Annotated in this window: 63 protein-coding genes, 1 tRNA gene and 1 other RNA gene (1 of these 65 cut by a window edge); 16 read left to right on the top strand and 49 right to left on the bottom strand. The window is 48.6% G+C overall.

Annotated features, from left to right (window positions below; all coding sequences use genetic code 11):
* The 35 genes from ACLU24_RS10255 to ACLU24_RS10085 form a co-directional block, all read right to left on the bottom strand.
* Positions 1–109: the beginning of a phage major capsid protein gene (locus ACLU24_RS10255; RefSeq protein WP_412612427.1), read on the bottom strand. The gene continues 1,115 nt to the left of window position 1, outside the view; the window shows 109 of its 1,224 coding nt (coding positions 1–109); it begins with the start codon at positions 107–109; its stop codon lies off the left edge, out of view.
* Between the two features lie 14 nt (positions 110–123).
* Positions 124–858 carry a head maturation protease, ClpP-related gene (locus ACLU24_RS10250; RefSeq protein ID WP_412612425.1) on the bottom strand — a complete coding sequence of 245 codons (735 nt, stop codon included), beginning with the start codon at positions 856–858 and terminating at the stop codon, positions 124–126.
* On the bottom strand, positions 758–2,119 hold the full coding sequence (locus ACLU24_RS10245) for a phage portal protein (protein ID WP_412612424.1): 1,362 nt from the start codon (positions 2,117–2,119) through the stop codon (positions 758–760). The genes ACLU24_RS10250 and ACLU24_RS10245 overlap by 101 nt, the downstream gene beginning before the upstream one ends.
* 73 nt (positions 2,120–2,192) lie before the next feature.
* Positions 2,193–2,522 (bottom strand): type II toxin-antitoxin system RelE/ParE family toxin, encoded by a 330-nt coding sequence (locus ACLU24_RS10240; RefSeq protein ID WP_412612422.1) that lies wholly within the window; start codon positions 2,520–2,522, stop codon positions 2,193–2,195.
* Positions 2,519–2,824 carry a type II toxin-antitoxin system RelB/DinJ family antitoxin gene (locus tag ACLU24_RS10235; RefSeq protein ID WP_412612421.1) on the bottom strand — a complete coding sequence of 102 codons (306 nt, stop codon included), beginning with the start codon at positions 2,822–2,824 and terminating at the stop codon, positions 2,519–2,521. The genes ACLU24_RS10240 and ACLU24_RS10235 overlap by 4 nt, the downstream gene beginning before the upstream one ends.
* Positions 2,825–2,901: 77 nt before the next feature.
* Positions 2,902–4,467, bottom strand: a complete 1,566-nt coding sequence (locus ACLU24_RS10230; RefSeq protein ID WP_412612420.1) for a terminase large subunit — start codon at positions 4,465–4,467, stop codon at positions 2,902–2,904.
* 136 nt (positions 4,468–4,603) lie between these two features.
* Positions 4,604–4,831: a DUF7678 domain-containing protein gene (locus ACLU24_RS10225; RefSeq protein ID WP_412612419.1), complete on the bottom strand. Its 228-nt coding sequence runs from the start codon at positions 4,829–4,831 to the stop codon at positions 4,604–4,606.
* 123 nt (positions 4,832–4,954) lie between these two features.
* A complete protein-coding gene (locus ACLU24_RS10220; protein ID WP_186488841.1) occupies positions 4,955–5,161 on the bottom strand; it encodes a hypothetical protein in 207 nt (68 codons plus the stop codon).
* Positions 5,148–5,621 carry a gamma-glutamylcyclotransferase family protein gene (locus tag ACLU24_RS10215; protein ID WP_412612418.1) on the bottom strand — a complete coding sequence of 158 codons (474 nt, stop codon included), beginning with the start codon at positions 5,619–5,621 and terminating at the stop codon, positions 5,148–5,150. Before ACLU24_RS10215 ends, ACLU24_RS10220 begins: the two co-directional genes overlap by 14 nt.
* Before the next feature lie 81 nt (positions 5,622–5,702).
* Positions 5,703–6,653, bottom strand: a complete 951-nt coding sequence (locus ACLU24_RS10210; RefSeq protein WP_303792045.1) for an amidoligase family protein — start codon at positions 6,651–6,653, stop codon at positions 5,703–5,705.
* A 124-nt stretch (positions 6,654–6,777) separates the two neighbouring features.
* Positions 6,778–6,999 (bottom strand): DUF4314 domain-containing protein, encoded by a 222-nt coding sequence (locus tag ACLU24_RS10205; RefSeq protein ID WP_186488835.1) that lies wholly within the window; start codon positions 6,997–6,999, stop codon positions 6,778–6,780.
* Complete coding sequence (locus tag ACLU24_RS10200) at positions 6,983–7,660, bottom strand: virulence protein (protein ID WP_303792050.1); 678 nt, start codon at positions 7,658–7,660, stop codon at positions 6,983–6,985. Before ACLU24_RS10200 ends, ACLU24_RS10205 begins: the two co-directional genes overlap by 17 nt.
* Before the next feature lie 87 nt (positions 7,661–7,747).
* Positions 7,748–9,934, bottom strand: coding sequence for a DNA cytosine methyltransferase (locus tag ACLU24_RS10195; protein ID WP_303792051.1), 2,187 nt, complete (start codon positions 9,932–9,934; stop codon positions 7,748–7,750).
* A complete protein-coding gene (locus tag ACLU24_RS10190) occupies positions 9,931–10,752 on the bottom strand; it encodes a phosphoadenosine phosphosulfate reductase family protein (RefSeq protein ID WP_303792053.1) in 822 nt (273 codons plus the stop codon). Before ACLU24_RS10190 ends, ACLU24_RS10195 begins: the two co-directional genes overlap by 4 nt.
* Positions 10,739–11,977: a site-specific DNA-methyltransferase gene (locus ACLU24_RS10185; RefSeq protein WP_303792055.1), complete on the bottom strand. Its 1,239-nt coding sequence runs from the start codon at positions 11,975–11,977 to the stop codon at positions 10,739–10,741. The genes ACLU24_RS10190 and ACLU24_RS10185 overlap by 14 nt, the downstream gene beginning before the upstream one ends.
* Complete coding sequence (locus ACLU24_RS10180; RefSeq protein WP_303792056.1) at positions 11,977–12,759, bottom strand: S-adenosylmethionine synthetase N-terminal domain-containing protein; 783 nt, start codon at positions 12,757–12,759, stop codon at positions 11,977–11,979. The genes ACLU24_RS10185 and ACLU24_RS10180 overlap by 1 nt, the downstream gene beginning before the upstream one ends.
* Before the next feature lie 4 nt (positions 12,760–12,763).
* A complete protein-coding gene (locus ACLU24_RS10175) occupies positions 12,764–13,312 on the bottom strand; it encodes a terminase (RefSeq protein WP_303792057.1) in 549 nt (182 codons plus the stop codon).
* Positions 13,313–13,413: 101 nt separating this feature from the next.
* Positions 13,414–13,761 carry an HNH endonuclease gene (locus ACLU24_RS10170; RefSeq protein ID WP_099322178.1) on the bottom strand — a complete coding sequence of 116 codons (348 nt, stop codon included), beginning with the start codon at positions 13,759–13,761 and terminating at the stop codon, positions 13,414–13,416.
* A gap of 139 nt (positions 13,762–13,900) precedes the next feature.
* A complete protein-coding gene (locus ACLU24_RS10165) occupies positions 13,901–14,326 on the bottom strand; it encodes a DUF1492 domain-containing protein (RefSeq protein ID WP_303792060.1) in 426 nt (141 codons plus the stop codon).
* Positions 14,323–14,547 (bottom strand): hypothetical protein, encoded by a 225-nt coding sequence (locus ACLU24_RS10160; RefSeq protein ID WP_022127130.1) that lies wholly within the window; start codon positions 14,545–14,547, stop codon positions 14,323–14,325. The genes ACLU24_RS10165 and ACLU24_RS10160 overlap by 4 nt, the downstream gene beginning before the upstream one ends.
* A gap of 2 nt (positions 14,548–14,549) precedes the next feature.
* The gene (locus tag ACLU24_RS10155; protein WP_303792064.1) at positions 14,550–15,914 is read right to left on the bottom strand and encodes a DEAD/DEAH box helicase; all 1,365 of its coding nucleotides are present in this window, start codon (positions 15,912–15,914) and stop codon (positions 14,550–14,552) included.
* Complete coding sequence (locus tag ACLU24_RS10150; RefSeq protein ID WP_303792108.1) at positions 15,895–16,176, bottom strand: VRR-NUC domain-containing protein; 282 nt, start codon at positions 16,174–16,176, stop codon at positions 15,895–15,897. Before ACLU24_RS10150 ends, ACLU24_RS10155 begins: the two co-directional genes overlap by 20 nt.
* Complete coding sequence (locus tag ACLU24_RS10145) at positions 16,169–16,426, bottom strand: hypothetical protein (RefSeq protein WP_303792065.1); 258 nt, start codon at positions 16,424–16,426, stop codon at positions 16,169–16,171. The genes ACLU24_RS10150 and ACLU24_RS10145 overlap by 8 nt, the downstream gene beginning before the upstream one ends.
* The gene (locus tag ACLU24_RS10140) at positions 16,426–18,774 is read right to left on the bottom strand and encodes a virulence-associated E family protein (RefSeq protein WP_303792067.1); all 2,349 of its coding nucleotides are present in this window, start codon (positions 18,772–18,774) and stop codon (positions 16,426–16,428) included. The genes ACLU24_RS10145 and ACLU24_RS10140 overlap by 1 nt, the downstream gene beginning before the upstream one ends.
* Positions 18,771–19,196 carry a DUF7768 domain-containing protein gene (locus tag ACLU24_RS10135; protein WP_303792069.1) on the bottom strand — a complete coding sequence of 142 codons (426 nt, stop codon included), beginning with the start codon at positions 19,194–19,196 and terminating at the stop codon, positions 18,771–18,773. The genes ACLU24_RS10140 and ACLU24_RS10135 overlap by 4 nt, the downstream gene beginning before the upstream one ends.
* 10 nt (positions 19,197–19,206) lie before the next feature.
* Positions 19,207–21,147 carry a DNA polymerase gene (locus ACLU24_RS10130; protein WP_303792070.1) on the bottom strand — a complete coding sequence of 647 codons (1,941 nt, stop codon included), beginning with the start codon at positions 21,145–21,147 and terminating at the stop codon, positions 19,207–19,209.
* Between the two features lie 67 nt (positions 21,148–21,214).
* Positions 21,215–21,397, bottom strand: a complete 183-nt coding sequence (locus ACLU24_RS10125; protein ID WP_303792072.1) for a hypothetical protein — start codon at positions 21,395–21,397, stop codon at positions 21,215–21,217.
* Positions 21,398–21,414: 17 nt separating this feature from the next.
* A complete protein-coding gene (locus ACLU24_RS10120) occupies positions 21,415–21,963 on the bottom strand; it encodes a DUF2815 family protein (RefSeq protein ID WP_303792074.1) in 549 nt (182 codons plus the stop codon).
* A 2-nt stretch (positions 21,964–21,965) separates the two neighbouring features.
* Positions 21,966–23,111, bottom strand: a complete 1,146-nt coding sequence (locus tag ACLU24_RS10115) for a DUF2800 domain-containing protein (RefSeq protein WP_303792076.1) — start codon at positions 23,109–23,111, stop codon at positions 21,966–21,968.
* Positions 23,101–23,418, bottom strand: a complete 318-nt coding sequence (locus ACLU24_RS10110; protein ID WP_303792078.1) for an rRNA biogenesis protein rrp5 — start codon at positions 23,416–23,418, stop codon at positions 23,101–23,103. Before ACLU24_RS10110 ends, ACLU24_RS10115 begins: the two co-directional genes overlap by 11 nt.
* Positions 23,411–23,611 (bottom strand): hypothetical protein, encoded by a 201-nt coding sequence (locus ACLU24_RS10105; RefSeq protein ID WP_303792079.1) that lies wholly within the window; start codon positions 23,609–23,611, stop codon positions 23,411–23,413. The genes ACLU24_RS10110 and ACLU24_RS10105 overlap by 8 nt, the downstream gene beginning before the upstream one ends.
* Positions 23,612–23,684: 73 nt before the next feature.
* A complete protein-coding gene (locus ACLU24_RS10100; protein ID WP_303792080.1) occupies positions 23,685–24,083 on the bottom strand; it encodes a hypothetical protein in 399 nt (132 codons plus the stop codon).
* A gap of 696 nt (positions 24,084–24,779) precedes the next feature.
* Positions 24,780–25,520, bottom strand: coding sequence for an ImmA/IrrE family metallo-endopeptidase (locus tag ACLU24_RS10095; RefSeq protein WP_303792083.1), 741 nt, complete (start codon positions 25,518–25,520; stop codon positions 24,780–24,782).
* Positions 25,521–25,574: 54 nt separating this feature from the next.
* The gene (locus tag ACLU24_RS10090) at positions 25,575–25,949 is read right to left on the bottom strand and encodes a helix-turn-helix domain-containing protein (RefSeq protein WP_177472926.1); all 375 of its coding nucleotides are present in this window, start codon (positions 25,947–25,949) and stop codon (positions 25,575–25,577) included.
* 217 nt (positions 25,950–26,166) lie between these two features.
* Positions 26,167–27,408, bottom strand: a complete 1,242-nt coding sequence (locus ACLU24_RS10085) for a DNA polymerase Y family protein (RefSeq protein WP_412612412.1) — start codon at positions 27,406–27,408, stop codon at positions 26,167–26,169.
* 155 nt (positions 27,409–27,563) lie between these two features.
* Here ACLU24_RS10085 and ACLU24_RS10080 point away from each other — a divergent pair, with 155 nt between their 5' ends.
* The 4 genes from ACLU24_RS10080 to ACLU24_RS10065 all read left to right on the top strand — a co-directional run bounded on the left by ACLU24_RS10080 (position 27,564) and on the right by ACLU24_RS10065 (position 29,564).
* A complete protein-coding gene (locus ACLU24_RS10080; RefSeq protein ID WP_349135747.1) occupies positions 27,564–28,019 on the top strand; it encodes a helix-turn-helix transcriptional regulator in 456 nt (151 codons plus the stop codon).
* Between the two features lie 83 nt (positions 28,020–28,102).
* Positions 28,103–28,660: an ImmA/IrrE family metallo-endopeptidase gene (locus ACLU24_RS10075; RefSeq protein ID WP_303792087.1), complete on the top strand. Its 558-nt coding sequence runs from the start codon at positions 28,103–28,105 to the stop codon at positions 28,658–28,660.
* Positions 28,638–28,925, top strand: coding sequence for a hypothetical protein (locus tag ACLU24_RS10070; protein WP_303792089.1), 288 nt, complete (start codon positions 28,638–28,640; stop codon positions 28,923–28,925). Before ACLU24_RS10075 ends, ACLU24_RS10070 begins: the two co-directional genes overlap by 23 nt.
* A gap of 3 nt (positions 28,926–28,928) precedes the next feature.
* Positions 28,929–29,564 carry a hypothetical protein gene (locus ACLU24_RS10065; RefSeq protein ID WP_303792091.1) on the top strand — a complete coding sequence of 212 codons (636 nt, stop codon included), beginning with the start codon at positions 28,929–28,931 and terminating at the stop codon, positions 29,562–29,564.
* 54 nt (positions 29,565–29,618) lie between these two features.
* Here the strand turns inward: ACLU24_RS10065 and ACLU24_RS10060 are convergent, their stop codons facing one another.
* The 3 genes from ACLU24_RS10060 to ACLU24_RS10050 all read right to left on the bottom strand — a co-directional run bounded on the left by ACLU24_RS10060 (position 29,619) and on the right by ACLU24_RS10050 (position 31,806).
* Positions 29,619–30,086, bottom strand: coding sequence for a hypothetical protein (locus tag ACLU24_RS10060; RefSeq protein WP_349135743.1), 468 nt, complete (start codon positions 30,084–30,086; stop codon positions 29,619–29,621).
* Positions 30,087–30,091: 5 nt separating this feature from the next.
* Positions 30,092–31,306: a recombinase family protein gene (locus ACLU24_RS10055; RefSeq protein WP_412612410.1), complete on the bottom strand. Its 1,215-nt coding sequence runs from the start codon at positions 31,304–31,306 to the stop codon at positions 30,092–30,094.
* A 188-nt stretch (positions 31,307–31,494) separates the two neighbouring features.
* Entirely contained in the window at positions 31,495–31,806 is a 312-nt protein-coding gene (locus ACLU24_RS10050; protein ID WP_412612409.1) for a helix-turn-helix domain-containing protein, read from the bottom strand.
* A 125-nt stretch (positions 31,807–31,931) separates the two neighbouring features.
* Between ACLU24_RS10050 and ACLU24_RS10045 the strand changes: the two genes are divergently transcribed.
* The 6 genes from ACLU24_RS10045 (at position 31,932) to ACLU24_RS10020 (ending at position 39,107) form a co-directional block, all read left to right on the top strand.
* Positions 31,932–32,429: an SLOG family protein gene (locus tag ACLU24_RS10045; RefSeq protein ID WP_412612407.1), complete on the top strand. Its 498-nt coding sequence runs from the start codon at positions 31,932–31,934 to the stop codon at positions 32,427–32,429.
* A 97-nt stretch (positions 32,430–32,526) separates the two neighbouring features.
* Positions 32,527–32,733, top strand: coding sequence for a helix-turn-helix domain-containing protein (locus tag ACLU24_RS10040; protein WP_412612405.1), 207 nt, complete (start codon positions 32,527–32,529; stop codon positions 32,731–32,733).
* Between the two features lie 131 nt (positions 32,734–32,864).
* On the top strand, positions 32,865–35,186 hold the full coding sequence (gene hsdR / locus ACLU24_RS10035) for an EcoAI/FtnUII family type I restriction enzme subunit R (RefSeq protein WP_412612455.1): 2,322 nt from the start codon (positions 32,865–32,867) through the stop codon (positions 35,184–35,186).
* Positions 35,187–35,201: 15 nt separating this feature from the next.
* The gene (locus ACLU24_RS10030) at positions 35,202–36,689 is read left to right on the top strand and encodes a class I SAM-dependent DNA methyltransferase (protein WP_412612403.1); all 1,488 of its coding nucleotides are present in this window, start codon (positions 35,202–35,204) and stop codon (positions 36,687–36,689) included.
* Complete coding sequence (locus ACLU24_RS10025; protein WP_412612402.1) at positions 36,686–38,260, top strand: restriction endonuclease subunit S; 1,575 nt, start codon at positions 36,686–36,688, stop codon at positions 38,258–38,260. Before ACLU24_RS10030 ends, ACLU24_RS10025 begins: the two co-directional genes overlap by 4 nt.
* A gap of 43 nt (positions 38,261–38,303) precedes the next feature.
* Positions 38,304–39,107, top strand: coding sequence for a tyrosine-type recombinase/integrase (locus tag ACLU24_RS10020; RefSeq protein ID WP_412612401.1), 804 nt, complete (start codon positions 38,304–38,306; stop codon positions 39,105–39,107).
* A gap of 45 nt (positions 39,108–39,152) precedes the next feature.
* Here the strand turns inward: ACLU24_RS10020 and ACLU24_RS10015 are convergent, their stop codons facing one another.
* The 9 genes from ACLU24_RS10015 to ACLU24_RS09975 all read right to left on the bottom strand — a co-directional run bounded on the left by ACLU24_RS10015 (position 39,153) and on the right by ACLU24_RS09975 (position 47,798).
* On the bottom strand, positions 39,153–40,511 hold the full coding sequence (locus tag ACLU24_RS10015; protein ID WP_412612400.1) for a restriction endonuclease subunit S: 1,359 nt from the start codon (positions 40,509–40,511) through the stop codon (positions 39,153–39,155).
* 293 nt (positions 40,512–40,804) lie between these two features.
* Positions 40,805–40,896, bottom strand: a tRNA-Ser gene (locus ACLU24_RS10010).
* A gap of 84 nt (positions 40,897–40,980) precedes the next feature.
* A non-coding RNA gene (gene ssrS / locus ACLU24_RS10005) (6S RNA) lies at positions 40,981–41,172 on the bottom strand.
* A 61-nt stretch (positions 41,173–41,233) separates the two neighbouring features.
* Entirely contained in the window at positions 41,234–41,557 is a 324-nt protein-coding gene (locus ACLU24_RS10000; RefSeq protein WP_412612398.1) for a DUF1292 domain-containing protein, read from the bottom strand.
* Between the two features lie 1,345 nt (positions 41,558–42,902).
* Positions 42,903–43,340 carry a Fe-S cluster assembly scaffold protein NifU gene (nifU, locus tag ACLU24_RS09995; RefSeq protein WP_412612396.1) on the bottom strand — a complete coding sequence of 146 codons (438 nt, stop codon included), beginning with the start codon at positions 43,338–43,340 and terminating at the stop codon, positions 42,903–42,905.
* 41 nt (positions 43,341–43,381) lie between these two features.
* On the bottom strand, positions 43,382–44,557 hold the full coding sequence (gene nifS / locus ACLU24_RS09990; RefSeq protein WP_412612395.1) for a cysteine desulfurase NifS: 1,176 nt from the start codon (positions 44,555–44,557) through the stop codon (positions 43,382–43,384).
* Positions 44,558–45,091: 534 nt separating this feature from the next.
* Positions 45,092–45,838, bottom strand: a complete 747-nt coding sequence (locus tag ACLU24_RS09985) for an ABC transporter permease (protein WP_412612394.1) — start codon at positions 45,836–45,838, stop codon at positions 45,092–45,094.
* The gene (locus ACLU24_RS09980) at positions 45,835–46,569 is read right to left on the bottom strand and encodes an ABC transporter ATP-binding protein (protein ID WP_412612392.1); all 735 of its coding nucleotides are present in this window, start codon (positions 46,567–46,569) and stop codon (positions 45,835–45,837) included. The genes ACLU24_RS09985 and ACLU24_RS09980 overlap by 4 nt, the downstream gene beginning before the upstream one ends.
* Positions 46,570–46,913: 344 nt before the next feature.
* Positions 46,914–47,798 (bottom strand): DMT family transporter, encoded by an 885-nt coding sequence (locus tag ACLU24_RS09975; RefSeq protein WP_412612390.1) that lies wholly within the window; start codon positions 47,796–47,798, stop codon positions 46,914–46,916.
* Positions 47,799–48,007: 209 nt separating this feature from the next.
* Between ACLU24_RS09975 and ACLU24_RS09970 the strand changes: the two genes are divergently transcribed.
* On the top strand, positions 48,008–48,622 hold the full coding sequence (locus ACLU24_RS09970; protein WP_412612388.1) for a metal-dependent hydrolase: 615 nt from the start codon (positions 48,008–48,010) through the stop codon (positions 48,620–48,622).
* 58 nt (positions 48,623–48,680) lie between these two features.
* On the opposite strand, the gene ACLU24_RS09965 is transcribed toward ACLU24_RS09970, so the two are convergent.
* Complete coding sequence (locus tag ACLU24_RS09965) at positions 48,681–49,532, bottom strand: IS3 family transposase (protein ID WP_412610340.1); 852 nt, start codon at positions 49,530–49,532, stop codon at positions 48,681–48,683.
* Positions 49,532–50,068: a helix-turn-helix domain-containing protein gene (locus tag ACLU24_RS09960; protein ID WP_412609989.1), complete on the bottom strand. Its 537-nt coding sequence runs from the start codon at positions 50,066–50,068 to the stop codon at positions 49,532–49,534. Before ACLU24_RS09960 ends, ACLU24_RS09965 begins: the two co-directional genes overlap by 1 nt.
* A gap of 684 nt (positions 50,069–50,752) precedes the next feature.
* On the opposite strand from ACLU24_RS09960, the gene ACLU24_RS09955 reads away from it, so the two are divergent.
* From ACLU24_RS09955 to ACLU24_RS09935, 5 genes are all read left to right on the top strand, one after another.
* A complete protein-coding gene (locus ACLU24_RS09955) occupies positions 50,753–51,274 on the top strand; it encodes an RNA polymerase sigma factor (protein WP_412612387.1) in 522 nt (173 codons plus the stop codon).
* Between the two features lie 103 nt (positions 51,275–51,377).
* On the top strand, positions 51,378–51,596 hold the full coding sequence (locus ACLU24_RS09950; protein WP_412612385.1) for a hypothetical protein: 219 nt from the start codon (positions 51,378–51,380) through the stop codon (positions 51,594–51,596).
* Between the two features lie 524 nt (positions 51,597–52,120).
* Complete coding sequence (locus ACLU24_RS09945; protein WP_118366717.1) at positions 52,121–53,344, top strand: argininosuccinate synthase; 1,224 nt, start codon at positions 52,121–52,123, stop codon at positions 53,342–53,344.
* A gap of 175 nt (positions 53,345–53,519) precedes the next feature.
* Positions 53,520–54,890 (top strand): argininosuccinate lyase, encoded by a 1,371-nt coding sequence (argH, locus tag ACLU24_RS09940; protein ID WP_412612384.1) that lies wholly within the window; start codon positions 53,520–53,522, stop codon positions 54,888–54,890.
* 22 nt (positions 54,891–54,912) lie between these two features.
* A complete protein-coding gene (locus ACLU24_RS09935; protein WP_412612383.1) occupies positions 54,913–55,272 on the top strand; it encodes a DUF7716 domain-containing protein in 360 nt (119 codons plus the stop codon).

Here is a 55,272-nt window from a genome sequence, read left to right as displayed (position 1 = left end):
TGTCCTCGGCGGTGAGGACGCCCTTATCGCTTCGGTGGGAGTCGAGAAATGCCTTCGTCTGCTCCCAGGTCTTTGCACGCTGTGCGCGCAGTTCGTTGATCTTACTCATTGTTTGTATCCTCCTTAAGGTTTGATAAGTGCGAGTCTCTTTTCGAGCTCGGAGATGGGTGTGCCTGCACTTTTCGCAGGTTCGGACAGTGTGTGATGGCTCTTGACCTTGGACATGAGCGAGTTGGTGACGGCTCTGCGGCTGAACACGAAGCTGTCCTCCGCAGCGGCGCTTTCACCGTCTGCCTTGAACAGCAAATCATCGGCAAAGCCCAGCTCCACAGCCTTGTTGGCATTCATCCAGGTCTCGGCATCCATGAGGTGGCTGAGCTTGGCACGGGACAGGCCGGTCTTGATCTCGTAGGCATTGATGATGCTTTCCTTGACTTCGGAGAGCATATCGATTGCCTTCTGCATCTCCTCGCTGTCACCGATAGCGACCGTCAAGGGGTTGTGGATCATCATGAGCGCCGTGGGTGACATGAGCACCTTCGTACCTGCCATCGCAATGACGGATGCGGCAGAGGCGGCAATACCGTCGATCTTGACTGTGACGTCACCGTGGTAGTCCATCAGCATATTGTAGATTTGGGCGGCTGCCACGCAGTCACCACCGGGCGAGTTGATCCAGACAGTGATATTCCCGGAGCCGGACATCAGCTCATCCTTGAAAAGCTGCGGCGTGATTTCATCGTCAAACCAGCTCTCCTCAGCGATCGTGCCGTTTAAGAACAGGGTTCTCTCTTGGATCTGTTCCTGCGTCTCCTCGTTGGTCACTGTCCTGTTTTTCCAATTCCAGAACTTCTTCATCGGATTTTTCCTCCTTTCCGTTATCGGTGTTGATATTTGCAAAAGCTCCGGCGTTTTGCAGCGGGAGCATATTGCCGTTGATGAGGTATAAGTCGCCGCCGTCCTCTGCCGGGATGCGGTCGAGGTTTTCCAGCTCACGGATGTCGTTGGCAGACATCCAGCCGTTCTGGCGGCCGATGGCGTACCCGTTCATGCGGCTCTGGTAATCGCCGCGGAGCAGACCTTCCAGATTGAACTTCACGAAATACACGGCTTTTTCGTCCTTGGACATAAGTGACCGTTGGATGGATTGCTCCCAGCGAATGACCCACGGGTCAAGGGTGTATTTCACGAACTCAAGGGACTGCTGCTCAATATTAGAAAAGCTCGACTTTTCCAGGTCGCCGACCATGTGGGGCGGGACTCGGAAAATTCGAGCAATTTCATTGATTTGGAATTTTCGTGTTTCGAGGAACTGTGCCTGCTCCGGCGAGATGCCGATAGGCGTGTATTTCATGCCTTCCTCCAGCACGGCGATCTTATTGGCGTTACCGCTGCCACCGAAGGTGGACTGCCAGCTCTCACGCACACGCTGAGGGTCTTTGATCGTACCGGGGTGTTCCAGCACACCGCCCGGAGCGGCACCGTTGGCGAAGAATTTTGCACCGTATTCCTCACAGGCAATCGCCATGCCAATGGCGTTCTTTGCCATAGCGATGGGACTGTAGCCCACCAAGCCGTCAAAACCCAAACCGGGAATGTGAAGCACTTCGGATGGGTCAAGATAGACCGTTGAGCCTTTCATGGTGGGTGCATCATCGGACTGGGTGGAATAGAGGTAGTAGAGCTTGCCGTTCTTGTCCCGGTTGACCTCCATGCGGTTGGGCATAAGTGGGTACAACGCCACCACTTCACCTTTGCCGTTTCGGATGATCTGAGCGTAAGCGTTGCCCCAGAGGAGCAGGTGCGTCATGAGCGTTTCTCGGAATACAAAGGAGCTCATCTCCGGGTTCGGCTCATCGTGGAGCAAGCGGTAGAGCGGATGGTCAAGTGCTATAGCTTTGCCGCCGCTGTCCGTGTATTTGTAAAGATGCAGCGGCAGTCCCGCCACAGCCTCCGACAGGATGCGGACGCAGGAGTACACGGCGGTCATCTGCATGGCGGAGCGTTCTGTCACCGCTTTACCGGAGGTCGTGCCGCCGAAGAAAAAGGCGTAGTTGCTGCCCGATGTGCGGTTCTGAGGCTTGTCCCTGGATTTGAACAGCCCTGAAAAAATACCCACCTAAATCACTCTCCTTCAAAATGGGCAAAAGAAAAGCACCTGTCCGTAGACAGATGCTCTCGTTGTGTTGAATTCAGATCGTTTCGGTTTCGCTCAGTTGACGGCTGATGTCCCGTCCACCATAAATTATACGGACGGCATAAACCGTGTTTTGGGTTTCGTCCGGGTAGTAGAAAATGAGATAGTTCTTGACCGGGAAACAGCGCAAGCCTTGATTTTTCCAAGGTTCCTCATCATAAAGCCGATACCGCATGGGCATCTGCTCCAAAGAGAGGATCTCTTTTGTGATCTGCCGCACCAGTTTTACTGCGACCTGCGGTTCCTGCAATTCATAGGAGATGTAGTCCAGAATATCCCGTAGGTCGCGCCTTGCCTGATCGGTGAATTCTACTTCCCAATTCATACGCCGTAATCCCTTTTCAGTTCATCCATGACGCTCTGTGCGGAATGGGTGCGACCAGCACGGATATCTGCCATGCCTTTCTCAAGCTCTGCATCCTGCTGCTCCTTTGTTAAAGATCCGAAAGCCACCGGTTTGCGCTCCGGCAGTTTCATTTCAAACGGAATGCCACGCTGCAGAACGATCTGCCGAAGAAACATACTGACCGCATTGGACATGGGGATTCCCAATTGATCAAGCACCTGTTCTGCCTGCTCTTTGATTTCAGGCTCTACACGCGCGAATACATTAGAAGTTCTTGCCATAGCTTATCGCCTCCTTGCGAATATAGTATACCACTTTTGCTTGCGATATGCAAGCAGTTCGCAAGAAGTTTACAATTTCAGATAAACAGCAGGCCCCTTGTGTCGTATACGCTCTCTACATTCTCATTGCCGCAGCGGATAGCGCGGTCGAGTGCCATTATCGTTGCCACGGCACCGTCGATTTTCTCTGTGGATTTTTCCTTGTCCGGCTTGATGTTGCCGGCCGGGTCGGTGCGGATGAAAATGTTGTCCATCATCCAGCGGAGAACGGGATGCCCGCCGTGGGCTATTTTCTGTTCCAGCACCAGCTTCATCAGCTCCTTGGTGGGCGGGGACATATCCTTGAATCCCTGTCCGAAAGGAACGACTGTGAAGCCCATGCCCTCAAGGTTCTGCACCATCTGCACGGCACCCCAGCGGTCAAAGGCGATTTCACGGATATTAAACCGTTCGCCCAGACTCTCAATGAACTTCTCAATGTAGCCGTAATGAACCACATTGCCCTCGGTGGTCTGTAAAAAGCCTTGTCGCTCCCATACATCGTATGGCACATGGTCACGCCGGACTCGGAGGTCAAGGTTGTCCTCCGGTATCCAGAAGTACGGCAGGATGGTGTACTTGCCATTCTCGTCTTCCGGCGGGAACACCAGAACGAATGCTGTAATATCCGTTGTGGAGGACAAGTCCAGCCCGCCGTAACAGACACGGCCTTCCAGATCGTCCTCGCTGACGGCGAACTCGCATTTGTCCCACTTGTCCATGGGCATCCAGCGCACTGCTTGTTTGACCCATTGGTTGAGTCTTAACTGTCGGAAGGAGTTCTCCTCGCCGGGGTTCTGCTTGGCAGACTCGCAGGCGTCCTTGACCTTGTCGATGCCGACCGTGATGCCGAGGGAGGGATTGGCTTTCTTCCAAACCTTCGGGTCCGTCCAATCGTCCGATTCCTCCGCACCGTAGATGACGGGATAGAAGGTATGGTCGATTTTGCGGCCCTCAATGATATCTTTTGCTTTCTGATGTATCTCATAGCAGATGGACTTCGTATCATTGCCGGCTGTGGTAATGAGGAAATACAGCGGCTGCATACGAGCGTCGCCGGAGCCTTTCGTCATAACATCAAAGAGCTTGCGGTTCGGCTGGGTGTGCAGCTCGTCAAACACCACGCCGTGGGTGTTGAAACCGTGCTTATTACCGACATCGGCGGAGAGCACCTGGTAGATACTGCCCGTTGGCTGATAAATGAGCCGCTTCTGGGAATCCAGTATCTTGACCCGTTTGGAGAGTGCCGGACACATCCGCACCATATCAGCCGCCACATTGAAAACGATGGACGCCTGCTGACGGTCGGCGGCGCAGCCGTAGACCTCGGCACGTTCCTCGCCGTCACCGCAGGTGAGCAGAAGTGCCACCGCAGCGGCAAGCTCCGACTTGCCCTGCTTCTTGGGGATTTCGATGTATGCCGTGTTGAATTGCCGGTAGCCGTTGGGCTTGAGGACACCGAAAATGTCCCGGATAATTTGCTCCTGCCAGTCGATGAGCTCGAAAGGCTTTCTCGCCCAGGTGCCTTTGGTGTGACACAGACTTTCGATGAACATGACGGCATAATCCGCTGCGTCCACATCGTAGTGGGAGGTTTTCTCCATGAACCTTGTGGGCTTATATGTTTTCAGTTTTCTCGTAGAGACCACCTCCTGGGCATAAAAAATACAGCCCTGTGGCTGCTTCGGAATATACGAGAGAAAGAGCCTTTCGGCTCAGTCCCTTTATGAAATTATTGGCTTACCAGTTCTCGCTGTGGAGCAGAAGCTCCAGCGCAAGCTGCGTGTTCTCATCGGCGGGTTCGATGTCCCAGCCTCTGTCGTAGTTGCAGACGATTTTGCCGTCCCGCTTGAGCATCAGCTTGGAAATGCGTCCGCCGTCGATGCCCCACTCGGAACCTTTGTCGTACTGCTTCATCCAGTAGTGAAAAACCTCGCCGTTTACCTTGATGCTGCCTTCTTTCCACATAACCGTGTACCTCCGTTTGTTTTGTTGTGAGTGTATATTACCTCTGAAGTGCGGATATAGCCAGTCATTTCGGAGGCATATAGTACACGATCATTCGGAGTAAAAACTGTGTATTTTACAGCGTTATTCCGGCTGGCGGCAGCGGTGAATGGAGGCGATGATCTGCTCCTGCTCATCCGGTTTTACGCCGATGGAATCGAGCGCCTCCCGTGTGCCACAATCCGGGCAGATGAGTGTTTCGTTGTCGAGCCTTGAAAGAGCCGGATGCTCCCGGTAAGCTTGCCCGCACCTGGGACAGACCGATATTCGGATGATTTTATTTTCCCTCATGATGTTCCTCCCCACATTTGAGATAAGCGTCTATCAGCACAAGCCGGTCAAAGCCAAAATCGTCGTAGCCCTGGATGCAGGTCTGCATATAAGGAATGGACGGAATGCCGATGGGCCTGTCCTCATGCATGATGTACACGAATACCCGGCGCTTACGGATTTTGCCCGTGCGGATACCCTTGATTGGTAGGGTCAACTCCTTCTTGTAATAGAAGTTCGGGAAGCCCTCGTAATGGTCCAGGGCTTTTTCATCCTCTGCGGTGACTTCCCATACAGCAACAGGAACTGAGACGCCGGACTTCTTTTCCACCGTAAGGTAAGAGCCTGTTTTGCTGCCCTTGAAAAGCAGTTCGTAATCCTTGAGAACCGATGTGCCGATGATCCGTGCCGACGGGCAGCGCATCCGCATCTGACGGACATTGAGGTTGCTGCCGTAAGCGATGTAATAGCGTTTTTCCATAAAAAATACTCCTTTCCGAAGTTGCCTTCTACCACCGAAAGCCCGCCATCAGCGGGTTCGGGGGCCGCTGGGCTGCGTCCTTCAAGCGGCTGCTCTGCCGCTGCGGAAAGCTGCATCCCCATCCAGGCGCTTCGTGAGGAGCTCTCTTGCGGTCTTGAACTCGTCGCCAATAAAGCCGAGGCGAAGGAGCCAAGTGCGCATTGCGTATTTGGGGTTCTCGTTCTGCTGGGGCTTGGGGCTTGCGGTTCTGACTGTCTTTGCCATCTGGCTCAGGGCGAGGCAGAGCTGAATGTAACTCTTGAGCTGGCCAGCGTGGAGTCCGTTCTGCTTGCCGTCTGCCGGAGCATCGAACTGGAAGAGCCGGAACTCGACCGTTCCCTTGGTGAAGGTGGCGTGGAGGTTCAGCATATGGTAGCGGCTGTCGTTGTAGTGCTGGCTTCTGCCGTAGTCGGCGTTCTGGCTGCCGTACCAAATATCAGCCAAGGCTGCCATGGTGGTGGGTTTTCTGTTGTTCAGCCGTTCCAGGAATCTGGGGTCAACCGTGCGGCAGTAGCGGCTGATGCGGCCTCTGTCGAGGTTCAGTGCGATTGCCAGGAGGTCTTCGTGGCTTGCCATGATGTTTGCGAGGTTTCGGAGCGTTTGGGGCGTGTGTCCCTTGGCACCGATGTGGATGTGAACACCGCAGCCTCTGGTGGCATCGCTTTTTGCTCCGGCTTTGCGGAGGCGGCGAACCAGCTCCTGCAAGGTCTCCATGTCAGCGTAGGTGAGGATCGGCGTGACCATCTCGCATTTCTCGCTGTCCAGGCCCGCGATGCTGACGTCCTTCTGGAATTTCCACTCGCGTCCGCTCTCATCCCAAGCCGACCAAGTGCAGTAGCCGTTGCGGCAAGCGGTGTTCTCGTACCGCCCGGTACCAAAGAAGGTGGCTGCCAGCCTTGCGGCCTTCTCTCTGGTGATGCTGTTCATTTCGACCTCGACCCCGATGGTCTGCTTCTTCATTTCGGCTACCTGGTTTTCTGTTCTCTGGCTCATGTTTGTGACCTCCGTTTTGGTTTGTTTCCCTTTCGGTAGTCACATATTACCTCTGAAAGCACACTATATCCAGTTATATCTGAGCTATAAACTACACGATCTTGTGGTTCGGAAACTGTGTATATTACAGCAGTTTACGGCAAATATCCTCCCCGTAAGCCACGCTCAGACCGCAGCCGTTATCCCAGGCAACCATGATGCTGCCGATGTCATCCACACCTCGCACGGTGCCTTTCGTGCCGACAGGCGGTGCCTGTGGGTCATCCATCTGAACAAGCTCCACACGGGTGCCGACCGGGTATTCCTTACGGATACGCTCGACCGTCTCTTTACTCGGAAATCTCATGCTGCGCACCTCCGTTCCTGAATGCCGAGGAGCCGGACAGGTTCTTCAGCAGTATTTTCCGCGCGGTTTTGTATTCCGCGCCGATAAAACCCAGCCGCAGGAGAAAGCAGCGGAATGCATATTTCTCATTGTCGGTCGGCTTTTCCGTTGCGTTGATCCGTTTCTGATTCCGTGCCATCTCGCACAGCTTGCAGATGAAGGTGTCGTAGGCGTTCATCTCGTCCGGGGTGGGAGTCGCCGGGAACCAAGGGAAGGATACCTTCGTGTCCGTGATTTCCAGTGGCAGGTCAGCGACTCCGAGGGCTTTCTTGATAAGACTTCCCTTGGCTGTGATGAGTGCCTTGAGGTTTTCCAGGTTGCTGTCGATGAACAGGCTCCTCGGCATGGAAACGCAGACGGCGCAAGGCTCGTCCTCATCCTCGGTGTGGCTCTGGTCGATATCAAAGCCTTCATCGTAGATGTGCTGAAGCAGCCGCTCGATGACCTCGCTGTCGACACGGTCGTCAAAGGAAAGGCTGCCGTTTCGGTCAATGGTGAAGTAATCCACCTCATAGTTGAATGTGGGTGCGCCACAGTACTTTGCGGGAACGCCGAGCCAGTCGGAGATGGTCTGCACCAGCCGCTTGCGCTCTGCGCCCTGTGCATGGATTGTAATCGTCATTTTCGTGACCTCCTTGATTTTTGGTAGTCACATATTACCGTCATGCTCGGCATATATCCAGTTATATCTTCACATTTCCGGTGTAGATTATATCGGCGCATTATCGCCGCCGGACTGTGCATACCACACGATCCCGCAGAGCACGAACCATACGCACGGGAGTGCCACGCCGTTGCCCCACATCTTATATCCCGCACTGTCGGAATACGGATCTTTCAGCCACTTGGCGACCTGCTTGTCGGATTTCATTTTGCAGCCGGTCACTTCGGAATAGGTCTTGAACACCTTGTGCCAGAAGTACATCTCTTCATCGGACGGTTTTTCCGTGCCGAGGTCAGCGCACCAGTTGTCCGGGAAGCCTTGGAGTCTGGCGCACTCGGTGGGCGTCAAACGGCGGACGGTGTATCCGCTTTGGATAGCGCCCGGCCCTTTTGCCACCAGTGTCGGCTGAAGCTCCTTTTCAAAGGTCGGAGCGAACTTGGCGTTCTGCCCCTGGTTGAAGGTGTCTCTGCCGATGCCGTAGCAAACGGCGGTGGGGTCTTTGTAGTCACGGGCAAGGACGGTAGGAGCCTTATCTTCGGAAACCTGGGCAAAGCTGCCGGTTGTCATGCTGTACACGGCGTGGCGGTCAACGGTGTTAAGCGTAAAGCTGACATCCTCGTTGATGCCGTCGCCCTGGGGACCGTTTTTGTCCTCACGGCCGATCATGGAGCCTTGCAGTACAAAGGTCTGCTGCTTTGTTCCGGCATTGGCGCACACCACAGCGGAGCGGTCACCGAGGTCACGAACTTCATCACGCTGATTTTGCGTGAAAGCAACAACGGCAATGCCGCCCTGATTGCAGGAGGGGTTGCCGCCGTTGCCGTCAAGCGTCCGTGCGGTTTCCGCTTCGTAGATCCCGCTGTGGGGATTATCCGACTTCATGGCATTGGAATCCTTGGAGCAGATGCCGAAGGACTGAAGGACGCAGGTGAAGTTGTCCTTGTCCGGCATCCGCTGGTTTCCACCTGCGTTCTGTTTGGTGAGCGTCGGAGAAATCTGCCCGCCGTCCCAGCCGCAAGGCTCGAACAGCGTCTGGTCATTGTTGCAGGACAGAGTCGCGGATTTGTTCTCCTGAATGAGCGCGCCCTTGCCACCGCCTTCGCAGCCGGAGCGGATCTTCATCACAAGCGGCACATTGTTGCCGCCCGTCCCCATGCGGGAGGTCAGCGTCTGCACATTGCCGTCCTCGGATAGCTTGACCCGGCTGTCGGTCGGATGGTTTTCCAGTGCCACCGCCGCAGGAACAACACCTGCACGGAGCGTGGGAGAACACTCTTCCTCATAGCCGATGGTGCGGCTCTTTGCGGAATGCTCGGTACAGAAGCCTGCCGATTCCATTACGCAGGGCGGATGATGCGCTTCTGCTCGGAGCGTGGAGGTGACTTCCTCTGTGATGTCCATGCGGTTGCCGCCCTGGTCGTTCAGCACGATGCCGTTACGACCGGTACTCATTCCGCAGTTCACGCCGAGGGTGGCGGAAGTGTCATCCGTCAGACTGCCGTTGTATCCATCGAAGCCTGTCGCTCCAACGCAAGGCGTAAAACTTCCGGCAGCTCTTTGCCACGAGCGGAAGCCCTCCGCAGAATACCCAGACAAGCCTTCTGACTCAAATAGTATTTTTCCGGCACTTCCGCCTGCAAGATCTGCGACAAGGTAGATGCGGCGTCTTCGCTGGGGAACTCCCCAGTATTGTGCGTCAAGAGATCGGTACGCAACGCTCCATCCGTCTCCCAGATAAAGGTCGGCGTAGGGCCATCGTGCTTTTTCAGGCATAGGCACCTGGGCGTTCGGCTCTGCGATGCCGATGACCGCTTCGAGGACGGCTTTGAAGTCCTCACCCTTGTTCGAGGAGAAGGCGCCGGGAACATTCTCCCAACAGATCCATCTTGGATATTTGCCATCTGTGGCACACCTCATTTCTTTGATGATTCGGACGGCTTCATAGAAAAGGCTGGAACGCGCTCCGTCCAAGCCATCTCTTCGGCCTGCCACGCTCATGTCCTGGCACGGTGAGCCGAAGGTGATAATGTCCACGGGTTCGATTCTGCCACCGTCCATAGCGGAAATGTTCCCGTAATGCTTCATAAAAGGCAGACGCTTGGTGGTCACCCGAATGGGAAATGGCTCGATTTCCGAAGCCCACACGGGAGTGATACCGGCAAGCAGTCCGCCCAACGGAAAACCCCCGGAACCGTCAAACAGGCTTCCGAGGGTCAAAGTCTTATTCTTCATGTGTTTTCACCTCGCAATCGGTCTTTAAGGGCAGAATAAAACGCTTTGCTTTTCAGAGGCTTTCCGGCGTTCTGCCATTCCTCTTCAAAGTCAAAGCGTTTCTCCAGTTCTTCCACCGAGTAGTCTGCGCGGAACTTTCGCCATGTCATACCGTCCCATGTTTTCAGCTGTTCCCACAGTTCAGGAAAGTGCCGGTACAGCTTTCGCAGCTCCGAAAGCGACTGCAATGGGCAGCACCAGCAGGACACCCTGCGGAATATTTCATACAGCCCATCCCAATCAAAGCCGTGGTCATAACAATACCGAAGGCATTCCGCTTCGGTGATGTTCCAGTCCACAAGCGGATGCCGGTGGTTTGGATTTTGATTATTCTTCCGTTCCAGGCGGTATCCCTCATCTGCGGCAAGCCCCACATACTCGATTACGGTGTAGGTCTCCCTCAGCTTTCGCAGATACCGTTCCCTCGGCTCGTTTTTCAGCCGTTCCGTACACCAGCGCATTTTTGGTCCCGCCCAGCCGTAGCCGAGGTGGTCTGCACCGTACTTTTCAGCGAAAGTGGTGCTGCGCTTGCGGCGAATGGGATGCTGACAGAAATAATATTCAAAGGAGTGCGGCGCTTGGATGCGTGTAATGGGTCTTCCGATATACTGCTCGACTTTATCCAGATGCGCATACAGTCCCGGAAATTCCAAGCCGGTATCGCAGAAGAGAATATCATCGACCGGCATTCCTTTTTCCAGCATCATAAGCAGCATGGCGGTGGAGTCCTTGCCGCCTGAAAGAGAAACAACATGGTATTCCGGCTTATTCTGCTCCATCACACACCTCGTTGAACTTGTATTCTTTCCCATCCCGCAGAACGCTGACCTTCTCATCCGTACCGACCTGCTCGATGTATCTGCGGACAATGACATCGCAGAATTTCTCGTCCAGTTCGATGGTATAGCAGATGCGGTCGGTCTGCTCACAGGCAATGAGCGTAGAACCGGAGCCGCCGAAGGGGTCGAGCACCACGGAGTTTGCCATAGAGCTGTTCTGAATGGGATAGGCAAGCAGCGGAATCGGCTTCATGGTAGGATGGTCGCCGTTTTTCTTGGGCTTGTCGAACTCCCAGATGGTGGACTCTTTTCGCCCGGTGTACCACTGGTGCTTGCCTTTCTTCTTCCAGCCGTAAAGGCACGGCTCGTGCTGCCACTGGTACGGGGAGCGTCCCAGCACCAGGGACTGCTTCTTCCAGATACAGCATCCGGAGAGATAGAACCCAGCAGCGTCAAAAGCCTTTCGGAAGTTCAGCCCCTCAGTGTCGGCGTGGAACACATAGATGGAGGCATCGTCCGCCATGACCTTCTCCATATTGGAAAAGGCATCGAAGAGGAAGTCGAAAAACTTCTCCGATGCCATGTTGTCGTTCTTGATTTTCCCGGCGCTGCCCTCGTAGTTCACATTGTAGGGCGGGTCGGTAATAACGAGGTTCGCCTTGCGGCCGTCCATGAGAGCGGTGTAGGTTTCCCCCTTGGTACTGTCGCCGCAGATGAGCCGGTGCCGTCCCAGTGTCCAGATATCGCCGAATTTCGTGAAGGTCGGTTTTTGCAGCTCGGCATCCACATCGAAATCATCCTCTTCAGCATCAATGCCATCGTCAAACAGCTTCGACAATTCCTTTTCGTCAAAGCCGGTGAGGAGCGGGTCAAAGTCCGCCGCCTGCAGAGACTCGATCTCCACACGCAGAAGCTCTTCGTCCCAGCCTGCGTCCATCGCCATGCGGTTGTCGGCAATGATGTAGGCCTTCTTCTGGGCTTCGGTGAGGTGGTCGGCAAAGACGCACGGCACCTCAGAGATGCCTTCCTCCTTGGCAGCAAGAATACGACCGTGACCGGCAATAACGCCATAGTCACGGTCGATGATGACGGGATTGATAAAGCCGAACTCTCTAAGCGAGGAGCGGAGCTTATTGATCTGCTCCGGGCTGTGTGTCCGGGCGTTATTAACATAGGGAACCAGCTTCGTGATGGGGACGAGCTGCATTTCGGTCGTTGTTTTCATCAGACCAGCCCCCATTCCGCAAACTTCTCAAAGCCGCCGACCGAGCGGATGTAGCGCTGGGCGATCTCTACGATTTCAGCGTAGGGTCTGCCATCCACGGTATCATCCCCAATGGCGCAGCAGAGCGTCACGGCCTTGCCGGTTTCCTGTGCTTTGAGGAAAGCGTAGATATTCACGGACACATCCGCCTTGGACAGATCCTTGCCGTGCAGACCGCCGCCTGTCACCGAGTCGGCCATATCCGAACCGAGCTTGCGGTTAGTTGCGCCGGTGTCCACATCTGTTCCGCCTGTCCAGTCACCGAGCGGATTGATCTCAGCATCGGGATACAGCTTTCGGAGTGCATCCGAAGGCGCATTGCTCTGGCAGAGGATGAGCCGGTCGCTGTCCAGAATGTACTTCCCGTCATAGGGACACACAGAGAAAATGTCCCGTGCGATCTGCGACAGCTCTTTCTGCTCCTCGGTCACGGGCATTCCTTTGAAGATGCCGTTATCGCCGCAGCGGACGCCGTCTGCCTGGTTGTCGGCGAGGTGACCGTCCTGCGGCACTTCTACATAGTCCACGGCGAGATTTCCGGCAATGCGGTGGACGGCGGCGGTGACATCTGCCTTGTCCAGAATGACGGAGGTTTCCACTATGATGTGGCACACGCCGTGGCCGATGAGGACTTCAATAGCGATGCGGGGATTTTCTGCTTTCTTGTATGCCAGGTCAACGAGCGCACCGGCAATTCTGTCCGCCACCTTGTCCGGGTGGCACGGATTTACTTTTTCAAACATGGTGTTACCCCTTTCTCGCACGGAGCAGGCGTTCCATCAGGTCATCCTGCGGCGTAGACTCGCCGTATTCCGTGCTGCAGTTTTCTTTCACGATCTGGAAGATCTCATTCCAGAGCCGAACCGCCTGGTTCATGTAGTTGATGCCGATGTTGATAAACGGAGACGGGATCGGCTTTCCCGTGGTGGGGTGCTTGGAGAGGAAACCCATGCGGTTGGTCATTTCCTCGCACTGCACCCAACGAGCGGAACACATGGCGTAGCGCTCCAAAAGCTGCGGCGACACCTTTGCGGCGCAACCGATGCCTTTGAGCCACCGCCAGGTTTCCGTGTAAATTTCCTGTGCCTGCAGGACGCTGCCGTCCCGCTGCTCGGCGGAGAGAAAATCATGGGGCTTTGGCATTTCAACACCCTCGACTTCGGGAATGTCCAGCACTTCAAGTTTTCTGCCGCCGGGATTTCCGTTTACGGCTTTGTCCTTGACTGCGGATTTCTTCCTTCCCGCACCGGGTCTTGCGCCGCCGCGTCCGCCTGTGTTATTCGATTTTGTGGGCATCCGAGTTCACCTCCCTTAATTACCCTTTTGATTTCGCCTTTTTCGCACACGTGACCCCGGGCCGTTGCCCGACCGAAAAGGTCCCGAAGATTTTCATCCCCCTACCGGTCGCCGAGGTCGTGGTGGATCTTGGTGTGGCAGGACTGGCAAAGGCTCATCAGATTGTCCCTTGCGTGAGTACCGCCTTTGGAAACGGGCAGGATGTGGTGAACCTCCTGTACCGGAGTTAACCGACCTTCCTTGAGGCACATCTCACAGAGTGGATGCTCTGCCGCATAGCGGTCACGAATGCGTTTCCACGCTCTGCCGTACTTGCGGTTGACATCGGAGCTGCGCTCGTATTTGTCGTACCTGCGGCGTTCCTCCACACGGTGCTGTTCACAAAACTGTCCTTCACAGAGGTTGGGGCAGCCGGGATGAGAGCAGGGTCGCAACGGTTTCTTCGGCATCGTTTCACCTCCTTGGGCATAAGAAAAGCCCCACGGGATTGCTCCCATGAGGCTGTCCTCGATTCTTTTTCGCTGATTATATCATATCATAATGTCGAGGTGGGCATCTACCGACAAAGGCGGGTATTTCCGGCATCTTTCAGATCCGAATCGGGTCGGTGGGTAAAACCACTGCCGAAAGAGCTGCCTTATGCCATCTGCGAATGGTACTTTCGTCTGCGTTCAACTCTCCGCCGATCTGCTCCCAGGTCATGTTGTGGATGTAGCGGTAGCGGAGGACCATTCGCTCATTGACATTGATGACGGTGTCAACAGTCGTGCGGATCTGCCGCTTCAAGTCAACGAGGGTGTCGATCTCATTGTTGACCACTTTTTCAAGGTCCATGATCTTTTCCAGGCACCGCACGAAGGGCGCATCCGTGTTGCGAGAGGTCTGCACTTTTTCCTCCCAGGACGGCGAGGAGATACCGCAGGCCATTTCCCGCAGGCGGGTGATTTCCGCAATGTTGGAATCGATACGCTGGTCGAGGCGGTATGCCTGACTGAGATATTCCTTTGCCGTCATACGCCGTACACCTCCCGGTGGAGTTTTTCGATCAGCACCTCACCGTCCAGAGAAGTTAGCGTCTGAAACCAGCCGGAGCGGAAGAACCGCTCACAATCCTTCCTGACGGATTCGGCATCCTTGTCCCAGGGGTATTTCTTCAAACGGCGCAGCGCACGGCGATGGTCTTTCGCTGCCGCCAGAATAATAGCGTTTGCGAGGTTTGTATAACAGGTTTCCATTCTCATCCCTCCAAGTTGACCTTGACCGCATCAATGAGTGCAGTCTGGGTCTTTTCTTTTTTTCGGAGCGCAGTCATGATGCGCTCGTCGATGGTGTCTTTTGCAATGATGTGATGAATGACCACGGTATCGGCGGTCTGTCCCTGTCGCCACAGTCGGGCGTTGGTCTGCTGGTAAAGCTCCAGCGACCAGGTCAGCCCAAACCAGATGAGGGTCGAGCCGCCTGCCTGCAGGTTCAGCCCATGACCGGCAGAAGCCGGGTGGATGAGTGCCACGGGCAGCTCACCGCTGTTCCATCTGCGGATGCTGTCGGAATCGTCAAGCAGACTGAACGGGATGTGTCGTTTGTGGAGCCGCTCGGAGATGCGCTCCAGGTCGTGCTTGAACCAGTACGCCACAAGGACGGGTTTCCCGTTTGCGGCTTCGATGAGATCCTCCAGCATATCCAGCTTGCGGTCGTGTATCTGAAACACACGCTTGTCCTCTCCGTAGACTGCTCCGTTTGCCATCTGGGAGAGCTTATTCGCAAGCGCTGCGGCGTTCCCGGCATCGATTTCTTCGCCTTTCAGCGAGATAACCAGGTCTTGTTTCATGGCATCGTAGGCTTTGCGCTCTGTTTCGGATAGCGTCACAATGGCGTCATTATGAACGCACTCCGGCATATCCAAATGGTCGACGGCTTTCATGGAGATGGTGATGTCGGAGATGGCATCGTAGATCTGTTCCTCCGCACCGGGCAGCGGCTTGTAGCTGAACACCACCTGTCCGTTGCGCTTGTCCGGACGGAAGAAGGTGTTGCGGTAATGGGTGATGAACCGACCGAGCCGCTTGCCCATATCGAGGATACGAAACTCCGCCCACAGATCCATAAGACCGTTGCTGCTTGGCGTGCCGGTCAGGCCCACGATGCGCTTGATGCCGGGACGGACTTTCAGAAGAGTTCTGAACCGCTTTGCCTGATAGCTCTTGAAGGAGGACAGCTCATCGATGACCACCATGTCGTAGTCGAAAGGGATGCCGCTCTCCTCAATGAGCCACTGGACATTCTCCCGGTTGATGATGTACACGCTGACCCGCTGACGGAGTGCCGCCTTGCGCTCTGCTTCTGTACCGACAGCCACCGAGTAGGTCAGCCCATGCAGATGATCCCACTTGTGGATCTCCGCAGGCCATGTATCTCTGGCGACACGCAACGGAGCGATGACCAGCACCTTGCGAACCAGAAAACTGTCGAGGCAAAGGTCGAAGATGGCGGAAAGCGTGATGATGCTCTTACCAAGACCCATGTCGAGGAATACAGCGGAGATTGGATGCTCCAGGATGAAGTTCGTGGCATACGCCTGGTAGTCATGAGGACTGTATTTCACTGAGTATCCCTCCAATCTGTTCTACTCCGTCAATGCAGTACACCGAAAAGCCGAGTGCTTCTAACTGCCTTTTTCGCCTTACTTGCAGAGGGCGGAGTGTTTTGCCCGGTGCTTTCAACTCAATGAAGGCGATTCTGCCGCCGGGCAGGAGCACCAGACGGTCAGGCACTCCATCGAAACCTGGACTTGTAAATTTCAGTGCAAGACCGCCCATTGAACGAACGGTCTGCACCAGCTTTGCTTCTATCGTTTTCTCACGCATACTGACCTCCTGTGTTCTCAAAACCCGAAAAGTCTTTTACGTGCGCAAATGCGGGTATTGCGTGCTTGTTGCTCTTTATTTCTTCTTTCGATATATAAGAAAGGTTAGGAACACAGGAACAAGACCGCCTGTTTTCTTTGGTACTTATGGGGCTGCCGCCGTTCCCATGAGGTGTTCCCATAAATGTGCCGAGCGGGTATGCTTCTCCCCGGAACCTGTTCCGAAGAATGTCGGGTACAGTCATTTTCATTAGGAACACTCCTTGGGAACAAAGACGTACTGCGGACCGTAGAGCGGGATACGCACCTTGCTGTCCAGCCGCTTCCAGCCAAGACGGGCAAGGATGGCGGTCAGCTCGTTGCTGTCCGTTCTGCGGATATTGGCACGTTCCTTGCCGAAGCACTCGCACCAAATCTCCATGTTGGACACCTGGGTGCGCTTGACCGTACCATGCTTTTGGGTGTCGCCGAAGTCGCTGCCGGTGAGGAAATTGCGGCGCTCGAAGATGTCCATGCCGTCCCAATCCTCCGGGAGCAGCGTGTCGAGATACAGACGGACAAGCCCTTCACGCTCATCGGACTCCATTGCCTCCCGCTGTTCTGCCTTCGACAGAGCTTCCAATTCGGCGCTCAGATAGAGCTTCTCGCCCTGTTTCACATACACCAGCGTTTCCGCCCAGATCTGGCAGATCAGCTCCGGGGTCAGATCCCAGGAGTGCTTGATGCCAGTACCCGGCGTCTTGACCGGCCAGAAGCGGCGGTTTCCGGTAGTGTCCCGGAGATAGCCGGACTCGGCATTGGTGGTGCCGAAGAACACGCACTGGCGCAGATGCGGCGTCGCCCGTTTGCCGAATGCCGCACGGTAAATGTCGTTCTGACGGGAGAGGAAGGAACGCAGCGTTTCCACCTCGGCCTTCTTCAGACCTGCCAGTTCGCCGATCTCCAAGATCCAGTACCCCTGCAATTTCTCTGCAGCGGTCTTATCCTTGGTGTCGCCCAGGTTCAGACTGTCCGAAAACCACTCTCCGGCCAGCTTGGCGATAAGGGTGCTTTTACCGACACCCTGGGGACCGTTCAGCACCAGCATGGAGTCAAATTTACAGCCGGGATACAGCACACGCTTGATGGCGGCGCAGAGCGTTTTCCGGGTGACGGCACGGACATATTCGTTATCGTCCGCACCGAGGTAGTCGATGAGCAGCGTATCCACACGGGGAACCTTGTCCCACTCCGGCAGATTTTCAATGAACTCCCGAATGGGATGGTAGGAGCGGTCGTCCGTGACCTTCGCCACGGCGATGTCATAGTTTCTTGCAGAAAAGGTGCCGTAGTGGGAATCCACATAGCTGATAAGCTGGGCATCATCCGCATCCCGCCAGAATTTCGAGGGGTGCCGCCAAGGCACATCGCCCTTGATCTCCATGCCGTCCAGAAGCTGATTGAACACCAGCGGTTTCAGAAGCGGGTCGTTCATGAGGATCACGGTGAGGTTCTGCAGCGTGTTTTTCACCTTGCCGGCCTTGTCCAGCTCCAAGGCTTTCTGCCAGTCCTCGTCGGAGAACTCCTCGTTTGCCTGGGCTTTGCGTTCCTCGGCAAAGACCGCTTTGACTTTCTCGTCCTTGAGGGCAAAATCCGACATTGCTTGGAAGGACGGCAGTTTGCCGGGTGCGGTATCCGGGGCGCACTTATCGTCCAGGTCACGGAAGCGGTGCAGTCGCACCAGGTCAAAAGCATTCAGCAGCCGACCGCAGACCGGGTCGGTGGCATGGTGGCTGTATGCGAACTTGCCATCGTAGACGATGACACCGGCAGACGAATCGGCGGGGATATAGTCGTAACGGCCGTTCATCGCAGACGGCGCATACACTTCCGAGAGAAAGGCATCGATGGCTTCCTCCACGGTATAGGCTCGGCAGAAAGCGCCCACCACACCCGGCTTTGTCAGCGGGTCGGCCTGCTGGGCGATACTGTGCTGCATCACCTCGGACTGGCGGCTGGAAACCGGCCAGGTGGAGGCGTCGTGCCAATCATCGTAGTGGGAAAGGTACTCATCCGGGTCAAGCTCTGCACCGTCCTGCACCTTGTAGAAAAACTCGCCGTTAGAGGAGGTGGAAGGCCAGTACATGAGCCGGGATGCCTCGTAAGTGGTATCGTCAAATAGGTCGATACCGATCTCCTTTGCCACCATGCGGGCGACTGCCGGATATTCCTCCTCACTGATTTCCCGCTTCAGCGGAATGAGCAAACGAAGGCGGGGATGCTCCGGCGTGTGTTTATGGGTGGAATAGACGCAGCACTTGAAATCGTGGAACAGCGTAATTTCATCCCAGATATCCGGGGTGCCGTAGTCCATATCCAGCGTGAGCAGAGAGCGGCACAGCACCATGCCGTTTTTGCGGCGACCTTCCCGGAGATGCCCTCCGACAAAACCGCCCACATCCTTGATGCCGTCCTGCTGACCCTTTTTCAGCTTGCGGTATTCTTCGACCGTTTCGGTGGTGCGGATGGTGCTGCCGCAGCGGGCGCAGAGATCCGCCCAGGAGATGTCCTGATTCTTCCACTTTTTATCCATGCGGCTATTGCCGACTGCGATCTTCATCTGTGTACCTCCTCACAGTTTTCGGTAAAGTAACGGATAAGCTGACCTTTTCGTTTTGCTTTCTCGATCTCGATGCTCATGCCGCTGGTGATTTTTTCTCCAAACACCCACAGCTCGGCGCATTTGGAGAGTAGGACGATGTCCATGAACAGTGCCAAGTCACGCTCCCTGCGGTCATTGTCATTCATGAATTGGGTGAAATAGATGTGCGGTGCGATGGGTACGCACCCGGCTTCCACGGCGAAGCGGCAGTAAGTACGGGCGTTCTCCTGGTTCTTCAACATATCCCCGGCCAGCGGAGAGCAGATATACACCACAGGACGGAAGGCTCGAAGTGCCTTTGCTTCTTTCTCAATTTTCGTCAGTGCCTCGTAGGCAGTGGGATCGTAATACCCCTCGCAATTAAATTTATTGACTCCCATTTGGGTCACCTCAGTCTTTCTTATAAAAATCGCAGACATAGCCGTCTGCCCGGAGCAGAAGCCCCGATGCCCAAGTGGGCGTTTGCCCCATGACGGAGCAGATATTCTCCAAAGAAGTATCCGGCGGCGCTTCGATGACCGCTTCATCGTGGACGTGCATGACGATGCGGTACCCGGCAGCATTCAGCCGGAGCATAGCTTCCGCAAGGATGTCCCTCGCCGTCGCCTGGACGATGTTCTCCACGAACTTGGGGCCGTAGCTTTCCAGGCGCAGCCACTTTTTCTGTTCGCCGATGCCTTCGTAGGTCACAGACTCATTGCCGAAGCGGTTCAGACCCATTTTCGGCTTCACATACACGAGCCGTCTGCCGGAAGGCAGCACCACGAACATCATGCCGCTCTGATAATAGAAGCGAATGCCGTGTGTTTCTGTGGCAGTTCGCTCTCGGACGCAGGTGGAAGCTGCTTTGTCCACATCCCACCAGAACTTTGTGATGTGAGGATTGGACAGACGCCACGCATCCACCAGCGGTTTCAGCTCTTCTTCCTGCAAGCCGTAGTTCAGTGCGCCCATTGCTTTCAGCGCACCCACAGAGCCGCCGTAGCCCAGAGCCAGCTCGGCAATTTTGCCTTTCTGTCGCAGATGCCCGTTCACGCCGTGCTTTTCTACGGGGACATGGAACATCTGCGAAGCGGAAGCGCAGTAAATGTCGCCACCCTTTGCAAAAACCTCCTGCCGCCAATGCTCTCCGGCGATCCATGCGATGACTCTCGCCTCGATGGCGGAGAAGTCGGCCACATAAAAGCGGCAGCCGGGTCTCGGCACAAAAGCGGTGCGGATAAGCTCGGACAGTACCAGCGGCACGGAGGCATAGAGCATTTCCACGGCATCCGTATTGCCGCTGCGGACCAGTGCCCGTGCAGTATCCAGATCCGGAAGATGGTTCTGCGGCAGGTTCTGCACCTGGATGAGCCGACCGGCATAGCGGCCGGTGCGGTTGGCACCATAAAACTGAATCAATCCTCTGGCACGGTCATCCGAACCGACCACCGTCTGCATGGCGGTGTATTTCTTGACGCTGCTCTTGGCAAGCTCCTGCCGCAGGGAGAGCGCCAGCTCCACTTCACCGTCCGCCTTTTCGAGCATATCCGCCACGGCGGCTTTGGAGAGCGAATCAACCTCCATACCTTTTTCGGTGAGCCACGCCTTGAGTTGCACCGGACTGTTCGGATTATCCAAGCCGGTGACGGAGCGGGCCTGCTCCATGTGCGTCCGCTTGAAGCGTTCATCACAGCGAATCGCCTGGGTGACGAGGGTACGGTCGAGCATGATGCCCCGGTCATTGATCTGCTGGTCGAGGGTGTAGTTACGCCACTCGGATTCCGTGACCGGGAACTTGGAGAGCTTCTGCTGAATGGACATTTCCGTTTCCACATCCCGAAGGTTGTAGGCTTTGAAAAGTGACCATTTCTCCGGTGCATCTGTCGGATAATGTCGAATGGGCGAACCGTCTCTTGCTTTTGCCGGGGTGCAGAAATACCGAATGAGGTCTTTGCCTTCTTTGAGTTTCTGCTTTTCGAGGCCCAGCACAGCGCCGACACCTTCCAAGGAAAGCGGCAGACCCAGTGTTGCCGCCCAGACCATCGTGCAGTGCCAGGAGGACGGGTCGAGATATTGTCCGGTTGGGTATCCAAGATAGCGGGACAGACACACACGCTCGAATTGTGCGTTGAACGCCCATTTGGTCACGGCAGGGTCGGTCAGCGCAGAGCGGACATCGGCAGGAATCGTTTCTCCGGCAGTCAGATCCACGACCTTCACCGGAGCACCGTCTGCTGAGTAGCCGAAAAGCAGTACCTCGAAATCTGGGGCTTCGGCATAGTGGTACACGCCGCATTTGGTGAGGTTCTCAGAGGAGAAGGTCTCAATATCGATGCTAAGTGTTTTCATACGCATTCCTTCCTACGGAATATGGGTGGCAGAGGTCAATTTCTGCCACCCACAGAGCCGTCTGGGGTTACTTCAATTCCTTCATGCGCTTCTCGTGGTATTCCAGGTCACGGGAAGCCTGTTCCTTCTCACGCTTTTCACGCTTGTGGTCATTGCTGATGCCCTGCATCAACCAAACGAAGAAGCCGATGCTGAGGCAGGCCCAGATGCCAAGGAGGGCGGTTACCAGGATGTTCTGAATCAGTTCCATTGTGTTGCACTCCTTTCTCAGGACAGGAAGTCGTCGTCCAGGTCGGTGGCGAAATCGTCAGCCGCAGAGGACTTACCGCCGAGAGGCTCACCGTCACGAACCTTCTGGATGTTGCCGAGGCCACAGGCGATGCCGCGGTTGCCATTGGAATTGAAGGCGTAGAAGTTTACGGACACTCTGGCGTAGCAGCCGGAATACACCTCGGAGCGGTCGAGGATCGGCTGGACGCTGCGGTCCACGATCTGGGGCGCGGTGGTGCTGTTGGCGTTTACGAAGAAGCTGTTCTTGTAGGCTTCATCGTCACGCTCGGTATCGCCGTCACGGAGCGGGAGCTTCAGAGCCGCCTTGTTGGGGATCTTCCCACCAAACTTGGCGGCGCCCTCCTTGATGGCAGCGTCCACGGCGGCGTTGATGGCGTCGAGGGTCTGCTTATCGGATTTCGGAATAATGAGGGACACGGAATACTTGGGGTTGCTGCCGTTAATAGAGGCAGGCTCCCACACGTTTGCGTAGGACAGGCGGACAACGCCGGTCACAACTTTGGTCGAATTCATCTTGTTAGCCATAATTACAGTTCTCCTTTATAGTCGGTAAAGTCTTGTTTTGCACCCGTGGTCGTAATAGCCGGACGCCGGTCGGATGCGGGAACGAGCGTCGGCTTTCCTTTGGGCTTGACGACCAGACTGCCGAGCACCTCGGCAAAGGTCTTTTTGCCCATGAGCTTCTCCATCTCGGTGATGGGAATGAGGGACTTCTTGAAGATGTCGGTATACCCGGCCGCACGGGCAGCAGCGACAACGGCATCCTCGTCGGTGTACTTGCGATTGGTGCGGCTCTCCACCAGCTTGTAGCCGGGCCACTGTTTTCCGTGGTTGACCGCTGCGTCCTGGGCGTAGGCCATGAGCTCATTCGCCCATTTGGTGAGATCATCCAGCTTGCCGAGAATGTCGCCGATCTCCGCATCGGAAAGCAGAGGCGGCTGGGCAAACTCGTATTTGGCAAGTTGGAGCTTGGCATCGGCTCTGGCACGGCACTTGACCGCCGCCTTGCAGAATTGGCACCACGTACCGGGGCAATAGTCGCCTTCGCCCTTGAAGGCAAGCTCTGCCTTGGGTTTCAGCGTCTTTTCCGCCCATTCCCGAAGGTCGGTGACTGAAATGACCCAGGTGCTGACATTCTCCCGGCGGGGCTGGTAGATGGTCATGGAAACCGTCTCAATGTCGTAAAGGCAATCGAAGATGCGGAGTGCGCCGAGGGCATACAGCATCATCTGTGGATTTTCTTCGGCATTTACCAGCACACCTTGACCGTATTTGAGGTCAATAATGTGGAGGAGCTTGTCCGCCACGATGAGGCAGTCGCCGGTCCCGAAACCGTCCGGCACATAGCAGGAGAAGTCCAGCCGCTGCTCAATGAGCACCTTTGGGTCCGGGCAATCCTGCCGGGCCTCCTCGAAGGCTTCCAGAACGAATTCCACATAACCGTCCGTGTACAGTTCCATTTCGTCGGAGTCGTACTTGCTGACCGGGCGGGTGGAGCGCATCTTCAGAGCTTTGCGGAGCTTGTGTTCCGCCAGCGCATGAGCGGCGGTGCCTTCGGCTGCGGCTTCCGTTTCTCTGTCCTCAAACTCTAATTCCAATCGAGCGGAGGGATTGCAGTGAAGCCAGCGGTGAGAGGAAGATGCCGAGAGGACTGCGTGACGATTAGGTGGCATCCTTCAGCACCTCCACATCTTTGAGCAGCGCCTCATAGTGCTTGGGGTCGATGCCGGAGAGCTTCGGAGCGCCGTACTTTTTGAGGAGCGCCTGGATCTCGGCCGTGAATCCGGCTCGGCTCTTTTCACCGAGAACTGCTCGGACTTCTTCCAGCGTCAGTTCCTTTTGGGGAGCAGGTGCGGGTGCCTTCGGCTCTGCATCGACAGTCGGTTCGTTCTGCAGCATGGCATCTGCCACAGCCTGAACGCTGTCCGCCAGGGAGCGAAGATCCTCGACCACATCGAGCAGGAGCTTGACCTTACTCATGTGTGCCACCTCCCATCGGAACTTCGGTGATGGCAATGGACTCGACCGTGTTGCCGGGAACCACGACCATGACCTTCTGCTTGGGACCCAGGAGCAGGGTGAAGAGCTTTTCACGGATGCTGACCGTTCTGCAAGCAACTACACCACCGTTTTTGGGCTTGTCTGAAACACGGATATTCAAGTTGTGTCTCATACGGGGTTACCGTCCTTTCCGGAGGGCTTGTATTTTGTTGCCTTCCGGTGTACCCAGAAAAATCGGGGATTTGTCAGGGTGTCTGGCAGAAAATTTTCAAAAACTTTTTTCTGCCTGCCTCGATGGACTCGGAAACAGACTGAAAGCTGGCCTCTTCGATGGCAGCGATTTCCCGCAGGGTCTTACCGTTTGCGTACAGCCGAAGCCGGCGCTGCTGGGTGGCGGTCAAATGCGAGAAGGCTTCTCGGATACGAGCGGTCTGTTCTGCCGAATCATCCTCTATGGCGTATTCGTCGCGAGCACCGTACTCCTCGCCCTCGTAGTCGATGGCGTCGTAGGAGTAGCAATGGTAGCGATGACGCTCGTCCTGCGCGTGCTCCGCCTTACGGCTGTCGATGATGACGGCACCGATTTCGTCAGAAACCTCGACCTCCGTCACTGTTCCGTCCAAGAATGCGTATTTGATTTTCATAATGTGTCCTTTCCGCTTGAGGCGGCACCGAGCGGCCGGGACACAAAAAGAGCCGGTGGTCACGACGGACTCACCGGCAGACAACACCTACAAGAAGGCATGGCAAAGCACGGTGGGTACATCGAGTTCAAAAAATCCCTGTGGGGTTTTCGGTTCTCTATGTATCCCGCCGCCTCTAATGCGCATCTCAAGGCTTTGAGATTAAATTTGGTAGGGCTACTTGCCCCAAGGGTATATAAGGTTTTTCAGACCTTCGAGAAAAACAAAAGACGGCCGGGACATAGCGCACCCCACGAAGGGGAGGCTAAATCCTGGCCGTCTTGCAGCTCTGCGGATGATCTTTACTTTGTGTGCATTACGCTGCACGAGCGTGGCTTTCCACTTGGAAAGCCCTGGTGCTGATTCGCGTCATAACCGTTTCGGTATCTCGCAGTGTCACTGTGAAGCTGTCGCCCACAGGCACGGTCATTCTTACCGCACGGTCTTTGTGCTGGATCTCAACGATCCCTGTCTGGGCATCCGCCATGCAGACGAGATGTCCCTTACAATCTCGGTACGCTACCATCGGGGTCCTCCTTTCTTGCTGTAGTCATAGGCACCACCTCCTTAGTGTTATCTTGTTAGCAAACTTGCTAACGCTTGCTGTAAAAAAACACAGCGGGCGGTAAAACCCGCTGTAGTTTTCGATATGGACGCTCAAGAACCGACCACGCCTGCAAAATCCATGATGGCAGAAGCGTAGGAATAATCGGTCGTATCGTTGGTTTTGATGTAACCGAGGTCTTTGAGCCTGTTTGTCGCCGCCTGGATGGAAACATCGAAGCAGTCAGACATTTTAGCGATCAGTATCGCACGGGATGTAGGGGTTTTGAGCTTGTCCTTGCAGGATCGTGCCAGCAGATCCACCGAACACTTCGGCATCAAAACGGCAGCGGACAGATGGTTGGCCTGCCATTCCATCCAGTCATGGTCGTCCCATTTGCGAGTGTCCGATTTATTTGTCATGCCATTGTCGACCCGGCACTGTATCATGGGGGCGATGAGCTCATCGTCAAAAATGGATACCTGGTCGGGGTTATACGAGAAATAGCCGGAATGGAAGATGTCATGCCCACCCTCATGTCCGAGCGTAAAGCGGTAACGATGCCGTTGGCTCTCATCCAGAAGGCGGTTGTCGATGATGACGGTACGGGCCTTGGCACTGATGTACTCCGCCCGATTTGTGGCAGGGTCAAAAACCGGCACCTTATTGGTGTCGTTAAATACAGTCATCCCAAGGTACACGCCATTGTGGGACAAATATTGATAATCCGGCGTCATTCCGAGATAGAATTCAATAAACCCTTCGATGTCCACGGGAGAGGGGTTCGTGAGGACTTCCGGCTGAAAATCCTGTACGAAACGCTCTCCGATGGCATCGATCTCGGCTTTGCTCAAAATCGGTACGCCGTTGTTCTTCACTCGAAGAGAGGGAGTGTACATCTTTATAAATTACCCCTTTCGCTGCCGGAGCTCCTCGACGAACTTCAACCAGTCAGCCTCGCTTGCATCAAGGTCACGTGCCGTGCGAAGCGCAGCGGACACATAGTCGTGTTCCATGATATAGTCAGGCAGGTCTGGGGCAACAGAGTTTCTCTTCTTGCCGGCCAGATCATACATCGTAGTTTTATCCTCGTCGTTCAGCATGAGAATTTGGGAAATCAGCTCCAGCTTCTCCATTTCGGGAGGATTGCGGCGGTCCTTCTCAATGTCGGTCAGATAGGGCGCAGTGATCCCTATCATTTCCGCCATTTTGCGGAGCGTGATTTGTTTCTCTGTGCGTTTCCTTTGAAGGAACTCTCCAAAATTCTGGTACTGTGTGTTCATGTCGTTCACCTTTTCTACTTTACATTATAAGCCCTATCTTGATTCATTCAGCCTATTTGTGGCACTATTATCATACTTGCGGGCAACTTCTCATCACAACGGTGAATCGAATTAGCACGGATGCTTGTACGCTTGTTAGCAACCCTGCTAACACTATTATACGCACGGCACACGGACTTGTCAAGAGGTAAAGCAGAAAATATTTGAAAAACATCGTTTATTGATACATCAGCCCCGGCATTTTGACTTTATCTCTTCCGTCTGTGGGCATTTTTAAATCGCCCATGAGGCAGGCGTAAGAGATGGCACTTTTGCCAAAGCGACCACGAATCTCCTCCACAGCATCCTGTATTTTCTCCATTGCCATGCGGTGCTGGACATTATCAAACAGCGTGAGCTGCTCGGCACTGTCTTTGGGCGAGAGTTCAATGGCACGGACGGTGACCGTTCTGACCTTCGTGTTCCAAGAATACCGCTCTTTAAAACTCCGAAATGCGGCAGCGGCGATCTCCGAGGGAAGCTGTGTCTTGAGCGGCAGCTTGCATTGATACTGTGAGCCGAACAGATCATTGCCTCGGACATGGACTTGGACGGTACGGGTGGCGAGGTTATGCAGCCGGAGGCGGTGACCGATATCCTGCGAAAGAGCGAAAATGACCTTCCACACCTCTTCTTCGTTTTCCAGGTCGGAGACACAAGTGATGCCGTGGCCGACCGATTTGACCGGGGAAACGAAATCCTTATGCATCACCCTGGAATGATCTCTGCCATTGGCGTAGGTCCAGAGCGCAAGACCGTTCACCCCCAGAAGCCCTTTCAGAAACAGCGGGTCACACACGGCAACATCTCCGATCGTATGGATGCCGTACTGCGCCAACTTCTTGGTGGTGGCGGGACCGCAATAGATCATATCACTGCATGGGAGCGGCCAGACCTTCTCTTTGTATGACTCCGGTGAGATCTCTGTGATGGCATCCGGCTTTTTTAGATCGGACCCCAATTTGGCGAACACCTTATTAAAGGATACGCCGATGCTGACGGTCAGACCGAGCTCCTCCTTTACAGAGCGGCGGATATTTTCAGCAATCATCCGGGCATCCCCGCAGACATACCGGCTGCCGGTCACATCGAGCCAGCATTCATCCATGCCGAAAGGTTCCACCATATCCGTGTATCTCTGGTAGATAGCTTGGGTGAGCTTCGAGTATTTGAGATATTGGTCGTATTGCGGTGGTATGATAATAAGGTCACGACAGCACTGCTTCGCCTCCCAGTTGACCATCCCAGTTTTTACACCGGCTTTCTTCGCCAGTTCAGACTTGGCAAGCACAATGCCGTGTCTGTCCTCCGTGCAGCCGCAGACTGCCACCGCCTTTCCTCTAAGACTTGGGTCGAGCATTGTCTCAACGGAAGCGTAAAAGCAATTCAGATCACTGTGGAGAATGGCATGATTCTGCATAATTCCATCTCCTTCAACAAAACTTCATCAAAACCTATTGACAAGGTGAAGAAAGTGAAGTATATTATATTCGTAACTTCATCAAACTTCACCTACATAATAGCCTGTCGATGAAGTTTTGTCAATAGCTCAGATGAAGTTGATGAAGTTACGAGATGAAATTTATCGAAAGAAGGTATCCTATGACTTTCTCGGACAAGATCAAGGTGGCCAGAGAGCAAGCGGGTCTGACCCAACAGCAACTTGCTGATAGCACTGGCGTTTCCAAGCGGACAATTGCTTCCTATGAGTCCGGTGGCGCAATTGCCAGGGCTTCCACGATGTTGAAGCTCGCAAAAGCGCTGAATATATCCTCAAAGTATCTTTCCGACGATTCCTGCCTCGACCCAATGGCCGACATTGAGAAAGACGGCTATCTTGAAGAGGCCCGTGAACGGTACGGATCTTCCGGAGCCCGTGATGTTGACCAGCTCCTCCGAGACAATGCTGCGTTGTTCGCAGGTGGTGAACTGTCCCAGGAACAGAAAGACCAGTTCTTTGAGGCGGTCATGCGGGCGTATGTCGCCTGCAAGGATGAAGCAAAGGTGAAATTTGGTCGCAAGAACAAGTAATGTCCGTTTTATGGGACAGTTACCGTTGTATAATTACAGCATGGGGTCAGTATACCCATTTTACATAAGGAGGAGGTGAGCCTGTGTCATACGCAGAAGTGTGCGGCGCAGTTGAAGCCCTACAAAAGAAATACCACGAAAGCGATCCGTTCCGGCTTTGCGAGGACATGAACATCCTTCTGCTCAGTCAGACCCTCGGAAACGCCCCGGATGCCATAAAAGGGTTTTACTTAGAGAGCAAGCGGATACGAACGATCACGGTAAACTGTGACCTGCCGGAAGCAGTTCAGCGAATCATTGTCGCCCATGAGCTGGGTCATGCAGTGTTGCACCGTCATTCGGGCATTCACGCATTTCACGATATTGGCCTATTCGATGAGAGCTCGCTGTTGGAGAAGGACGCCAATCTGTTTGCTGCCGAGTATTTACTCAGAGACCAGGATGTCCTTGAAACACTCAACCGTGACACCACTTTTTTCTCTGCCGCCGCAATGCTCCGCGTCCCAGCGGAACTGCTTGATTTTAAATTCCGTGTGCTGAAGTGGAAGGGCTATAAGCTGATAGAGCCGCCGATCTCGGCGCGGAGTAATTTCCTTGCCAATATGGAGGTGCCGGACGATGCAGACTGCTACGGTGAATAAGCCGCTGAAAGTATATGTAGCCGTCAAAGCAGATTTTGCTGCTGACGGCACGATGTTCCCCAGGATCATCACTTGGGAGGACGGCGAGAAATATGAGATAGACCGTGTGTCCGATATCCGTCAAGCTCCTGCGCTGAAAGCCGGAGGCCAGGGCGACCGCTATACGATATGGATCGGCGGTCACCAGAGCTATCTGTTTTTCGAGCGCAGCGCAGACCTTACAGGAAACAACATCGGACGATGGTTTGTAGAGCGGAGGCAGTAGGCGATGATACTGCGAATCATAGATGAGATAGAAAAAGCGCTGAACCACGACCTCTATTTTGCAGCGCTGAACCTGGCGCTCACACTGCCGGACATCTGCGGAAAGGCGGAATATCCATCTTTGCGTAGTACCAGAGAGCGCTATATACAGTGGTACGATAAAATTGTGGGGGTGACGGAGAAACCTCCAAAGTGTACTGAGGACGAACCGGAAATGCCGTACTTAAGCGGTGAGGTGGTATATAGCCTCCGCTGCTCATTGCTCCATGAAGGAAATCCGAACCTGCAAAAGAACGGGAAGCATCCCATCCCAATCGACCGCTTTTCGTTGGTAATTCAGTCAGAGCAACCGTTTCGCATTTACGGCGGAGAAGGAAGCAGTGTAATGACAAGCTCTGACGGCACGGAAGTCCGCAGTTACCGAGTAAATGTGCGGAGGCTGTGCATGGTGCTGTGTTTGTGCGCCAAGGGGTACTATAAAGAAAATAAGGAAAAATTCGATTTTTACAACTATGAGCTTATCGATTGGGATGAGGTCACAGCCTCTTTACATCCCATCAACATGGAAGAAATGTTTCGGAAACTCGCAGACCCAAGCCTCTCCGAAAACGAGCATAGCGGCGAAAGTGCGGATGAATAAGCAAAAACGATGCCGGACTGACACCAAAAGCGTGGGCAGTCCGGCATCTTTCACTTAGTTATCGACCTCCTCGTTGTCTATGATGTCCTCTGCGATAGCGGCGGCAGCTTCACGCTCACGGCGGGCTGCCCAGCCACCTTTCGATCTGGGTGCGTATGCCGATTCCAGTGCATACATGATGCCCTGTTCGTCGGCAAAGTAAATACCGGGGACGTTCCAATTATCCTCGGCATTCCAGTCCATCAGTTTTCTGACCATATCCACGACCGTGGCGTTGCTGATTTTGATCTGCGCTTTCTGCGCGCCCTCCGGCTTGGAGAAGCGCACGGCATTCGGGGCATCCTCCTTGCAGGCCCGGATAGCGAACTGCTTCGACTTCGGCTCGATCAGAAACTGGATGTACTCCGGGAAGTGGAGCTCCTGTGCGGTCTGCACATTGAACTTCACGATATTGCCTGCGAAAGTGCAGACAGAGGCGGAACGGGTTTTAATAAGGTCGATGACAGAAAATTTTTCAAACATGGTAGTTACTCCTTCTCAATTACAATAAAGTTTTCGTCCTCCTCGGCAACTGCCGGGGCGGGTTCTGGTTTTTGGGTCGCAGAGATAAGTAGATTGTCCACATACTCCTCGTCCCACGATGGGTCGACGATCATGAAGCCGGACAGTACTCCCTTGACCACGATGCGTGGCTTCCGGTGGGTGCTGCGCCGTTTCCGATACCGTCGTTCTTTACGGATCTGCTGTGCCAACAGCCAGTCGTTTTTCTCGATGATGGGGATATGATGCCCCTCAACGAAATACTGCGGTTCTATGCCGTTGTTCTTTACACTCTTATGCGTGAAAAAGTCTATCGTAACTGTTTTTTGACACAAGGCGTCCCCACAGTATTTTTCGTTTTTGAGGATGCCCAGGACACTGCCGGAACTCCAAACCGATAGACCTTTTACAGTGGGAATGCCGCTTTTTGTCAGCAATTCCGCAATTTGCGTGGATGAATAGCCGTCCAGGTAGAGACTGTATATGGTTCTGACAATATCCGCTTCATCCTCTACGATTTCCCAGCTCTTTTCATCATCCAGCCGATAGCCGAGCAGAGCCCAACTTGGATAGATCCCAAGCCCCTGCGCCCTTCGGCGCTTGAATGACCATTTCAGACTGTTGGATTTTTGCTCGGACTCACTTTGCGCCACAAGGCTCAATACGGTAATGACCATATCGCTGCTCTTATCCAGCGTGTTGAGCTTCTCGGTCTCGAAGTACACGCCCACAGGCGGGTCGAGCTTTCGCAGCATGAAAATGTAGTTCAGACTGTCAAGCACATTTCTGGCAAAACGGCTGACTTGCTTCGTGATGATAAGGTCGATCTCTCCCGCTTTGCATTTCTCGATCATTTCGAGAAAGTGCTCACGGTGCAGAACGGAAGTGCCGGAAATGCCCTCATCGGCGAAAATACCGGCAAACTCCCATTCCGGATTCTCCTGGATCATACGGGTATAGTTTTGAACTTGAAGCTCGTAACTGCTTGCCTGAGTGTCCTCATCCGTGCTGACACGGCAGTACGCACACACACGAAGTTTTTTCTTTTCGGTTTCCGCTTCCATATCCCTTTTTGCAGGAATGATCTGTACCTCCTTTTGCGGACCGTTGATGTATGCATCACGGATGGCATTCTTGGTGGACTGCCTTTTTTCCTCGCTGCGACCGCGAGGTCGAAGTGGTTGTTTTTTCGTTATCTTCATAGGTTCACCTCCTCCTGCCGCAGATTATGTAGGCAGATAAGCCCACACCGCAGCTCGGAGCCGGCGAATTCTATTATATCGTGGAAATATAAAAACCGTTAACTTAAATGGTATATAGTGCTCAGGTTAACGGTATTGGGAGCAAAAAAATAAGAAGCCTTTCAGCTCCTTATTTCAACATCGGTGATTTACTTGTCCTTATTCATGGCTTTCAGCATCTGGTTCGCCGCTTTCTTTTGTTCCGGTGTGAGGTTGACCCAGTTTTCAAACAGCTCTTTGAGTTCTGGGTTGATTTCGACCATCTCACCCTCGGCAAAGAACTGCGCCATCGTGATGCCGAATCCCTTACAGATCGCTTCCAGCGTTGCGAGTGAGGGGACTGTATTCCTCCTATAAATATTCGCAATCGTGGACTCGGATAAGCCGCAGTTCTTTGCCAGCCTATACTCAGTCCACCCGCGCTCGTTTAAGAGCTGCCGGAGCCTCTCGTGCGTGTCCATAGCATCACCACCCTTCCTGTAATTATTTTACCCGCAAACTAAAAGGTATTGTACTGGCTACTTGTACTGAGCATACCGTTATGTTAAACTGTATAAAAACGGGAATTCAGTACGGAGGGATGACAATGCTGACCGAGGAACAGAAACGGATGCACAGAGTGTGTTTTACTGGCCACCGCCCAGAGAAGCTGAAACAGTCTGAAAGCGTGATCGTGAAGGCTCTGGAAACTGCGATCAAAGAGGCAATTGCCGATGGCAAGAATGTATTTATTTCCGGCATGGCTCGTGGGGTGGATATCTGGGCGGCTGAGATCGTGCTGCGTCTGCGGAAAGAGGGTGCGAATGTAAAACTGATTTGTGCCAGCCCATACGAAGGCTTTGAGCGTGGATGGAGTGCCGAATGGCAACGACGGTACAATGTCATTCTTGCCGCCGCCGACCTTGTTCGTTTTATCTGTCCGGGGTACAGCAGAGCCTGCTTCCAGATCCGCAATGAGTGGATGGTCGACCATTCGGCTCTGGTAATTGCTGTGTTCAACGGTCAGCCCAGTGGCACCAAGAACACGATTGATTATGCCAAGCGGAAGAGTGTTCCGTGCTGGAATATACTCTCCGAAACATGAAAGTTTTCTTCACAAATTTGAGGATTATCTTGTTTTTCAGCAGGATTGGTGATATAATAATCTTGAATTTGTATGTGCAGAAAGCGAGGACGGTCAAATGGGCGTTTCTTACAAGAAATTATTTAAGCTGCTTATCGATCGGGGCATGAAGAAAAAAGACCTGCAAGAGGCGGCTGACCTCAGCCCTGCGGCAGTTACAAAGCTCGCAAAAGACGAGTATGTACGGCTCGATGTGCTTGTGAGAGTTTGCTGTGCATTGGGCGTTGATATCGGTGACATTATGGAAGTCACAAAAAATGAATAAAGGCATCTATAAATAGATCGAGTTTATTTTGTAAAAGTCCGCAGCCGTGCTGCGCTCTTTTACCCCCATTAACTTCCGATAATTTTGAGTTATCGGAAGCAACAGAAGGAGGCATTGGCATGGGCGACCTTATGAAAAAACATGAAATGACTGAGGAGGACATCAAACTTCAGTTCATTACCCCGGCCATTGAGGGCGCTGGCTGGGACAAGCAGAAACAGATCCGCATGGAGTACAACTTCACGGATGGTCGTGTTATCGTCCGTGGTAATGTCACGGCCAGAGGAAAGAGAAAGCGCACCGACTATTTGCTTTACTACAAGCCCAATATTCCTTTGGCTATCGTCGAGGCAAAGGATAACAGACACAGCGTTGGCGCCGGGATGCAGCAGGCCATCGAATACGCCGAGGTGCTGGACATTCCGTTTGTGTACAGCTCGAATGGCGACGGTTTCCTGGAACACGATATGAAAACCGGCAAAGAGCGTGAACTGACGCTTGAGCAGTTTCCCTCGCCGCAGGATCTTTGGCAGCGACACATTGGGGACGAGCACTTCACGCCGGAGCAGGAGCAGCTTATCACCGAGCCGTACTATTTTCAGCCGGGTGATAAGACCCCTCGCTACTATCAGCGCATCGCCATCAACCGCACCGTTGATGCAGTAGCCCGTGGGCAGGATCGTATCCTCCTCGTTATGGCGACCGGTACCGGCAAGACCTATACTGCGTTTCAGATCATCCACCGCCTTTGGAAATCCGGTCGCAAGAAAAAGATCCTGTTCCTTGCTGACCGTAATATCCTCGTTGACCAGACCATGCAACAGGACTTCAAGCCTTTTGCAAAGGTCATGACGAAAATCGAGGGCAAAAAGCTGGACAGCTCCTATGAACTGTACCTGTCCCTCTATCAGCAGTTGGCTGGTGATGAGAACGAAGAGCCGTTCCGTGCATTTCAGCCGGATTTCTTCGACCTCATCGTCATTGATGAGTGTCACCGTGGCAGCGCCAAGGAGGATTCCCGTTGGCGCAGAATACTCGAATACTTCCACAGTGCCACGCAGATCGGTATGACTGCTACGCCGAAGGAAACGAAAGAGGTATCCAATATCTCTTACTTCGGTGAACCCATCTATACATACAGTCTGAAACAAGGTATCGACGACGGCTTCCTCGCTCCGTACAAAGTTCTCCGTGTCGGCCTGGACAAAGACCTGGAAGGTTGGCGACCCACGGCAGGACAGCACGACATCTACGGGTACGAGATCGAGGACCGGGAGTACAACACCAAGGATTACGACAAAAACCTCATTATCGATGAGCGCACCGCCACCGTGGCGAAGCGTATCACTCGCTTTTTGAAAGAAAACGACCGCTTTGCCAAGACCATCGTATTCTGCGTGGACATCGACCATGCAGAGCGGATGCGGCAGGCGCTCGTGAACGAAAACAGCGACCTCGTGGCGGAGAATGCCAAGTATGTCATGCGTATTACCGGCGACAACGCCGAGGGCAAGGCGCAACTCGACTACTTTATCGCAGAGGACAGCAAATATCCCGTGATCGTTACGACCTCCAAACTGATGACGACTGGCGTGGACTGCAAAACGTGCCGGCTCATCGTTCTGGATAACAACATAAACTCCATGACCGAGTTCAAGCAGATCATCGGTCGTGGCACACGCCTCAAGCCCGACTACGGCAAAGAGTATTTCACCATCATGGATTTCCGCAATGCCTGCCGACTCTTCGCAGACCCGGAATTCGATGGCGACCCGATCTCTATCATTGATGATAGCGATGATCCCGGCGAAGAGCCGACCATCGATCCGCCGAAGCCGCCCGTCCCGACTCCCGGTCCCGGTGGGGACACCGACGACCCGCCCGAAAAGAAGCATAAATTCCGGGTACGTGGTGTCGAGGTCACGATCCTGAATGAGCGTGTCCAATACTACGACAAGGACGGCAAGCTCATCACGGAAAGCGTGACGGACTACTCCAAGAAGAACATCCTCGGCGAGTATGCCACCCTGGATTCTTTCCTTAGTGCCTGGAATTCCGAGGAGAAGAAACAAGCCATCATTGACGAACTGCAGGAGCGCGGCGTCCTTCTGGAAGCGCTGCGGCAGATCGCCGGGAATAAGGATATTGACGATTTCGACCTTATCTGCCACATTGCCTACGACAAGGCACCGCTGACGAAGGCAGAACGGGCGAACAATGTCCGCAAGCGTGGATACCTCTACAAGTACTCCGGCTTGGCACAGGAAGTTCTGAGTGCGTTGCTGGACAAATACATGAACGAGGGCATTCAGGACATCGAGAACCTCGAAATTCTGTCCAATGACCCATTCCGCAAATTCGGCACCCCCATGAAAATCGCAAAGCTGTTCGGTGGCAAAAACGGATACATTCAAGCCATCCGTGATTTGCAGAAGGAAATCTACGCTGCGTAATAGGAGATATAAGATATGAGTTTAAATAACCTGGTAAAACGACTGCAGGACATCATGCGGAATGACGCAGGCATCAATGGCGATGCCCAGCGTATTGAGCAGATGGTTTGGATTCTCTTTTTGAAGGTGTATGACGCCAAGGAAGAGATCTGGGAGTTTTATGATGAGAATTACACTTCCATCATTCCGGAGGAGCTGCGCTGGCGCAATTGGGCCGTCGACCACAAGGACGGCAAGGCGCTCACCGGCGATGCGCTTCTGGACTTCGTGAACGGAAAACTGTTCCCGACCCTCAAAGCCATCGCAATCGATGAGAATACACCCATGAGCCAGATCATCGTCCGCACAGCCTTCGAGGACAACAATAACTACATGAAGGACGGCATCCTGCTTCGCCAGGTTATCAATGTCATTGATGAGATCGATTTTGAGGAGTACGAGGACCGCCACGCCTTCGGTGAGATTTACGAAACGATCCTCCGCAGCCTGCAGAGCGCTGGTAACTCCGGTGAATTCTACACACCCCGTGCTGTCACGGACTTCATGGTACAGATGATCAAGCCCAAGCTCGGCGAGTCTATTGCGGACTTTGCCTGCGGAACCGGTGGCTTCCTTACCTCTGCGCTGAAGGTGCTGGATGCCCAGGTGCAGACTGTCGAAGACAGAACGGTTTACAGCAACTCCATCTACGGCATTGAAAAGAAGGCGCTGCCGTTCCTTCTGTGCGCCACGAATATGCTGCTCCACGACATCGACAACCCTCGCATCATCCACGGCAACAGCCTGGAAAAGAATGTGCGTGAGTACAAGGAGAGCGACCGCTTCGATGTCATTTTGATGAATCCTCCTTACGGCGGCAACGAAAAAGAGGGCGTGAAGCAGAATTTCCCGGCTGATCTCCGCAGTAGCGAAACCGCCGACCTCTTTATGTCTGTCATCATGTATCGGCTGAAGCAGAACGGCCGGTGCGCCATCATTCTGCCGGACGGCTTCCTGTTCGGTACGGATAACGCCAAAATGGCAATCAAGGAAAAGCTGCTGTCCGAGTTTAACCTCCACACGGTCATCCGTATGCCGCACAGCGTTTTTGCGCCGTACACCTCTATTACGACAAACATCCTTTTCTTCGACCGGACGCATCCCACAACGGAGACCTGGTTCTACCGTTTGGATATGCCGGAGGGATACAAGAACTTCTCCAAGACAAAACCCATGAAGTTGGAGCACTTTGCCCCGGCCATCGAGTGGTGGGACAACCGCGAGGAGATCACCATCGACGGCTTTGACAAGGCGAAGAAGTACACCGTCGAGGAACTGAAAGCACGAAGCTATAACATCGACCTCTGCGGTTATCCTCACGAAGAGGAGGAGATCCTGCCGCCGAAGGAACTGATTCAGCAGTACCAGGAGAAGCGGGCCAGCTTGAACGCCGACATTGACCGCATCCTTGCCCAGATTACCGATATCCTTGGCATCGACATTACGGAGGAGGGCGACGAATGACTGCGCAGCAACTGAAAAACTCCATTCTCCAGATGGCTGTTCAGGGCAAGCTCGTGCCGCAGGACCCGAATGACGAGCCCGCCAGCGTTCTGCTGGAACGCATCCGCACGGAGAAAGAGCGGCTCATCAAAGAGAAGAAAATCAAGCGTGAAAAGAACCCCTCCGTTATCTTCAAAGGTGCCGATAATACCCCTTATGAGAAAATCGGCGATGAAGTGTACCCCGTGGATACTCCCTTCGATATTCCTGATAGCTGGGAGTGGGTTCGATTTAAAGATTTAGTCGACTATTCGATGGGAAAAACGCCTCCACGGAAAGAGACGGAATACTGGAGCAACGGTACGCTCCCTTGGGTTTCTATTGCGGATTTGGTGGCGGATGGGACTGTGACTGCAACTAAAGAATGTGTCAACAGCTTTGCGGCTGAAAATACCTTCAAAGGGAAAATCAGCAAGGCTGGTACTTTGTTGATGAGTTTCAAATTGACGGTCGGAAAGGTGTCAATATTGGGAATCGATGCATTTCATAACGAAGCCATCATTTCAATATACCCGTTTGTTGATCCCGATAAGATAACTACGATGTTTCTGTTCGCTACGCTGCCGCTTCTCTCGCAAAGTGGTGATACCAAATCGGCAATCAAGGGTAACACACTCAACTCGGATAGTTTGGACGCCCTACTGATTCCGTTACCGCCAATAATGGAGCAGAAGCGCATTTTTGATAAGCTACATGAATTGACCACACCGTTGCTCGATTATGGTGCGGCGGAGCAAAAAGTAACTGAGCTTAATGTGAATTTCCCAGAGCGCCTCAAAAAGTCGATTTTGCAAGAAGCAGTCCAGGGTAAGCTGGTATCGCAAGACCCGTCCGACGAGCCTGCAGAGACTCTGCTGGAGCGTATCCGGGAGGAAAAACAGCGGCTCATCAAAGAGGGCAAAATCAAAAAGGACAAGCACGAATCCGTCATTTTCAGACGGGATAATTCTCATTATGAGAAGTTGGACGGCGTGGAGCGCTGTATCGACGAGGAACTGCCGTTTGAAATACCGGAAAACTGGTGCTGGTGCCGCCTTGGAACAATTGCTGCGGTTCTGGGAGGCAAGAGAATTCCAGCAGGTAGAAAACTAACCGAATGCAACACGGGTCATGTCTATATCCGTGTGTCAGATATGACGGATGGCGGTGTATCAACCGACCGGCTATTGTATGTCCCAGAAGATATTTATCCCTCGATTTCAAGGTACATAATCAATAAGACCGACGTTTTTATTACTGTCGCCGGGACGATTGGACGAGTTGGAAAAATCCCAGACGAGCTCGATGGTGCAAATCTGACCGAAAATGCAGATAGGCTTGTTCTTGCTGGCGTGAATCAGGATTGGCTCATTAAAGTGCTTCAGTCTGGGTTGATTCAAGAGCAAATCGCAGCGGCAACAACACAGGTCGGGCAACCCAAGCTGGCAATAGCCAGAATTGAACGCTTTCTTATTCCACTACCTCCGCTTGCAGAACAGCACCGCATCGTCCAGCGGATCGTGGAATTGCTCCCTCTGGTCAAAGGGCTGTAAAAGGAACACGGTATAATATCATAGTGAAAGGAGGTCTTTCACTATGATAGAAGAATTCGAAAGACACTTGAGAGGCACAAACCTCTCGGAAAACACGATATCCTCGTACCTTTTTGCCATTAGGCAATACAGCTCGCAGTACGATGGTATCACGAAAAAGAACCTGCGGGCGTATAAGGTGTGGTTGATTGAGAACTACAAGCCTAAGACCGTCAATCTGCGTCTGAGGGCAATCAACTGCTACTTGGAGAGCATTGGCAAAGAGAGCTGGAAAATGCCGTTTGTACGAGTGCAGCAGAAAGCCTTTCTGGAAAATGTCATTAGCGAAGCAGATTATGAGTATTTCAAAAACTGCCTCAAGCGGGATGACGAGCTCTTCTGGTACTTTGTAATACGCTTCCTGGCCGCTACCGGCGCACGAGTCAGTGAGCTCATACAGATCAAGGTGGAACACATCAAACTGGGGCATTTGGACTTATATTCGAAGGGCGGTAAACTCCGACGAATATACATACCCAAGGCTCTGCAAAATGAAGCCCTTTCTTGGCTGAACGATAAGCACCAAGAAAGCGGCTTCATTTTTTTGAACAAATACGGTGACAGAATCACCACAAGAGGCATCTCAGGGCAACTAAAAAAGCTGGCAGTCCGGTATGGCATAGACCCGGTGGTCATTTACCCGCATTCCTTCCGGCACCGCTTTGCAAAGAGCTTCTTGGAGCGCTGCAACGACATCGCATTCCTCGCGGACCTTATGGGACACGAAAGTATCGAAACCACCCGCATTTATCTCCGCAAAACCTCGACCGAGCAACGAGCCATCGTCGATGAGGTCATAGACTGGTAAAAGGAAACCAGGCATACGCACTGCTTTTGCGTATGCCTGGTTGTTTTACAGTTTCTGTACTATGCTGAGCGCCGTATCGATGGCGCTGACAATGCGTTCTTGTTCGTGGAGTGGCGGTAACGGGAACAGCAGATTGTGGATTGCATTGGAGGATAAGCCTTGAATAGCTATGCCTTTTCCGCCAATCCAGCCTGCGCCTTTGTAAAGGTAAAAGAGATAGTAAAATAACCGAGTACAGACAGGCACATAAGCTCGTAGTCTGTGAATATGATTTTGAATACGCATGGGTTCGGGGCTTCCCCAGATAGCTGCACGACCGATATCCCCACCCTCACAAACTAAGAGATCGCCCTGTTGTACTGTACATTTATCGACCTCTGAATCCGTAAAGGGCATGGTTTTGAGGTTATCCAAAACAAAACGATCCCAGTATAAGTTGGAGGTCGTAATATAGGTGAGCTTTTCGCCGTCCCGATTTGCGGCGTTTAAGGCTTTTCCTGTGTTGTGTTGAAAAACAGTTCCGAGCCGTACCCACTCCCAAGTTTCGGGGATCTCAAAGGGCAGTTCATCGTCGATACAGCGCTCCACACCATCCAACTTCTCATAATGAGAATTATCCCGTCTGAAAATGACGGATTCGTGCTTGTCCTTTTTGATTTTGCCCTCTTTGATGAGCCGCTGTTTTTCCTCCCGGATACGCTCCAGCAGAGCCTCTGCAGGCTCGTCAGACGGGTCTTGTGGTACCAGCTTGCCCTGGACTGCCTCTTGCAGTATCGACTTCTTGAGAGCCTCTGGGAAACTGCCATTGAGATTTTGGAGCGCTGTGTCCACAACAGCGTAATCTGCCACCTTGGGGAGCACTCGTTTCAGCATCGCAATAATCCGTCCCATTTCCTCGCGTGGCGGAATCGGGACTGGCAGATTCATCATCTGCTCACGAGAGAGGTTATAAAACGCTTGTCCGGATTTGTGTGTAATGTTTCGGCAGTTATCACGATGGTGTTTAGCAGCAAAAGCGTAAAGCAGATATTCTGATACGACATCGTCGTTAAAGTGTGGTATGAGCATAAGCACAAAACCGCCAACAACCGTGTCGGAATAATCTTTGTCTATGAGTGCGATTTTGCCGATGTGATCCAGGCTACTAACTGCAGGCGTGATCATATAGTTTTTTCTCAAATACAGCTCTGGTTTTACGAGCTCGCTTGAGATGAAGACATCGTCGCCCTTAAAAAGGAACTGTTCCTCACCGATATTTCCGCCACGCAGTACCCTTATCATTTTGTCCGCCTTTATAGCGAGGGCATCCTTTTTGTACGCAAGCCCAGACATATTTGAGAAAAGATCGCCTACCCGGCACCATTCCCAAGATGACGGTATCTCAAAAGGCACTAAATCCGCCAACGACCGCACTTCATCGCCGATTTTCTCATAAGGGGTATTATCAGAACTCGGCTGTTTAACGATTACCTCGGTAGTTTAACGAATATTCCCAGTAGTTCAACGATTACCTCAGCCGTTTAACGATTACAACGGCATAGAAGTCCACGAACCCTATAAAACGCACGAAACCCCGCCGCAGAATTGCTCTGCAGCGGGGTTCGCTTATGTGCGGAATAGCCGAAAAGCCTTATTTCAAGCGGTTTTCGGGCATAGAAAAAGTCCACCGTAATTCTATCAAAATTACGGTGGACTTATGGCGGAGAGCAAGGGATTCGAACCCTCGAAACGCTTTTGGCGTTTACACGATTTCCAATCGTGCTCCTTCGGCCAGCTCGGACAACTCTCCAAATTTTTGGCACTTCAATATTATACACTAACGTTTAGAAAAAATCAAGAGAAAAAATAATTTTTTTGAAGTTTTTGTAAAATAAAAAAATCCGCCCAACCGTATTGTGTCAATAATAACCTGCCTACTGGATTAGACAGGTGGGTGCCACCCCTGCGGGTTCACGCTCCCTTCTTCCGCAAAAGCGGGAGGTCTGCAATCCGCCGTAGGAGGTAAGCTCCCGAGAAAAAAGTTGTAGGGTTATTTAGACACAGTCCACGAATCGGGCAGAAATTCAATTTTAAACAAACAGTCTTAAAACCGCCTGCTATAAATAGTATGCTTGGTAGAGATGAGATTATTCATCATTGCCTTCAGCATCTTCGTCATAAGCTTCATCAAAACGGCTTTCGAAGATTTCAGCAAGCTCATCAATAAGAGCATCGTCTTCGATTTCAGCAAGCTGAGGTTCGCCTTTTTCGTCCTCCACAGCTTCAAAAATCATATATGTGTTTTCGGAATCTATATCCTGTTCCGGAAGATCGAATAGTGGCATAAGTGCATAGAAGTGAGAATCCTTAAAATCAATTTCATCGAGGATTTCAAACTCGTATTCGTTACCTTCTTCATCCAAAAGGGAGATGAGATCCGGCTCAAAGCTTTCAAATTCTTCGTTGCTCATAGACAAAGCCTCTTTTCATATTTAATATCGTGATTCATTTGTAATGTTATTTTACAACAAAATCTTGTATAAGTCAAGAGGTTATTTATAGTTTATTAAATCTACAAAAAATAAAAAAAGTTCAAAAAAACTATTGACATTTGCTAAGAACGTGATATAATATAATTGAGCTTAAGGAAAGGAACTAAATAAAGAATAGTTCCACTAAATTAGTTTTTAAGGCACAAAATTTTAAGATTAAATTCTTTGAATGCTCACTCCGTTGGCTTTAGCCTTACATTTGTTAAATCTTATGATATGGCAGGGCCAATCTTGAGAGGTGCTTTAATATATTTAGTCTATGAAGTTCCTTGTTCAATTTCTGAAAGGAGGCAGTCCTATGGGCGATATAGAACCAGTTAGTTTAAATGACCTTAAACCGTATAGGATTGAGGTCTCCGAAATGAGAAATTCCAAGTAAAAGCGAATTTTTCTTTAACCGAGCGATACTCTATTCCATATTTATTATGGCTCTTTAGCATCAGGTTATTACATAGCCGTTGTATGTGGCATAAATGCTTTGAAACGATTTCAATTTCGGATAGGAGCGTTTTAGTCCTGTCGTGATGATAGATACTTCATAACGCAGATTACAACTTAATATTTCCACAGGTACAAAATGTTAACAGTGTATGTGTTGGATATGCCGATTGACATTCGGTGAATGCCTAAATTTTGAAATGGGAAGCTTTTTATAGCAGATGTTATTTATATCGATTTTTCTTCGCAACGAAAGTTCCACTTGATAAATTGTTTATCGGGTGTCCATTCTTATCGGATGGTTTGAATTAAGCGTTATGGCTTGTGTAAAAGCAGGTAGTCGAATATTGAACATTATTATATATGTTCCTTTTCGGACGCATTTCGTTTTTGCGAATATTGGATTTCGACTCGTCCGTCGAGAACCAAATTTATCAAGATAAGGATTGAGTCCTATGGCATAGTATATGCTGACTCTTAATTTTAACTACGGATTATTCATAGAGGGTCATTTTCCGAAAGGCTGCGGACTGTTGACGGCGTTTGGATTATGATAGTGGGTGATTCAGAAATTTAGATAAGGATTGAGTCCAATGTAATTGGCTTTTACAAGTATTATAGAAAATTAGTAGTGGCTGTCGCAAATAAAAATGCGACAGCCACTTTTTTTATTTTTAATTATTCAAGGTGGTATAGCTGAATTATTGTATTTGATTGATGACGAATCAATAAAAAATGTGATTCAAAAGTGTTTAACCTTTGAATCACATATAATATTTAAGCTATGAACTTTAATTAACTTACCAAGGATAAGTTGAGTTTTAGTTTAGTGGCAGGAATCTTCACCATGTTCATCATGTTCTTCAATTTTGCCTACGATTGGTTCTGGGTCGATGCCTTGTCTGCGATAATAGTCACTAAGAGCTGCTTTGATAGCTTGTTCAGCAAGAACTGAGCAGTGAACCTTAACCGGTGGTAAACCGTCCAGAGCCTCCATAACAGCTTTATTTGTAAGTTTAAGAGCATCGTCTACTGATTTGCCTTTGATAAGCTCTGTTGCCATAGAGCTTGTCGCAATAGCCGCACCACAGCCAAAAGTCTTAAAGCTGACATCAACAATAATGTTGTTTTCAACTTTAATATACATCTTCATTATATCTCCACAGCGTGAGTTTCCAACTTCACCAATTCCGTTCGCATCGGGAAGTTCGCCGACATTTCTCGGGTTTGCAAAGTGGTCCATAACCTTTTCACTGTATGCCATTTATATTCAACCTTTCTATATATAAATCTTAAAATAATAAATCATGAATTTTTAATTATCTTTTCCCATAATGGTGACATAGAACGAAGTCTTGTTACTATTGGTGGGATAATCTCTAAGAGATAATCTATATCTTCTTCAGTATTTTCATCGCTGAAGCTAAGTCTTAATGAGCCGTGTGCAACTTCATGAGGAAGTCCGATTGCTAAGAGAACATGGCTCGGGTCAAGAGAGCCTGATGTGCAAGCAGAACCAGATGATGCTGAAACGCCCTTGAGGTCGAGAGAGAGAAGAAGAGATTCACCTTCAAGTCCGTGAAAACACATATTAACATTTCCAGGAAGTCTGTGAACTCTGTCGCCATTTATTATTGAACGGTCTATTTTCAAAAGTCCGTCAATAAGTCTGTCACGCATTTTCTCAAGTCTTGCGTTTCTTTCAGCCATAACCTCGCAAGAATGCTTAAGAGCAACGCTCATACCAACTACACCTGCAATATTTTCAGTGCCGGCACGGCGACCGCTTTCCTGAGCACCGCCATCAATAAGGTTAGGAAGTCTTAAACCTTTACGCATAAAGATTGCTCCAACACCTTTAGGACCATGAAATTTATGTGCTGATATAGATAGCAAATCGCAGCCGATTTCCTTAACGTCAACAGGAATAGCACCGACGGCCTGAACAGCGTCTGTATGGAAAATAACCTTATGCTTTTTGCATATCTCGCCGATTTCTTTTACAGGTTGAATTGTACCAATTTCATTATTAGCAAACATAATTGTTACAAGAGCGGTATCTTCACGAATAGCATTTTCAAGTTCTTCAGGGCGAATAATGCCGTTTTCGTGAACATCAAGGTAGGTTACTTCAAAACCCTCTTTTTTGAGAGAATCGAGAGTATGAAGAACAGCATGATGCTCAAATTTTGAAGTAATGATATGTTTTTTGCCTTTTTTAGCACTAAGATGAGCGGCACCCTTAATAGCCCAGTTATCAGCTTCGCTTCCTCCGGAAAGGAAAAAGATTTCTTTAGGGTCAGCATTAAGGCACTCCGCAATAATATTACGAGCATTCTCGACAGCCTGACGAGATTTTACACCAAGTGAATAAAGACTAGATGGATTTCCATAGTAATCTGTAAGATAAGGCATCATAGCATCAAGAGCCTCTTTAGAAAGACGAGTGGTTGCGGCGTTATCCGCATATATTTTCTTCATATAAATTTCACCTCAAATATATATATTAACAATGACCTTTAATATCTTTTGCCATTGTATGGAAAATTATACACCCATTCGATAGGAAATGCAATAGTTATTTTGATAATTTCTATCTTTTTAGTAGGAAATATTTAGTTTAGCCTAACTATAATACTTTTAATAGTCGAAAGTTGTATAAAAAATTTAGTTTGTATAATAAAATTGGGAGATAGTGTCGTTAAAATAGAGTTGTTCAGAAAACAAGAACAGAAAAAACTAAATATGTTCTATAATCATTTTATAGGAATTTAAAAGTTATTCTAAATATTCTAATTTAAAAAAATATTCGTTGGAGTATTTACTTAAAAGAAAAGCAGAAAGTGCGTTGTTTTATCTACTATATTATCTTAAATATTCTGTTTTATTATTTATTAATAATTCTTGACAAAAACAAAAACCGCCATTGAAATGGCGGTTTCAGCTTATTTAAAAGTATCTATGTTTGTAATGGTAATTTGAACGAGATTTTAGTTTCTATCGAACTTCCATTAGTTAATTGCTTGTTTTAGAACCGTTTTTCATTTTATATGTAAATATCAAAATTGCAGCTACTAAGATTACAACTGCATAACCAATTACCCAATAGAGCTCTGGCATTATTTTTGAATATTCACCACTAACAGCGTATTTTGCAGCATTAACTCCATGTACGAATGGAAGAAGATTGCATATATCCTTGAATGTTCCACCGATGAGGTCTAAGTCAAACCAAATTCCTGAGAGCCAGCCTGAAACGTTAGTTACAACTGCTCCGCAGATTCCGCCAACCTGTTTATCATTCAAAAGACTGCCGCAAAGAAGTCCTAATGCTATAAAGAATATTGCACTTGGAATTATTACAACAACCGCAAGAAGTAAATTAACAGATAATTTAAGTCCAAGAAAAAGTGCTACTGCAAAACATATAATTGTTTGAAGGATAGAAATCGGAATCATTGGAATGGTATATCCAAGGATAAAGTTAGTCGGTTTCATTGGTGATGTGAAAAGTCTGAACATAAATGAACTGCATCTATCCTTTGAAATTAGCATAGCTGAAAAAAGCGTCATAAATGAAAGTCCAAATACAGCAATACCAGGTGTTAAGTCCTGAATCTCAAAGAGTGAAACAGGAATATTTGACTGAATAATACTAAGAAGAAAAAGGAGCACAAGAGGAAAACCTATGCCAAAGAATATTGTCAGTTTGTCTCGAATTATTTCCTTTGCGTTTCTGAGTGAAAAAAATAAGGTTCTCATTTAATATTTCCTCCGTTCTCACAAAGCGTGATAAAGGCATCTTCAAATTTTTCTTTTCCTGCTTTGGCTTTAATTTCTTTGGCTGTGCCTAATGCAATAAGTTTACCTTTAACCATAATTCCGATTTCATCAGAAAGAGCCTCAGCCTCTTCAAGATAGTGAGTTGTGAGGATTACGGTAATTTTGCCCTTTAATTTTTCAATGATATCCCAAAGTTCTTTTCTTGCAAGAACATCAAGACCGAGCGTAGGTTCATCAAGGAAAAGTATTTTAGGCTCAGAGATAAGAGCCATAGCGATGGAAAGTCGTCTTTGCCAACCGCCTGAAAGGAATTTTGCTTTCTTTTTTTCTATTTCTGAAAGACCAAATTCCTCAATTATTTTATCAGCGTTTTTACGAGCCTCTTTACGATTTTGACAGTAAATACTTGAAATAAATTCAAGGTTTTCTCTTACGGAAAGATTTGGAGCAATAGCGGTTTCTTGTGGGGATACGTTAATTTTTTCTTTAACTTTAATGCTGTCCTTTTTTATGCTGTCGCCGAGAAGTATAGCATCGCCGCGTGTCGGTGGTATGAGGCAGGAAAGCATTTTTATAGTTGTGCTTTTTCCGGCACCATTTACTCCTAAAAGCGAGAAAAGTTGACCTTCTTTAATCTCAAGATTTAACTTGTTTACAACAGTTTCATCTTTATATTTTTTGGTTAAATCTGTTGTTTTAATTGCAAGCATTATTATCATCTCCGAATTTCTTTATATATTCTGCGAGAATATTATAGAGTTATTTTTATTTTAATCGTGTGGAACCTCTTTAGTTTTTCCTGAAAAGGTTGCATCAGAAATTTTGCGAAAATGCCATAATTCTGAATAATGATTTGTACTTTAGTACCAATCTTAACTTAATCCATAAATTTGACGGAATTATGTTTTTGATTTCGTAAAAATCTCATTGAGAACAAAAAAGTGTAATTTCTATAATTTAATAATACCCAATATGATATTTTATGTCAATAGATGTAGAAAAAAATTTTAAAAAGCAACAAGAGAATTTCAATAATGAAATTCTCTTGTAAAAATTATTTTTCTGTTTTGCTTTTTCGATTGTTATAAATGAACATCATAATTGCCATAGAGCAGATTATAATATAACCAATTATAGAATATATATCTGGTATATCACCAAAGACTATAAAGCCAATTAATGCTACAAAGATTATCTGAGAATAATCATAGACGGAAATTTCTTTTGCGGGCGCGTGGTAATATGCGGCGGTAATTGAAAACTGACCGCCTGCAGCCGCAAATCCTGCACAAATCAGATATATAAGTTGAAGCAAACTCATTTCGTGATATTGAAATATTAGAAATGGAAGTGTTACAATGCATGAAAAACATGAAAAGAAGAATACAACAAATTTTCCGTTTTCACCTTTTTGGCCGAGTCGCCTAACTGCTGTATACGCTGCACCGGCACCTAAACCACCTATGAAGCCGAGAAGCGCTGGAAAAAATTCTGTTAGATTGAAGCTTGGTTTTATTATTAATAAGCTTCCTAAAAATGCTATGATAACGGCTGCTGTTTGAATTTTATTTACTTTTTCGTGAAGAAAGATAAGTGAAAAAATTATTACGAAGAAAGGTGACATTTTATTAAGCATTGATGCATCAGAGAGCACAAGGTGGTCTATTGCGTAAAAATTGCATAGGATTCCAAGTGTGCCGAATATTGAGCGAGCTAATAATAAACCGATATTTTCTTTCTTGAATTTAAATCCTTCACCACTTTTTATTAGCAGGATTGCTGCAAAAATCATAGCAACAAAATTTCTGAAAAAGCTTTTTTGAATAGATGGTAAATCTCCGGAAAGCTTTACAAAAGTGTTCATAAGTGCAAAGCAGAAAGCCGACATTACAATGTAGATGATTCCGAGATATTTTTTGTTTATTTTCACATTGTTCACCTCAAAAATAAAAAGCTACCCTAAGAGCAGCTTTTTAAGCATATACTTTTATTTAAATAATAATACTCGTTAAAGGTTTTGTCAATGGTAAGTGAATTTGGTTGATGATTTTCTAATATAGAAAAATATATTCTTACTATATATTGCATAGACATTGAAAAATTTGTATAATAAAAGTTATATTTTAACAAAAAGGGAGGAATTTATATTTGTTAGGAAAAACACATTTTGCGGTAGGAATTGCTTCAAGTTTGATGTTTACACAGCCAAAAACTCTACAAGATGTAATACTTGCAGTTGGTATTGGAGGCATAGGAGCTTTAATATCTGATATTGATGTAGATACATCTGACTCACATAAATATGCGAATAAGATTATTGCGGTTTCTATTCTGATTATTATTGCAGTATTTGCGGCTGAACAGATTTGGAGCGTAGGAATTATCAAGCAGATTATAAGCGACAGTAACTATGCACGAATTGCAATAGGAACAATATTATTTATAGCCATATGTGCTTTTGGGAAGCAACAGCCACATCGTTCGTTTATGCATTCTATTTTAGGATTGATTTTACTTACGGCATCTATTGGAATGATTTGGCAAGATTTAATCCCATATTTTGCGATAGGTTTTGCATCACATCTTATAATAGATATGTTTAACTTTAAAAAAGTAAGGCTATTCTATCCTTTTAAAGGAGGAATTGCGCTGAAGCTTTTTCATGCACATGGTTTGGCAAACAGTTTGTTTTTTTTGGTTGGAAGTGCTTTGGCAATAATTCAAATTGTAATATATGTAATTAGAATTTGCCTTAAGATATGAAAAAAGGCTATACCTTGATTTTGATATGTACCCAGAATTCTGGACACATATTTATAAATTAAGCTGAACACATGGATGTCTTCCTGTATTGTACAGGAGGCATCCATTTTGTTTTTGCCTGAATTCTTTTATTGTTGTAATAATCTATATATTCTTTGACAGCTTTTGCAAACTCATCAAATGTTTTATAAGCATTTTCGTACCCATAATACATTTCATTCTTCATCCTACCAAAGAATGTTTCCATAATACAGTTATCGTAGCAATTGCCCTTTCGTGACATACTCTGGATAATGCCATGTTCTTTTAAACAATTCTGATAGTAAGTGTGCTGGTATTGCCATCCTTGATCTGAATGAAAAATCAATCCAGTTACATTTGGGAAACTTCTAAATGCTTGATCAAGCATTCTTTTTATTTGTTCCATATTGGGGCTTAATGAGATGTCATAAGATATTATTTCATTTGTTGCCATATCAAGTATTGGAGACAAATAACATTTACCCCAAGAAAAATTGAACTGAGATATATCGGTTGTCCACTTTTGAAGTGGTTTATCGGCAGTAAAATTTCTATCTATTATGTTGCTAGCAATTCTTCCAATTTCACCTTTGTAAGAATGATATTTCTCCTTTGGACGCTTGCCTATCATTCTAGTTTCGTGCATAATGCGCTGTACTCGTTTGTGATTCACCTCATAGCCTCTATTACGTAGTTCTCTGTAGACACGTCTAACGCCATATCTGCATTTGTTTTGTTCAAAGATAATTTCGATTTCTTTAACCAAATCCGCATTTTTTACAGCAATAACATCTTCTTTGCTAAGCTCAAAGTAGTAAGTGGATTTAGCCATTTGCATAGCTTTAAGAAGATACTTTAATTGATATCCTTTTTCTCTGAGTTCTTTGATTATTGCCGCTTTTTCGCCTTGAGATGCGCAGCTTCCTTTTTTTCTCTCAAGGCGATCTCTTTTTTTATTACTTCAATCTCTGTCTTGATATATTCATTTTCGGCACGAAGTCTAACTAATTCTTCATATTCTGATTCTTCTAACTTCCTTGGCTTATTGTAATTAATCTTCTTCATATCTAGATTCTTTTTGGGACGACCTTTCTTACAATTTACAAGACCATTATATCCCAAAATCATATATTTGTGAACCCATTGATATAATAGACCATCACCTATTCCTGCAGAAAATGCAACAGATTTGTTAGATTCACCAGCCAAAACACGTGCAACTAAGGCATAACGTTCCTCTGGAGTCCATTCTTTGTTATTCCCTTTGTGTCTTAATGCATCAGGACCACATGCATCCTCAATTCTAACCCATTTACGAACTGTTATATGAAACGCCTTAGTGCTTAGACCATCTGGTGTATCAGGCCATTGACCCTGTCGATATAATTCTACGGCATTTCTTTTGTACTCATAACTATAACGCATAAAAATAACCCTCCTTACTGGTTTTGTCCAGCAAAGAGGGTACATATCATTTTGGTATAGCCTTTTTATATTAGAATTTATTGAACGGACATTAATGTTGCTATAGTTTTACAGTTTTTATTGAGGTTTCAGTTTTATTATTAATTATAGAATCTTAAACACGATAGTGGCGTCTCTTTCTTTGTATAGTTTTGCTTACCGTCAACGCTTGCTTGTTCTTAGAAAAAGTTATCAGAAAGGTATTCATTTTTGTTTTTTAATAATGCCTTGCTTATCAACAGATATGTCCAATTATATTCTGTTACTTGGTTAGAATCAAACTGTATAATATATGTTTTAGGTGAATCAAAAGATTCAGAATTTTTTGAAGATTTTAGGATTTAGAGTTTTTGCGTTTTTTGAACTTTCAGAAAGTTTAGAACTTGATGTGTTTTTAGCTTGAAGAAACTATCAAACTTGAGGAAGAACAACTATGATTTTTAGATGATTTGCAAGCAGTGAGAATCGTAGTAGATATTGCGAAGATCAAGGTATATTGTTGAAATGAACTTTTTTGAGAAATTTAGACTTCATTATATTAAAAAATTCTTATGGAATGTTTTAGATATAATGCCTTGACTGTGACAAATAGCTTTAATATAATATTAATTGATAAGTAAAGTGTAAGCGTAGGAAGTGGTATATATGTTTAAAAAAAGAAGTAAGCCGTCATTTGAGCAAGTGTATGAAGAACAATTTTCTTACATATATAATCTTGTTTATATGATGCTTCCACATAAAGAGAGTGCTGAAGATATTGTCAGCGAGGTTTTTATAAAGGCTATGGAGAATTATGACCGCTTTGATGAGGAAAAAGCCTCTGTAAAAACTTGGCTTGCAACTATTGCAAAAAATATGGTTACAGATAGATATCGCAGTAATGCAAGAAAGCAGGGCGTTTCTATTGACGAAGCTGTGGAAATACCAACAGAAGACAGCTATGAAATGTTTGATGATGATATAAACCAAGAGGTAAGTATGATTCTGAAGCAACTTTCACCTCAAGAGCGTGAACTTCTTACGATGAGATATTTTATGGAAATGAAAAATGGAGATATTGCTGAAAAACTTGGTATAGCACCAAAAGCTGTTAGTGAAAGACTTCGTAGACTTTTACAGAAATGCCGTAAACTTGAAGAGGGAAAATCGCTGAGTGACTTCTTGTAAAAATATTTTTTGAATAGTGCGTGGATTTTTAAAGGCTTTTTCGTATATATTAATGAAAAGTATAAAAATCAAATGCGAATAATATAGAAATGGAGTTTTAATTATGAAAAGCTTTGAAGAAAAAATTAAAATGGCTGATTTTTCTAAGGAAACAGATTTAAAAGAAAAGCTCAGAGCAAGACTTTTTGGCAAAAAGAACAATGTTATTCAGTTCCCGAATTCATCGGATGCAGTGGAGCTTGATATGGATAGTCTTGAATATGTTGCGGCAGCAGGGGACACTTTTACTGACGATAAATCTAATGATGAAAATAAATTATAATTAAAACGATAGTCTGTCTGAAAAGGCAGGTTATTTTTGTTTCGGTGAAAGTTTATTATGAGATAATTTTGAAATGGATTTTATGTATAAACTTGCATAACTATATAATGCTAAAAAATCCCTTAAAAGCTCATTATATGGCTTTTTTCGCTGGGCGGTATTGCTGTATAATATGAATATTTCTGCAAAAAGAGATAAATTTCTGACCGAAATTAGTTTGGATTGCTTATTGGAAAAATTTGTATTTAATTTAGAGTAATATATGGATTTAAAGCCTTATTATGGGCTTTTTATCTAAGAAATCAACTTAAATATAAATTTTACAAGGCTTTTTATAAGTGGTATTTTTGTGTAAAATATTGCTTTTAAATTAAAACAGGGAAAAAATTTTAAAAATCCCGAATAAATATGCAATAAAAGGCTTGCTTTTTTGCATAAAGAGTGTATAATATACTTATCAAAGTTCTAAAGCCACAAGGCTTTCGCACTAAATAGTGCAAATATAATTTTGGAGGTTACATAAAATGGGAGATATAAAGAAGGTAGTTTTGGCATATTCAGGAGGTCTTGATACTTCTATCATTATTCCTTGGCTTAAGGAAAACTATGATAACTGCGAAGTTATCGCTGTTTCCGGTGATGTCGGACAAGCAACAGAGCTTGAGGGTCTTGAGGAAAAAGCTAAGAAGACAGGTGCTTCTAAGCTTTATATTGAGGACCTTAATAAGGAATTTATTGAGGACTATGTTTTCCCAACAGTTAAGGCCGGTGCAGTTTATGAAAATAAGTACCTCCTCGGTACATCATTCGCTCGTCCTATCATTGCAAAGAGAATTGTAGAAATCGCTCTTGCAGAGGGTGCAGACGCTATTTGCCATGGCTGCACAGGTAAGGGTAATGACCAGGTTCGTTTTGAACTCGCTATTAAGGCTTTCGCTCCTGATATGAAGATTATCGCTCCTTGGAGAGAGTGGGACCTTAAATCTCGTGATGAGGAAATCGACTATGCTGAGGCACACAACATTCCTCTTAAAATCACAAGAGAAACAAACTATTCTAAGGATAGAAACATTTGGCACATTTCTCACGAAGGTCTTGACCTCGAGAATCCTGCAAATGAGCCAATGTATAATAAGGAAGGCTTCCTTGAACTTGGAGTTTCTCCGGAGCAGGCTCCTGATAAGCCAACCTATGTAACAATTCACTTTGAAAAGGGTATTCCTACAGCTATCGACGGCGTAGAGATGGGTTCTGTTGAGCTTGTTAAGAAGCTTAACGAGCTCGGCGGCGCAAACGGTATCGGTATCGTTGACCTCGTTGAGAACAGACTTGTTGGTATGAAGTCCCGTGGTGTTTATGAGACTCCGGGTGGAACAATCCTTTACCACGCACACAACAAGCTTGAGGAGCTTACTCTTGACAGAGATACATATCACTACAAGCAGAATGTTGCACTTCGTTTTGCAGAGCTTGTTTACTTTGGTCAGTGGTATACACCGCTCAGAAAGGCTCTTTCAGCTTTTGTTGATTCAACACAAGAGCAGGTAACAGGCGATGTTAAGCTTAAGCTTTATAAGGGCAACATCATTGATGCAGGTGTTACATCTCCATATTCACTCTATGATGAGGATATTGCAACATTTGATGAAGATGAAGTTTATGACCAGAAGGATAGCGCAGGCTTCATCAACCTCTTCGGACTTCCAATCAAGGTTCAGGGCAAGAAAGGCTTCCGTTACGATAAATAATGCGGGTGGCTGATTTATTACGAATATTTTAAGCAATAATTTATTCGATAAGAGCATAGATTTTATGCGGAAATCCGTCGCAAAATAAATTTTCTGTTTGGGCGTGTACCGTATTTTGGGATAAAATGCGGTATTCGCCCGAATGTTATTTTATATAAATCAAGGAGAATATGATATGAAGCTATGGGCAGGACGCTTTTCTAAAGAAATAGATAAAAAAACAAATGACTTTAATTCATCAATTTCATTCGATAGCAGAATGTATAAAGAGGATATAGAGGGTAGTATTGCCCACGCTGAGATGATTGGTGAGGTCGGAATAATTGATAAAAAAGAATCCGAACTCATTATTGAGGGCTTAAAGGGAATCCTTGCTGACATAGAAAGCGGCAAGCTTGAGATTGACCCTAATGCGGAAGATATTCATACCTTTATTGAGGGTGAACTTACTGAAAGATTGGGCAGTACAGGTAAAAGACTTCATACAGCAAGAAGCAGAAATGACCAGGTTGCTGTTGATATAAGACTTTATCTCAAAAAGGAAACTAAAAACTTGGTTTCTATGGTAAAAGAGCTTGTAAAGGTTATTTGCGATAAGGCAGAAGAAAATGCGTCCGTTGTTATGCCTGGATATACTCATCTTCAGAGAGCACAGCCGATTACTTTCGGACATCATCTTATGGCTTATGCAGAAATGCTTCTCCGAGATATTAGCAGGCTTGAGTCGGCTTATGGTCGTATGGACGAAATGCCACTCGGAAGCGGTGCTTTAGCTACTACTACATATCCGATAGACAGAACTATAACAGCTCGTTTACTTGGCTTTGACAGAATTTCTCAAAACAGCCTTGACGGTGTATCTGACAGAGATTTTTGCATGGAGCTTGCATCTGCGCTTTCTATTATAATGGTTCATCTCTCTCGTTTCTCTGAGGAGATTATTATGTGGTGCAGTTGGGAATTTAAATTTGTTGAGCTTGATGACGCATTTTCAACAGGTTCAAGCATTATGCCACAGAAGAAAAACCCTGATATAGCAGAGCTTGTTCGTGGAAAATCAGGAAGAGTTTTCGGCGACCTTATGACCTTGCTTACAGTTATGAAGGGTATTGCACTTGCTTATAACAAGGATATGCAGGAAGATAAAGAGTCTATATTTGATGCTGTTGATACAGTTAAGATGTGCCTTACAGCTTTTACTCCGATGATAGAAACAATGAAAACTATTCCGGAAAATATGCGTAAGGCTGCTGCACACGGTTTTATAAATGCAACAGATTGTGCCGATTATCTTGTTAAAAAAGGACTTCCATTCCGCGATGCGTATAAGGCAACCGGTACACTCGTTGCTCTTTGCATAGAAAAGGGCTTAACACTTGAAACTCTTCCTATCGAGGAATACAAGAAAATTTGTGATACCTTTGATGATGGCGTTTATGATGCAATTTCTCTTGAAAACTGCGTAAACGGCAGAAAGGTTCTTGGCGGTCCTGCTCCTGAAAATGTAAAGGCTCAGGTTAAGCGTGTAAGAGAAATAATTGCTTGATTGTTTTTGCGGAGGAAATTTTATGATTAAAGAGAAAAGCCGTTCATTTAAGGATATTATTGAAGAGATGAAAGATATATACCTTGAATTTGGCAATGAAAAGCTTATTGAAGATGATGACTGGTGCATATACACTGTTGAGGAAAAGCTTGAGCCAAATACTGAATGCTATATTTTTGACTATCCTGATTATGACGACGAAACAGGAGAAGAAATTCTTCCTGAATATGCTGTTAAGCATCAGATGAAGTGCGTCACAACCTGCGAGGCGCTTCAAGATGTAATCGTAAATTCACTTGGTCAAAGAAGCGATTTGACAGTTGAACAGCTTATAGATGCAGTTAATTACTATTTTGATAATATCGCATTTATGGAATTTTAA

This window comes from Pseudoruminococcus sp. (genome assembly GCF_047012705.1).
Taxonomy (GTDB): domain Bacteria; phylum Bacillota; class Clostridia; order Oscillospirales; family Acutalibacteraceae; genus Pseudoruminococcus.
Note: the sequence above shows the minus strand (reverse complement) of the source record. Positions and strands in the feature narration are given on the sequence as shown.

What these genes read in the sequence shown, in the direction of transcription:
- ACLU24_RS10080 (WP_349135747.1), top strand. Translation starts at nt 27,564, where the DNA reads ATGAAATTTATCGAAAGAAGGTATCCTATGACTTTCTCGGACAAGATC.
- ACLU24_RS09945 (WP_118366717.1), top strand. Translation starts at nt 52,121, where the DNA reads ATGGGAGATATAAAGAAGGTAGTTTTGGCATATTCAGGAGGTCTTGAT.
- ACLU24_RS10130 (WP_303792070.1), bottom strand. Translation starts at nt 21,147, where the DNA reads ATGAAAACACTTAGCATCGATATTGAGACCTTCTCCTCTGAGAACCTC.
- ACLU24_RS09955 (WP_412612387.1), top strand. Translation starts at nt 50,753, where the DNA reads ATGTTTAAAAAAAGAAGTAAGCCGTCATTTGAGCAAGTGTATGAAGAA.
- ACLU24_RS10115 (WP_303792076.1), bottom strand. Translation starts at nt 23,111, where the DNA reads ATGCCACCTAATCGTCACGCAGTCCTCTCGGCATCTTCCTCTCACCGC.
- ACLU24_RS10055 (WP_412612410.1), bottom strand. Translation starts at nt 31,306, where the DNA reads ATGAAGATAACGAAAAAACAACCACTTCGACCTCGCGGTCGCAGCGAG.
- ACLU24_RS10000 (WP_412612398.1), bottom strand. Translation starts at nt 41,557, where the DNA reads ATGAGCAACGAAGAATTTGAAAGCTTTGAGCCGGATCTCATCTCCCTT.
- nifU (WP_412612396.1), bottom strand. Translation starts at nt 43,340, where the DNA reads ATGGCATACAGTGAAAAGGTTATGGACCACTTTGCAAACCCGAGAAAT.
- ACLU24_RS09960 (WP_412609989.1), bottom strand. Translation starts at nt 50,068, where the DNA reads ATGCGTTATAGTTATGAGTACAAAAGAAATGCCGTAGAATTATATCGA.
- argH (WP_412612384.1), top strand. Translation starts at nt 53,520, where the DNA reads ATGAAGCTATGGGCAGGACGCTTTTCTAAAGAAATAGATAAAAAAACA.
- ACLU24_RS10050 (WP_412612409.1), bottom strand. Translation starts at nt 31,806, where the DNA reads ATGGACACGCACGAGAGGCTCCGGCAGCTCTTAAACGAGCGCGGGTGG.
- ACLU24_RS10065 (WP_303792091.1), top strand. Translation starts at nt 28,929, where the DNA reads ATGATACTGCGAATCATAGATGAGATAGAAAAAGCGCTGAACCACGAC.
- ACLU24_RS10145 (WP_303792065.1), bottom strand. Translation starts at nt 16,426, where the DNA reads ATGAAAATGACTGTACCCGACATTCTTCGGAACAGGTTCCGGGGAGAA.
- ACLU24_RS09985 (WP_412612394.1), bottom strand. Translation starts at nt 45,838, where the DNA reads ATGAGAACCTTATTTTTTTCACTCAGAAACGCAAAGGAAATAATTCGA.
- ACLU24_RS10110 (WP_303792078.1), bottom strand. Translation starts at nt 23,418, where the DNA reads ATGAGTAAGGTCAAGCTCCTGCTCGATGTGGTCGAGGATCTTCGCTCC.
- ACLU24_RS10125 (WP_303792072.1), bottom strand. Translation starts at nt 21,397, where the DNA reads ATGGAACTGATTCAGAACATCCTGGTAACCGCCCTCCTTGGCATCTGG.
- ACLU24_RS10135 (WP_303792069.1), bottom strand. Translation starts at nt 19,196, where the DNA reads ATGGGAGTCAATAAATTTAATTGCGAGGGGTATTACGATCCCACTGCC.
- ACLU24_RS10230 (WP_412612420.1), bottom strand. Translation starts at nt 4,467, where the DNA reads ATGGAGAAAACCTCCCACTACGATGTGGACGCAGCGGATTATGCCGTC.
- ACLU24_RS10040 (WP_412612405.1), top strand. Translation starts at nt 32,527, where the DNA reads ATGGGCGTTTCTTACAAGAAATTATTTAAGCTGCTTATCGATCGGGGC.
- ACLU24_RS10070 (WP_303792089.1), top strand. Translation starts at nt 28,638, where the DNA reads ATGCAGACTGCTACGGTGAATAAGCCGCTGAAAGTATATGTAGCCGTC.
- ACLU24_RS10060 (WP_349135743.1), bottom strand. Translation starts at nt 30,086, where the DNA reads ATGTTTGAAAAATTTTCTGTCATCGACCTTATTAAAACCCGTTCCGCC.
- ACLU24_RS10120 (WP_303792074.1), bottom strand. Translation starts at nt 21,963, where the DNA reads ATGGCTAACAAGATGAATTCGACCAAAGTTGTGACCGGCGTTGTCCGC.
- ACLU24_RS09950 (WP_412612385.1), top strand. Translation starts at nt 51,378, where the DNA reads ATGAAAAGCTTTGAAGAAAAAATTAAAATGGCTGATTTTTCTAAGGAA.
- ACLU24_RS10105 (WP_303792079.1), bottom strand. Translation starts at nt 23,611, where the DNA reads ATGAGACACAACTTGAATATCCGTGTTTCAGACAAGCCCAAAAACGGT.
- ACLU24_RS10195 (WP_303792051.1), bottom strand. Translation starts at nt 9,934, where the DNA reads ATGAAGAATAAGACTTTGACCCTCGGAAGCCTGTTTGACGGTTCCGGG.
- ACLU24_RS10215 (WP_412612418.1), bottom strand. Translation starts at nt 5,621, where the DNA reads ATGGAAAAACGCTATTACATCGCTTACGGCAGCAACCTCAATGTCCGT.
- ACLU24_RS10150 (WP_303792108.1), bottom strand. Translation starts at nt 16,176, where the DNA reads ATGCGTGAGAAAACGATAGAAGCAAAGCTGGTGCAGACCGTTCGTTCA.
- ACLU24_RS09935 (WP_412612383.1), top strand. Translation starts at nt 54,913, where the DNA reads ATGATTAAAGAGAAAAGCCGTTCATTTAAGGATATTATTGAAGAGATG.
- ACLU24_RS10205 (WP_186488835.1), bottom strand. Translation starts at nt 6,999, where the DNA reads ATGAGATTTCCGAGTAAAGAGACGGTCGAGCGTATCCGTAAGGAATAC.
- ACLU24_RS10090 (WP_177472926.1), bottom strand. Translation starts at nt 25,949, where the DNA reads ATGAACACACAGTACCAGAATTTTGGAGAGTTCCTTCAAAGGAAACGC.
- nifS (WP_412612395.1), bottom strand. Translation starts at nt 44,557, where the DNA reads ATGAAGAAAATATATGCGGATAACGCCGCAACCACTCGTCTTTCTAAA.
- ACLU24_RS10085 (WP_412612412.1), bottom strand. Translation starts at nt 27,408, where the DNA reads ATGCAGAATCATGCCATTCTCCACAGTGATCTGAATTGCTTTTACGCT.
- ACLU24_RS10165 (WP_303792060.1), bottom strand. Translation starts at nt 14,326, where the DNA reads ATGACGGCAAAGGAATATCTCAGTCAGGCATACCGCCTCGACCAGCGT.
- ACLU24_RS10200 (WP_303792050.1), bottom strand. Translation starts at nt 7,660, where the DNA reads ATGACGATTACAATCCATGCACAGGGCGCAGAGCGCAAGCGGCTGGTG.
- ACLU24_RS10140 (WP_303792067.1), bottom strand. Translation starts at nt 18,774, where the DNA reads ATGAAGATCGCAGTCGGCAATAGCCGCATGGATAAAAAGTGGAAGAAT.
- ACLU24_RS10210 (WP_303792045.1), bottom strand. Translation starts at nt 6,653, where the DNA reads ATGAGCCAGAGAACAGAAAACCAGGTAGCCGAAATGAAGAAGCAGACC.
- ACLU24_RS10250 (WP_412612425.1), bottom strand. Translation starts at nt 858, where the DNA reads ATGAAGAAGTTCTGGAATTGGAAAAACAGGACAGTGACCAACGAGGAG.
- ACLU24_RS10100 (WP_303792080.1), bottom strand. Translation starts at nt 24,083, where the DNA reads ATGAAAATCAAATACGCATTCTTGGACGGAACAGTGACGGAGGTCGAG.
- ACLU24_RS10185 (WP_303792055.1), bottom strand. Translation starts at nt 11,977, where the DNA reads ATGAAAACAACGACCGAAATGCAGCTCGTCCCCATCACGAAGCTGGTT.
- hsdR (WP_412612455.1), top strand. Translation starts at nt 32,865, where the DNA reads ATGAAAAAACATGAAATGACTGAGGAGGACATCAAACTTCAGTTCATT.
- ACLU24_RS10220 (WP_186488841.1), bottom strand. Translation starts at nt 5,161, where the DNA reads ATGAGGGAAAATAAAATCATCCGAATATCGGTCTGTCCCAGGTGCGGG.
- ACLU24_RS10240 (WP_412612422.1), bottom strand. Translation starts at nt 2,522, where the DNA reads ATGAATTGGGAAGTAGAATTCACCGATCAGGCAAGGCGCGACCTACGG.
- ACLU24_RS10170 (WP_099322178.1), bottom strand. Translation starts at nt 13,761, where the DNA reads ATGCCGAAGAAACCGTTGCGACCCTGCTCTCATCCCGGCTGCCCCAAC.
- ACLU24_RS10235 (WP_412612421.1), bottom strand. Translation starts at nt 2,824, where the DNA reads ATGGCAAGAACTTCTAATGTATTCGCGCGTGTAGAGCCTGAAATCAAA.
- ACLU24_RS10030 (WP_412612403.1), top strand. Translation starts at nt 35,202, where the DNA reads ATGAGTTTAAATAACCTGGTAAAACGACTGCAGGACATCATGCGGAAT.
- ACLU24_RS10180 (WP_303792056.1), bottom strand. Translation starts at nt 12,759, where the DNA reads ATGTTTGAAAAAGTAAATCCGTGCCACCCGGACAAGGTGGCGGACAGA.
- ACLU24_RS09980 (WP_412612392.1), bottom strand. Translation starts at nt 46,569, where the DNA reads ATGCTTGCAATTAAAACAACAGATTTAACCAAAAAATATAAAGATGAA.
- ACLU24_RS10045 (WP_412612407.1), top strand. Translation starts at nt 31,932, where the DNA reads ATGCTGACCGAGGAACAGAAACGGATGCACAGAGTGTGTTTTACTGGC.
- ACLU24_RS10225 (WP_412612419.1), bottom strand. Translation starts at nt 4,831, where the DNA reads ATGTGGAAAGAAGGCAGCATCAAGGTAAACGGCGAGGTTTTTCACTAC.
- ACLU24_RS10020 (WP_412612401.1), top strand. Translation starts at nt 38,304, where the DNA reads ATGATAGAAGAATTCGAAAGACACTTGAGAGGCACAAACCTCTCGGAA.
- ACLU24_RS10175 (WP_303792057.1), bottom strand. Translation starts at nt 13,312, where the DNA reads ATGCCCACAAAATCGAATAACACAGGCGGACGCGGCGGCGCAAGACCC.
- ACLU24_RS10160 (WP_022127130.1), bottom strand. Translation starts at nt 14,547, where the DNA reads ATGGAAACCTGTTATACAAACCTCGCAAACGCTATTATTCTGGCGGCA.
- ACLU24_RS10025 (WP_412612402.1), top strand. Translation starts at nt 36,686, where the DNA reads ATGACTGCGCAGCAACTGAAAAACTCCATTCTCCAGATGGCTGTTCAG.
- ACLU24_RS10190 (WP_303792053.1), bottom strand. Translation starts at nt 10,752, where the DNA reads ATGGAGCAGAATAAGCCGGAATACCATGTTGTTTCTCTTTCAGGCGGC.